The sequence below is a fragment of the Mesorhizobium tamadayense genome (assembly GCF_003863365.1).
In the GTDB taxonomy this organism is placed as follows: Bacteria; Pseudomonadota; Alphaproteobacteria; order Rhizobiales; family Rhizobiaceae; genus Mesorhizobium; species Mesorhizobium tamadayense.
Window position 1 is genome coordinate 114109 of sequence record NZ_RQXT01000003.1, and the last position, 55067, is coordinate 169175.

At 63.5% G+C, this 55067-nt stretch carries 55 protein-coding genes, 1 tRNA gene, 1 pseudogene and 1 riboswitch (2 of these 58 only partly in view); of the genes and pseudogenes, 39 read left to right on the forward strand and 18 right to left on the reverse strand.

Translation table 11 applies throughout. The annotated features are described in order from the left end of the window. The 5 genes from EH240_RS03745 to EH240_RS03765 form a co-directional block, all read left to right on the forward strand. On the forward strand, positions 1 to 539 hold the 3' portion of the coding sequence (locus EH240_RS03745; protein WP_124996075.1) for an acetyl-CoA C-acetyltransferase. 670 nt of this gene lie to the left of the window's left edge; only the last 539 of its 1209 coding nucleotides appear in the window; its start codon lies off the left edge, out of view; its stop codon occupies positions 537 to 539. 14 nt (positions 540 to 553) lie between these two features. Further along, a complete protein-coding gene (locus EH240_RS03750; protein ID WP_124996076.1) occupies positions 554 to 2773 on the forward strand; it encodes a 3-hydroxyacyl-CoA dehydrogenase NAD-binding domain-containing protein in 2220 nt (739 codons plus the stop codon). 9 nt (positions 2774 to 2782) lie between these two features. Then, positions 2783 to 3325, forward strand: a complete 543-nt coding sequence (locus tag EH240_RS03755) for a thioesterase family protein (protein ID WP_124996077.1) — start codon at positions 2783 to 2785, stop codon at positions 3323 to 3325. Positions 3326 to 3441: 116 nt separating this feature from the next. Next, positions 3442 to 4086, forward strand: coding sequence for a S24 family peptidase (locus EH240_RS03760; RefSeq protein ID WP_124996078.1), 645 nt, complete (start codon positions 3442 to 3444; stop codon positions 4084 to 4086). 11 nt (positions 4087 to 4097) lie between these two features. Then, positions 4098 to 4964 carry a thermonuclease family protein gene (locus tag EH240_RS03765; RefSeq protein WP_245435816.1) on the forward strand — a complete coding sequence of 289 codons (867 nt, stop codon included), beginning with the start codon at positions 4098 to 4100 and terminating at the stop codon, positions 4962 to 4964. Here EH240_RS03765 and EH240_RS03770 read toward each other — a convergent pair. Then, entirely contained in the window at positions 4927 to 6576 is a 1650-nt protein-coding gene (locus EH240_RS03770) for a lysine--tRNA ligase (RefSeq protein WP_124996079.1), read from the reverse strand. The two genes, EH240_RS03765 and EH240_RS03770, sit on opposite strands and share 38 nt — an antisense overlap. A gap of 157 nt (positions 6577 to 6733) precedes the next feature. On the opposite strand from EH240_RS03770, the gene EH240_RS03775 reads away from it, so the two are divergent. Further along, positions 6734 to 7147, forward strand: coding sequence for a tellurite resistance TerB family protein (locus EH240_RS03775; RefSeq protein ID WP_167483909.1), 414 nt, complete (start codon positions 6734 to 6736; stop codon positions 7145 to 7147). Positions 7148 to 7282: 135 nt separating this feature from the next. On the opposite strand, the gene EH240_RS03780 is transcribed toward EH240_RS03775, so the two are convergent. Then, a complete protein-coding gene (locus tag EH240_RS03780) occupies positions 7283 to 8134 on the reverse strand; it encodes an ABC transporter substrate-binding protein (RefSeq protein WP_245435817.1) in 852 nt (283 codons plus the stop codon). 248 nt (positions 8135 to 8382) lie between these two features. On the opposite strand from EH240_RS03780, the gene EH240_RS03785 reads away from it, so the two are divergent. The 3 genes from EH240_RS03785 (at position 8383) to EH240_RS03795 (ending at position 10790) form a co-directional block, all read left to right on the forward strand. After that, positions 8383 to 9114 (forward strand): helix-turn-helix transcriptional regulator, encoded by a 732-nt coding sequence (locus tag EH240_RS03785; RefSeq protein ID WP_124996081.1) that lies wholly within the window; start codon positions 8383 to 8385, stop codon positions 9112 to 9114. Between the two features lie 279 nt (positions 9115 to 9393). Further along, the gene (locus tag EH240_RS03790; RefSeq protein WP_124996082.1) at positions 9394 to 10032 is read left to right on the forward strand and encodes an acyl-homoserine-lactone synthase; all 639 of its coding nucleotides are present in this window, start codon (positions 9394 to 9396) and stop codon (positions 10030 to 10032) included. A gap of 11 nt (positions 10033 to 10043) precedes the next feature. After that, positions 10044 to 10790 (forward strand): enoyl-CoA hydratase-related protein, encoded by a 747-nt coding sequence (locus tag EH240_RS03795; RefSeq protein WP_124996083.1) that lies wholly within the window; start codon positions 10044 to 10046, stop codon positions 10788 to 10790. Between the two features lie 87 nt (positions 10791 to 10877). Here the strand turns inward: EH240_RS03795 and ppk2 are convergent, their stop codons facing one another. Further along, entirely contained in the window at positions 10878 to 11783 is a 906-nt protein-coding gene (gene ppk2, locus EH240_RS03800) for a polyphosphate kinase 2 (protein WP_124996084.1), read from the reverse strand. A gap of 190 nt (positions 11784 to 11973) precedes the next feature. On the opposite strand from ppk2, the gene EH240_RS03805 reads away from it, so the two are divergent. From EH240_RS03805 to EH240_RS03815, 3 genes are all read left to right on the forward strand, one after another. Beyond that, positions 11974 to 13239: an ATP-binding protein gene (locus tag EH240_RS03805; protein ID WP_124996085.1), complete on the forward strand. Its 1266-nt coding sequence runs from the start codon at positions 11974 to 11976 to the stop codon at positions 13237 to 13239. A gap of 110 nt (positions 13240 to 13349) precedes the next feature. Then, positions 13350 to 14075: a phosphate signaling complex protein PhoU gene (gene phoU, locus EH240_RS03810; protein ID WP_124996086.1), complete on the forward strand. Its 726-nt coding sequence runs from the start codon at positions 13350 to 13352 to the stop codon at positions 14073 to 14075. A gap of 142 nt (positions 14076 to 14217) precedes the next feature. Beyond that, on the forward strand, positions 14218 to 15228 hold the full coding sequence (locus tag EH240_RS03815; RefSeq protein WP_124996087.1) for a magnesium and cobalt transport protein CorA: 1011 nt from the start codon (positions 14218 to 14220) through the stop codon (positions 15226 to 15228). 63 nt (positions 15229 to 15291) lie between these two features. On the opposite strand, the gene EH240_RS03820 is transcribed toward EH240_RS03815, so the two are convergent. After that, positions 15292 to 15810: a GcrA family cell cycle regulator gene (locus EH240_RS03820; RefSeq protein WP_124996088.1), complete on the reverse strand. Its 519-nt coding sequence runs from the start codon at positions 15808 to 15810 to the stop codon at positions 15292 to 15294. A 367-nt stretch (positions 15811 to 16177) separates the two neighbouring features. Between EH240_RS03820 and EH240_RS03825 the strand changes: the two genes are divergently transcribed. The 3 genes from EH240_RS03825 to EH240_RS03835 all read left to right on the forward strand — a co-directional run bounded on the left by EH240_RS03825 (position 16178) and on the right by EH240_RS03835 (position 19477). Then, positions 16178 to 17377 carry an aspartate aminotransferase family protein gene (locus tag EH240_RS03825; protein WP_124996089.1) on the forward strand — a complete coding sequence of 400 codons (1200 nt, stop codon included), beginning with the start codon at positions 16178 to 16180 and terminating at the stop codon, positions 17375 to 17377. Between the two features lie 15 nt (positions 17378 to 17392). Then, positions 17393 to 18304: an ornithine carbamoyltransferase gene (gene argF, locus EH240_RS03830; RefSeq protein ID WP_124996090.1), complete on the forward strand. Its 912-nt coding sequence runs from the start codon at positions 17393 to 17395 to the stop codon at positions 18302 to 18304. 162 nt (positions 18305 to 18466) lie between these two features. After that, a complete protein-coding gene (locus EH240_RS03835; protein ID WP_124996091.1) occupies positions 18467 to 19477 on the forward strand; it encodes an Hsp33 family molecular chaperone in 1011 nt (336 codons plus the stop codon). 215 nt (positions 19478 to 19692) lie between these two features. Here EH240_RS03835 and apaG read toward each other — a convergent pair whose 3' ends face one another. Continuing rightward, positions 19693 to 20085, reverse strand: a complete 393-nt coding sequence (gene apaG / locus EH240_RS03840) for a Co2+/Mg2+ efflux protein ApaG (RefSeq protein WP_124996092.1) — start codon at positions 20083 to 20085, stop codon at positions 19693 to 19695. Positions 20086 to 20303: 218 nt separating this feature from the next. On the opposite strand from apaG, the gene EH240_RS03845 reads away from it, so the two are divergent. Further along, positions 20304 to 21449 (forward strand): ceramide glucosyltransferase, encoded by a 1146-nt coding sequence (locus tag EH240_RS03845; protein ID WP_124996093.1) that lies wholly within the window; start codon positions 20304 to 20306, stop codon positions 21447 to 21449. Between the two features lie 43 nt (positions 21450 to 21492). On the opposite strand, the gene EH240_RS03850 is transcribed toward EH240_RS03845, so the two are convergent. Beyond that, on the reverse strand, positions 21493 to 22680 hold the full coding sequence (locus tag EH240_RS03850; RefSeq protein WP_124996094.1) for an O-succinylhomoserine sulfhydrylase: 1188 nt from the start codon (positions 22678 to 22680) through the stop codon (positions 21493 to 21495). 74 nt (positions 22681 to 22754) lie between these two features. Beyond that, a riboswitch (SAM riboswitch) is annotated at positions 22755 to 22832 on the reverse strand. A 144-nt stretch (positions 22833 to 22976) separates the two neighbouring features. Here EH240_RS03850 and EH240_RS03855 point away from each other — a divergent pair. Continuing rightward, positions 22977 to 24071: a 2'-deoxycytidine 5'-triphosphate deaminase gene (locus EH240_RS03855; RefSeq protein ID WP_124996095.1), complete on the forward strand. Its 1095-nt coding sequence runs from the start codon at positions 22977 to 22979 to the stop codon at positions 24069 to 24071. Positions 24072 to 24120: 49 nt separating this feature from the next. On the opposite strand, the gene araD1 is transcribed toward EH240_RS03855, so the two are convergent. From araD1 to chvE, 4 genes are all read right to left on the reverse strand, one after another. Continuing rightward, positions 24121 to 25110: an AraD1 family protein gene (gene araD1 / locus EH240_RS03860; RefSeq protein WP_124996096.1), complete on the reverse strand. Its 990-nt coding sequence runs from the start codon at positions 25108 to 25110 to the stop codon at positions 24121 to 24123. Between the two features lie 208 nt (positions 25111 to 25318). Next, a complete protein-coding gene (mmsB, locus tag EH240_RS03865; protein WP_124996097.1) occupies positions 25319 to 26611 on the reverse strand; it encodes a multiple monosaccharide ABC transporter permease in 1293 nt (430 codons plus the stop codon). After that, complete coding sequence (gene mmsA / locus EH240_RS03870) at positions 26608 to 28143, reverse strand: multiple monosaccharide ABC transporter ATP-binding protein (protein WP_124996098.1); 1536 nt, start codon at positions 28141 to 28143, stop codon at positions 26608 to 26610. Before mmsA ends, mmsB begins: the two co-directional genes overlap by 4 nt. A gap of 187 nt (positions 28144 to 28330) precedes the next feature. After that, positions 28331 to 29398, reverse strand: a complete 1068-nt coding sequence (chvE, locus tag EH240_RS03875) for a multiple monosaccharide ABC transporter substrate-binding protein (protein ID WP_124996099.1) — start codon at positions 29396 to 29398, stop codon at positions 28331 to 28333. 291 nt (positions 29399 to 29689) lie between these two features. Between chvE and EH240_RS03880 the strand changes: the two genes are divergently transcribed. The 3 genes from EH240_RS03880 to EH240_RS03890 all read left to right on the forward strand — a co-directional run bounded on the left by EH240_RS03880 (position 29690) and on the right by EH240_RS03890 (position 31995). Continuing rightward, positions 29690 to 30679, forward strand: coding sequence for a LysR family transcriptional regulator (locus EH240_RS03880; protein ID WP_124996100.1), 990 nt, complete (start codon positions 29690 to 29692; stop codon positions 30677 to 30679). A 104-nt stretch (positions 30680 to 30783) separates the two neighbouring features. Further along, positions 30784 to 31128: a protamine-2 (modular protein) gene (locus tag EH240_RS03885; protein WP_124996101.1), complete on the forward strand. Its 345-nt coding sequence runs from the start codon at positions 30784 to 30786 to the stop codon at positions 31126 to 31128. 393 nt (positions 31129 to 31521) lie between these two features. Then, positions 31522 to 31995: a hypothetical protein gene (locus EH240_RS03890; protein ID WP_124996102.1), complete on the forward strand. Its 474-nt coding sequence runs from the start codon at positions 31522 to 31524 to the stop codon at positions 31993 to 31995. A gap of 1309 nt (positions 31996 to 33304) precedes the next feature. Here EH240_RS03890 and EH240_RS03895 read toward each other — a convergent pair. Continuing rightward, positions 33305 to 33574 carry a hypothetical protein gene (locus EH240_RS03895; protein WP_124996103.1) on the reverse strand — a complete coding sequence of 90 codons (270 nt, stop codon included), beginning with the start codon at positions 33572 to 33574 and terminating at the stop codon, positions 33305 to 33307. A gap of 96 nt (positions 33575 to 33670) precedes the next feature. Here EH240_RS03895 and EH240_RS40335 point away from each other — a divergent pair, with 96 nt between their 5' ends. From EH240_RS40335 to EH240_RS39815, 14 genes and pseudogenes are all read left to right on the forward strand, one after another. Further along, a complete protein-coding gene (locus EH240_RS40335) occupies positions 33671 to 33847 on the forward strand; it encodes a sunset domain-containing protein (protein WP_483466603.1) in 177 nt (58 codons plus the stop codon). 973 nt (positions 33848 to 34820) lie between these two features. Further along, the gene (locus EH240_RS03900) at positions 34821 to 35867 is read left to right on the forward strand and encodes a hypothetical protein (protein ID WP_124996104.1); all 1047 of its coding nucleotides are present in this window, start codon (positions 34821 to 34823) and stop codon (positions 35865 to 35867) included. Between the two features lie 47 nt (positions 35868 to 35914). Beyond that, complete coding sequence (locus EH240_RS03905; RefSeq protein ID WP_124996105.1) at positions 35915 to 37207, forward strand: hypothetical protein; 1293 nt, start codon at positions 35915 to 35917, stop codon at positions 37205 to 37207. Positions 37208 to 37218: 11 nt separating this feature from the next. Next, positions 37219 to 38991: a hypothetical protein gene (locus EH240_RS03910; protein WP_245435819.1), complete on the forward strand. Its 1773-nt coding sequence runs from the start codon at positions 37219 to 37221 to the stop codon at positions 38989 to 38991. A gap of 13 nt (positions 38992 to 39004) precedes the next feature. Next, complete coding sequence (locus EH240_RS03915; protein WP_124996106.1) at positions 39005 to 39550, forward strand: hypothetical protein; 546 nt, start codon at positions 39005 to 39007, stop codon at positions 39548 to 39550. A gap of 33 nt (positions 39551 to 39583) precedes the next feature. After that, the gene (locus EH240_RS03920) at positions 39584 to 40687 is read left to right on the forward strand and encodes a hypothetical protein (RefSeq protein ID WP_124996107.1); all 1104 of its coding nucleotides are present in this window, start codon (positions 39584 to 39586) and stop codon (positions 40685 to 40687) included. A gap of 30 nt (positions 40688 to 40717) precedes the next feature. Continuing rightward, positions 40718 to 41557, forward strand: coding sequence for a hypothetical protein (locus tag EH240_RS03925; RefSeq protein ID WP_124996108.1), 840 nt, complete (start codon positions 40718 to 40720; stop codon positions 41555 to 41557). Beyond that, on the forward strand, positions 41554 to 42588 hold the full coding sequence (locus EH240_RS03930) for a DUF4438 domain-containing protein (protein ID WP_124996109.1): 1035 nt from the start codon (positions 41554 to 41556) through the stop codon (positions 42586 to 42588). The genes EH240_RS03925 and EH240_RS03930 overlap by 4 nt, the downstream gene beginning before the upstream one ends. A gap of 56 nt (positions 42589 to 42644) precedes the next feature. Continuing rightward, complete coding sequence (locus EH240_RS03935; protein WP_124996110.1) at positions 42645 to 43331, forward strand: hypothetical protein; 687 nt, start codon at positions 42645 to 42647, stop codon at positions 43329 to 43331. A gap of 16 nt (positions 43332 to 43347) precedes the next feature. Next, positions 43348 to 43710: a hypothetical protein gene (locus EH240_RS03940; protein WP_124996111.1), complete on the forward strand. Its 363-nt coding sequence runs from the start codon at positions 43348 to 43350 to the stop codon at positions 43708 to 43710. Further along, on the forward strand, positions 43707 to 44528 hold the full coding sequence (locus tag EH240_RS03945; protein ID WP_124996112.1) for a trypsin-like serine peptidase: 822 nt from the start codon (positions 43707 to 43709) through the stop codon (positions 44526 to 44528). Before EH240_RS03940 ends, EH240_RS03945 begins: the two co-directional genes overlap by 4 nt. Positions 44529 to 44708: 180 nt before the next feature. Further along, complete coding sequence (locus tag EH240_RS03950) at positions 44709 to 45200, forward strand: helix-turn-helix transcriptional regulator (protein WP_124996113.1); 492 nt, start codon at positions 44709 to 44711, stop codon at positions 45198 to 45200. Positions 45201 to 45475: 275 nt separating this feature from the next. Next, positions 45476 to 45784, forward strand: a complete 309-nt coding sequence (locus EH240_RS03955; RefSeq protein ID WP_206075218.1) for a helix-turn-helix transcriptional regulator — start codon at positions 45476 to 45478, stop codon at positions 45782 to 45784. Beyond that, positions 45771 to 46790 (forward strand): annotated as a pseudogene (locus tag EH240_RS39815) (tyrosine-type recombinase/integrase). Before EH240_RS03955 ends, EH240_RS39815 begins: the two are co-directional and overlap by 14 nt. A 79-nt stretch (positions 46791 to 46869) precedes the next feature. On the opposite strand, the gene EH240_RS03965 reads toward EH240_RS39815, so the two are convergent. Then, positions 46870 to 46943: transfer RNA gene (locus tag EH240_RS03965), tRNA-Gly, on the reverse strand. A 163-nt stretch (positions 46944 to 47106) separates the two neighbouring features. Between EH240_RS03965 and EH240_RS03970 the strand changes: the two genes are divergently transcribed. Next, the gene (locus tag EH240_RS03970; RefSeq protein ID WP_124996114.1) at positions 47107 to 47370 is read left to right on the forward strand and encodes a DUF6460 domain-containing protein; all 264 of its coding nucleotides are present in this window, start codon (positions 47107 to 47109) and stop codon (positions 47368 to 47370) included. 12 nt (positions 47371 to 47382) lie between these two features. Here the strand turns inward: EH240_RS03970 and EH240_RS03975 are convergent, their stop codons facing one another. After that, a complete protein-coding gene (locus EH240_RS03975; protein WP_124996115.1) occupies positions 47383 to 48285 on the reverse strand; it encodes a histone deacetylase family protein in 903 nt (300 codons plus the stop codon). A 214-nt stretch (positions 48286 to 48499) separates the two neighbouring features. On the opposite strand from EH240_RS03975, the gene EH240_RS03980 reads away from it, so the two are divergent. Further along, entirely contained in the window at positions 48500 to 49759 is a 1260-nt protein-coding gene (locus EH240_RS03980) for an MATE family efflux transporter (protein ID WP_425374764.1), read from the forward strand. 44 nt (positions 49760 to 49803) lie between these two features. Here the strand turns inward: EH240_RS03980 and EH240_RS03985 are convergent, their stop codons facing one another. The 3 genes from EH240_RS03985 to EH240_RS03995 are packed head-to-tail and all read right to left on the reverse strand — an operon-like array spanning position 49804 to position 52216. Further along, positions 49804 to 50796, reverse strand: a complete 993-nt coding sequence (locus EH240_RS03985; RefSeq protein WP_342634068.1) for a PLP-dependent cysteine synthase family protein — start codon at positions 50794 to 50796, stop codon at positions 49804 to 49806. Beyond that, positions 50796 to 51869, reverse strand: a complete 1074-nt coding sequence (locus EH240_RS03990; RefSeq protein WP_124996118.1) for a quinone-dependent dihydroorotate dehydrogenase — start codon at positions 51867 to 51869, stop codon at positions 50796 to 50798. The genes EH240_RS03985 and EH240_RS03990 overlap by 1 nt, the downstream gene beginning before the upstream one ends. Further along, positions 51866 to 52216 (reverse strand): DUF952 domain-containing protein, encoded by a 351-nt coding sequence (locus tag EH240_RS03995; RefSeq protein WP_124996119.1) that lies wholly within the window; start codon positions 52214 to 52216, stop codon positions 51866 to 51868. Before EH240_RS03995 ends, EH240_RS03990 begins: the two co-directional genes overlap by 4 nt. A 114-nt stretch (positions 52217 to 52330) precedes the next feature. Here EH240_RS03995 and EH240_RS04000 point away from each other — a divergent pair, with 114 nt between their 5' ends. Both EH240_RS04000 and EH240_RS04005 read left to right on the forward strand, forming a co-directional pair. After that, on the forward strand, positions 52331 to 52768 hold the full coding sequence (locus tag EH240_RS04000; RefSeq protein WP_124996120.1) for a hypothetical protein: 438 nt from the start codon (positions 52331 to 52333) through the stop codon (positions 52766 to 52768). A gap of 119 nt (positions 52769 to 52887) precedes the next feature. Next, a complete protein-coding gene (locus tag EH240_RS04005; protein ID WP_124996121.1) occupies positions 52888 to 53547 on the forward strand; it encodes a response regulator transcription factor in 660 nt (219 codons plus the stop codon). 21 nt (positions 53548 to 53568) lie between these two features. On the opposite strand, the gene EH240_RS04010 is transcribed toward EH240_RS04005, so the two are convergent. Further along, a complete protein-coding gene (locus EH240_RS04010) occupies positions 53569 to 54225 on the reverse strand; it encodes an O-methyltransferase (protein ID WP_124996122.1) in 657 nt (218 codons plus the stop codon). Positions 54226 to 54313: 88 nt separating this feature from the next. On the opposite strand from EH240_RS04010, the gene EH240_RS04015 reads away from it, so the two are divergent. Then, on the forward strand, positions 54314 to 54964 hold the full coding sequence (locus EH240_RS04015; protein ID WP_124996123.1) for a TetR/AcrR family transcriptional regulator: 651 nt from the start codon (positions 54314 to 54316) through the stop codon (positions 54962 to 54964). Positions 54965 to 54982: 18 nt separating this feature from the next. Here EH240_RS04015 and EH240_RS04020 read toward each other — a convergent pair whose 3' ends face one another. Beyond that, positions 54983 to 55067: the 3' portion of a PAS domain-containing hybrid sensor histidine kinase/response regulator gene (locus tag EH240_RS04020; protein ID WP_124996124.1), read on the reverse strand. 3401 nt of this gene lie beyond the right edge of the window; only the last 85 of its 3486 coding nucleotides appear in the window; the start codon falls outside the window, past its right edge; the stop codon is at positions 54983 to 54985.

Sequence of the window (55067 nt, forward strand, 5' to 3'; positions counted from 1 at the left end):
TCGTCATGCCGGGCGAGATGGGCGGCTTCGATGCGGTGGCCGTGCAGAAGCATCCGGAAGTCGAGGAAGTGAACCACGTCCACCATGCCGGCAACTCGTCCGGCATCGTCGACGGCGCCGCCGCCGTGCTGCTGGGCTCCAAGAAGGCCGGAAAGGCGATGGGGCTGAAGCCGCGCGCCCGCATCCGCGCCTTCGCCAATATCGGCTCCGAGCCGGTGCTGATGCTGACCGGCCCGGTCGACGTCACCGAGAAGCTTCTGAAGCGCGCCAAGATGAAACTGTCGGATATCGATTTGTTCGAGCTCAACGAGGCCTTCGCTTCCGTCGTGCTGCGCTACATGCAGGCCTTCGACATCCCGCACGACCAGATCAACGTCAATGGCGGCGCCATCGCCATGGGCCATCCGCTCGGCGCCACCGGCGCGATGATCCTTGGCACGGTGCTGGACGAGTTGGAGCGCAGCGACTTGAACACCGCGCTGGTCACGCTCTGCATCGGCGCCGGCATGGGCACCGCCACCATCATCGAACGCGTCTGACGAGGAGAGAAAAGATGAGCTACACCAATTTCACCCTCGACGTGGACGCTGACGGCATCGTGCTCATCACCTGGGACATGCCGGGCCGCTCGATGAACGTCTTCACCGAAGAGGCGATGCGCGAGCTCAACGCGATCGTCGATCATGTGACCGGCGACGCCGGCATCAAGGGCGCGGTGATCACGTCCGGCAAGGACAGCTTCTCCGGCGGCGCCGACATCACCATGCTACAGAAGATGCTCGCCACCTTCGCCGTCGACAAGGAGAAGGACCTCGAGAAGGCGACCAAGGCGCTGTTCGACAACGCCGGCTATATGACCGGCCTGTTCCGCAAGATCGAGACGTCCGGTAAGCCGTGGGTGTCGGCAATCAACGGCACCTGCATGGGCGGTGCCTTCGAGATGTCGCTCGCCTGCCATGGCCGCGTCGCGGCCGATTCCGACAAGGTCAAGATGGCGCTTCCCGAAGTGAAGATCGGCATCTTTCCCGGCGCCGGCGGCACCCAGCGCGTGCCGCGGCTGACCGACCAGCAGCAGGCGCTGCAGATGCTGACTTCCGGCCAGAATCTCACGCCGCAGAAGGCGAAGTCGATGGGCCTGATACACGAGATCGCCGAGCCGAAGAAGCTCGTCGAGACCGCCAAGGCGATGATCAGGAACGGCCTGAAGCCGGTGGCGCCGTGGGACGAGAAGGGCTTTAAGCTGCCCGGCGGTCCGATCTATTCGGCGGCCGGCGCCAACCTTTGGCCGCCGGCCATCGCCATCCTGCGCCGCGAGACCTACGGCAACTACCCAGCCGCGGCCGCGATCCTGAAATGCGTCTATGAAGGCCTGCTGGTGCCCTTCGACACGGCGCTCAGGATCGAGCAGCGCTACTTCACCGAGATCATGCAGACCAGGGAAGCGGCGGCGATGATCCGCTCGCTGTTCGTCTCGCTGCAGGAGCTGAACAAGGGCGCGCGCCGTCCGGCTGGCGTGCCGGACACCAAGTTCAAGAAGATCGGCATCCTCGGCGCCGGCTTCATGGGCGCCGGCATCGCCTATGTCACCGCCAAGGCCGGCATTCCGGTGGTGCTGCTCGATCGCGACATGGAATCGGCCGCGAAGGGCAAGGCGCATTCCGATAGCCTGATGACGGATCAGGTGAAGAAGGGCCGCGCCAAGCCCGAGGAGAAGGACAAGCTCTTGTCGCTGATCACGCCGACGGCCGACTATGCTGACCTTGCCGGCTGCGACCTTGTTGTCGAGGCGGTCTTCGAGGATTCAGGCGTCAAGAAGCTCGCCACCGAGAAGGCGGAATCCGTGCTGAAGTCCTCGGCGATCTTCGCCTCGAACACCTCGACCATCCCGATCACGTCGCTGGCGAAGAACTCGGCGCGGCCGAAGAATTTTGTCGGCATCCACTTCTTCTCGCCGGTCGACAAGATGATGCTGGTCGAGATCATCCTCGGCAAGAAGACCGGCGATAAGGCGCTCGCGGTCGCCATCGACTTCGTTCGTGCCATTAAGAAGACGCCGATCGTGGTCAACGACACGCGCGGCTTCTACGTCAACCGTTGCGTGCTGCGCTACATGTCAGAAGCCTACAAGATGCTGATCGAAGGCGTGCCGGCGGCGATGATCGAGAATGCCGCCAAGGCCGCCGGCATGCCGGTCGGACCGCTGGCGCTGACCGACGAGACCGCGATCGACCTTGCCCAGAAGATCATGAAGCAGACCATCAAGGATCTCGGCGAGAAGGCCGTCGATCCGAAGCAGATGGCGCTGATCAACACCATGGTCGACACGCATGGCCGCTTCGGCCGCAAGAACGGCAAGGGCTTTTACGACTATCCCGCCAAGCCTGCGAAGAAGAAGCTGTGGCCAGGCCTGAAGGATCTCTATCCGCAGCTCAAGCCGGAGAAAGTCGACTATGAGGAGCTGAAACAGCGCCTGCTGGTCAGCATCGCCCTGGAGGCCGTTCGCGTCATGGAAGAGGGCATCGTCACCGATCCGCGCGAGGCGGATGTCGGCTCGATCCTCGCTTTCGGCTTCGCCCCCTTCACGGGCGGCGCGCTCTCCTACATCGACGGCATCGGCGCCAAGCGTTTCGTCAAGATCGCCAAGGGCCTGCAGAAGAAATACGGGGCCGAGTTCAAGGCGCCCAAGCTTTTGCTCGACATGGCCGAGAAGGGCGAGACCTTCTATCAGCGCTTCGACCCTTACCGGAAGGGCGAGGTGAGGAAGGCCGCCTGACGCGCAGTCATGTATGTCTGGGGGCGCCTCGTGCGCATGATGGCCACGGCGTCTAACCGTGGCCCTTACGTGGTCGGCGATCAGAGTCGGCTGGCCTTTCGCTGCCTGCCGACCGACATCGACTTCAACAGCCATCTCAACAACGCCCGCTACATGATGCTGGCCGATCTCGGCCGCATCGACATCTTCCTGCGCGTCGGCCTTGTCGCGCTGGCGCGTAAGAATGGCTGGGCGCCGATGATCGGCGGGCTGCAGGTGTCCTATGTGCGCGAGATCCGGCTATGGCGCCGCTTCGAGGTAGTGTCGTCGATCGAGACCTGGGATGGCACCTCTGTCATCGGCCGGCACCGCTTCGTCCTCGACAATGGCGAGACGGCGGCGCTGATCTTGACCACGGGCGGCGTCTATGACCGTCGCGGCCGCCGCTTTCTCGAGATCGGCGAGGTCGTCGCAGCGCTCGGCCATTCCGCGCAACCGCGCCCGCCGACCGAAGCCGAGCGGGCGTTCATGATCTCGCACCGGAACCTGCGCGAGCAGGCCAAGCAGGCCTGAGTTTTGTGCGAATGACGCAGCTTTGACGGTAATCCAGCTTCCGCCAGTGGACATTCACACGCACGCGCGCTAGACAACGCTGAGGCATTTTTTCCTGTTTTCGAAGGAGAGCGGACTTGCTCTCGCACGATCGCGTATGGGCCGCAATCGACGCTCTTGCCGAGCGCTATTCGCTGTCGGCTTCCGGTCTCGCCAGGCGCGCGGGCCTCGATTCGACCGCCTTCAACAAGTCGAAGCGCCTGTCCTCCGACGGCCGCCCGCGCTGGCCCTCGACCGAATCGCTGGCCAAGATTATCGAGGCCACCGGCGCCTCGCTGGAAGAATTCACGGTGCTGGTCGAAGGACGCGGCACCACCGCAGCGCCACAGCCGCCGCGCGCAGCCGTGCCGTTGCTCGGCTTCGCCCAGGCTGGCGCCGGCGGCTTCTTCGACGATGCCGGCTATCCCTCGGGGCAGGGCTGGGATCTGGTCGAGCTTCCGACGCGGGCGGCCGAAAGCGCCTATGCGCTGAAGGTCCAGGGCGATTCCATGCTGCCGCTCTACCGCAACGGCGACGTGCTGATCGTCGAGCCGGGCGCGCCGACGCGCAAGGGCGACCGCGTCGTCGTCAAGACCACAGCAGGCGAGGTGATGGCCAAGGTGCTCGATCGGCAGACCGCGAAGTCGATCGTACTGGTCTCGCTCAATCCCGCACACCCGGAGCGCGACATTCCGATGCGCGATGTCGAATGGGTGGCGCGGATCGTCTGGGCAAGCCAATAGGTTCCGGGCTGGTGCGGGTCCTCCATCTTGCTCTCGCGCTTCTCGCGGTTTCGGCAATGGCGGCGCTGGTCATTGCCGGAGGCCGCTCGCTGAAGGGCAGCGAAAGCATCGTCGCGGTCGATCAGATCGATCCGACCGCCGATGCGATGTTGGGGCAAGGCACCGACGCGGCTCCCGAGGAACCGGCGACCTCAGCCATTCTGGCACCGGCCGCACCGCTGCCGCCGAAGCTGGCGGTGCATTCGCGGGCGATCGATCCCGATGTGGTGGCGCCGCCTGAAATGCCCGCCGCCGAGGACCTTGAGCGCGTCGAGCCGCGCGCACCGCTGAGCGAGCTGGCGCTGGCCATGCCGCCCAAGCCGAAAATGCCGGCCGCCTGGAGCGGCACGAAGCTGTTCCAGCCGGTTGCGGCCGCCGCCGGATTGATCGAGGCGAAGGGCTATTCGGTCACCGTTTCGGGCATCGATACCGTCAGAGAGGACGAGACCTGCCCCGGCGATGGCAAATCCTGGGCTTGCGGCATCCGCGCGCGAACGGCATTCCGTGCCTTCCTGCGCGGCCGGGCCGTGGTCTGCAAGGTGCCGCCGGAGGGCGGCCGCGACCTGATTTCGGCCGAGTGCCGGATCGGCAAGCAGGATGTCGGCCAATGGCTGGTCGAAAACGGCTGGGCACGCGCCGCCGAGGGCGGTCCTTATGCCGAGGCCGGCGAAAAGGCGCGCGCGGCGAGGAAAGGCATCTTCGGGCCGGCGCCGGACGTTTCCGGCCTGCCGCCGGTTCCGGCATTCTCTCGCCCGGCGCCTGCCGCGCCGAGCTCGATCCTCGAAGAGGTCGATGGCGTGCTCAGGCAGCCAACTGACCAGCCAGCGCCCGCTCAATGAGCGCGCGCGTCTCGGCGATGCCGTAGAGCGCCGCGAACGAGCCGAAGCGTGGCCCGCGTTCCTGCCCGATCAGCACCTGGTAGATCATCTGGAAGAAGGCGACCGACACGCCGGGGCCGCCTTCAGGGCTCTGCTTGGAATGGTCCTGGTAGCGCTCGATCCGCCGCGCGACGTTGAGCGCCGCGTTCTGGATCGCTTCGCCGTCGGCGCCCTGCGGGAGCGCGCCAAGCGCATCCGAGAGCTTCGCCAACGCCTCTCGCTCGACAGCGTCGGGGGCGCGATAGACCTTGGTCGGCTTCACGAAGTCGTCGAAATAGCGGATGGCATAACCGGTCAGCCGGTCGAGCTCGGGATGCGTCTTCGGCGTCACTCCCGGCGCATGCCGGGAGATGAAGCCCCACAACACCGCCTTGTCATGCGCGTTGGAGGCGCTGACCAGATTGAGCAGCAGCGCGAACGGCACCGGCAGGTCGATGGCCGGCGGATTGCCGTCATGCATGTGCCAGACTGGGTTGCCGAGCCGCTCCTTCCAGGCCTGCCGGGAGTAGGCGGAAAGGAAGGCATAATATTCGTCGACCGCCTTGGGGATAACGTCGAAATAGAGCTTCTTGGCCTGCCGCGGCCGCTGGTACATGTAGAGGCCGAGGCTTTCGGTCGGCGCGTAGGTCAGCCACTCGTCGATGGTGAGACCGTTACCCCTCGACTTCGAGATCTTCTGCCCGTTCTCGTCGAGGAACAGCTCGTAGACGAAATGCTCCGGCGCGCGGCCGCCGAGGATCTCGCAGATGCGGTCGTAGACCACCGCATTGGTCTGGTGGTCCTTGCCGAACATCTCGAAATCGACACCGAGCGCTGCCCAGCGCATGCCGAAATCCGGCTTCCACTGCAGCTTCACCTTGCCGCCGGTGACCGGCAGCGTGGTCTCGGTGCCGTCGTCATCGAAGGTGATGGTGCCGGCCTTGGCGTCGACATGCTTCATCGGCACGTAGAGCACGCGGCCGCTCTTCGGCGAGATCGGTAGGAATGGGCTGTAGGTCGCCTGGCGCTCTGGCCCAAGCGTCGGCAGCATCACCGCCATAATCTCGTCATAGCGCTCGGCGGCGCGCAGCAGCACTTCGTCGAAGCGGCCTTCCTTGTAATACCTCGTCGCGCTGGCGAACTCGTAGTCGAAGCCGAATGTGTCGAGGAAGCGGCAGAGCATCGCGTTGTTGTGATCGGCGAAGCTCGCATAGTCGCCGCCCAAGGGATTGGGCACCGCCGTGAGCGGCATGTGCAGATAAGGCTCAAGTGCCGCGCGATCCGGCACATTGTCCGGAATCTTGCGCATCCCGTCCATGTCGTCGGAGAAACACAACAACTTGGTCTTGACCTTGTCCCCGGTCAGCACCCGGAAGGCGTGCCGCACCATGGTGGTGCGCGCCACCTCGCCGAAGGTGCCGATGTGCGGCAGGCCGGACGGGCCGTAGCCGGTCTCGAACAGGACGGTCTCGGGGAAATCCTTGTTCTTGTAGCGAGCGATGATCTTCTTGGCTTCCTCGAACGGCCAAGCCTTGCTCTCGGCGGCGGCCGCAAGCACCTCGGGATTGAGATCGATGATGTTTGATCCCGTCATGTAAAAGTTCCAGTCATGTGCCGGCTTTCGCCGCAGGGTAAGTTTTTCAACCGGTCTCTAGGCGCGACTGGCCGGAGCGTCAACGATTTGCGGCGGTTTTCCTTGCCGTGCCACAATGGCGCTCCTACGTTAGGACGGCATCATTGAGGAGTTTTGAATGGCTTTGCTGACGCCGCACGAAGCCCTGATCTACCTGATGGTCATCACTTCGGCATCTGACCGCGACATGACCGATGTCGAGCTGGCACGGATCGGCGACGTCGTCCGCTCCTGGCCGGTGTTCATCGATTTCAACCAGGACAGGCTGGTTGAGGTGGCTCAAGCGTGCCAGAAGGCGCTGCATGACAAGGACGGGCTGGAAGGCGTCCTCGCGCGTGCCGCGGAGGCGCTGTCGGAGCGGCTGCGCGACACCGCCTATGCCGCCGCCTTCGAGGTTGCCGCCGTCGATCTCGAAATGCGCATGGAGGAGGTCAGGGTGCTGCAGCTCATCCGCCTCAAGCTCGACCTCGACACGCTGACCGTCGCCGCGATCGCTCGGGCGGCCAAGGCCCGTCTGCGCACGCTGACTTAGGGTTTGTCGATATTCAGGTGAGGCCGGCTTGCGAATGGCGGCATCCTGCGCTTGCGCACGCTGACCTGACATTGGCCCCGACCGAGGGTTGCTGACATTCAGGTCAGGCCGGCATCACCTGAATATCAGCAGCACTCAGAAGAAGCTCACCGGGAAGTAGCGCAGATAGAACTCGGCGAAGGTTCCCTTGATCGAAGTCTCCTGCAGCGCGTAGTCGAAGGCGGCCGCCAGCGCCGGATCGCCCGCCCTGGTGGCGATCGCCATGCCCGAGCCCAGATATTCGGGCGCCAGATATGGGCCGCCGGCAAAGCGGCAGCAGCCGGCCGCATCCGAGCCGCCGAGCCAGAAGGCAAAGCGCATGCCGTCGCCGAAGGCGGTATCGATCTTACCGGCCTTGAGGTCCGCGTAGAGGTCCTCGGGCTTGTCGAAGGGCACGACTTGCACCGTGCTGAAATAGTCGCGCAACATCTTCTCGTGTGCCGAGCCTGCTATGACGCCGACCCGCTTGCTGCGCAGCTTGTCGAGGATCGGCTCGGTGAAGGCCTTCGCCTTCGGCATGATGAAGCGCGCCGGGAACTGCAGGTAGGAACGCGAGAAGGCGTATTTCTCGCGGCTTTCTGGCGTCGCCGCGATGCCGGCGATGATCGCCTCGCCTTCGCCCTTCCGCAGCGCGTCGTCGAGCTCGTTCCAGGGCAGCGCCTGGATCTGGCATTTCTCCACGATGCCGAGTTCAGCGCAGATCGCCCGCGCTAGGTCGATGTGGAAACCCGACAGCCGACCTGAGCCGTCGAGGAAGTTGAAGGGCGGAAAATCGGTGGTGGTGAGGAATCTCAACCTCGGCAGCGCGGAAAGATCGGGCTTGGGCAGCCGCTCCTTGGCGTCCCACAGCACCGGCACCTGCGGCTCCGCGGCCTGAGTCGCGCCGGCGAGCGGCACCACTCCGATCAGCGCCGGGATCAGGGCCAGGGATATCCACCGGAATGTCACGATAAGGCTCCGCCGAGGCATGCCCCCGGCTTTTCGTACGAAATTGACGCAGGCACAACGGTTTTTGATTTCAAACCCGCCAATTGGGCGTATGGTTTAGCATGTTTGCAAGTGGCTGCGCGCGCGGCGGCAAGGAGGAGATCACCGGCGCCGCAGAAGAGCTTGCGATCGGGGGTTGATGGCGAAGGGTGGTTCAGGCATCAACTGATGACTATGAAAATCTGAAGCAACATGGGGTAGATGTTGCGATGAGCATGTTCGATAGAACTCTGGAATACATGGACCAGCTGCAGCACGCCAAAACGGCGGCCGCGGTCTGCGAGCGGCTGCTCGGCGTCACCTCGAATTTCGGGCTGACGGCGTTGATGGCCGGAACCGTGCCGCAGCCCGGCACGCCGCGCGGCCAGCAGAAGGACCATGTGCTGCTGTGCGACTGGCCGGGCGAGTGGCTGGAGCGCTACGTGGCGCGCAACTATGTCGACCATGACCCGGTCGTCAGCCACATGAAGCAATTGCAGGCCCCGTTCCAGTGGCGGGAGGCCTCGCAGGCCATCGTCATCGACAAGAGCAGCGACGAGGTTATGGGCGACGCCCGCGAGTTCAAGCTGCGCGACGGCCTTGCCTTTCCGCTGGTTACGCTCGACGGTCAGATCGTCATGGTCTCGCTGGGCGGCGAGTCCGTCGAGCTGTCGGACGTCGAATTCGGAATGGTGTCGCTGGTGTCCACCTACGCCATCGGCCGCGCCATGCAGCTTCATACAATGGCCAACAAGGTCATCGATCACATTGAATTGACGCCGCGCGAGCGCGAATGCCTGCAATGGGCGGCTGTCGGCAAGTCCGAGTGGGAGATTTCGCAGATTCTCGGCATCTCGGAGCACACCTCCGAGAAGCACCTTCTTAACGCCAAGAGCAAACTGGGCGCCGCCAATCGGGTGCAGGCAGTCGCCGAGGCGATTAGACGCGGCTATATCAGCTAGGTCGGCCGTGCCGGCCTAGAAATTCTTGCCCGCGCGATCGCGCAAAATTTTCGGAAAATCCGCCGTATCTTCCTCTTAAGCTTAAGAGACGGATAATGCTTTCTTAACGCCAAAAGCAAACTGGGCCTTGCCAACCGTGTGCGGCAGTCGCGGAGCCGATTAGGCGTGGCTATATTGTCCGGGTCGGCCGTGCCGGCCTAGAAATTCTTGCCTACGCGATCGCGTAATATTTTCGGGAAAGCCCGGCCGTATCTTCCTCTTAAGCCCAGGAGACGGCTAATGCTTTTTTCTCTCACCACTCAGGAATTGATGGAACGTCCCGACCTGTGGGAAGCGGTTCATCGCCTGCGTCACAAGATCTTCGTCGAGGAGATGGGGTGGACCGATCTTGATCGCCCGGACGGCCTCGAGATCGACCAGTTCGACCATGAGGAGGCCGAACATCATCTCGTCATCCGCAACGGCGAGCTCGCCGGCTACCAGCGCATGCTGCCGACGACGCGGGCTCACCTTCTGACCGACGTGCTGTCGGACCTCTATGAAGGGACGCCGCCCTCGGGGCCGCATGTCTGGGAGCTGACCCGCTATGCGGTGGCGCCGGGCTTCCGTGACGGCAAGCGCGGCGTCTCGACCGTCGGCACCGAGCTGATCGCCGGCTTCGTCGAATGGGGTCTCAAGCGCAATGTCAACCAGGTCATCATCGAGTTCGAACCGATGTGGGTGCTGCGGGCGCTTCAGCTGCACTTCCTGGCCACGCCGCTCGGCTACCAGCGCACCTATGGCAACCAGCAGGTCGTGGCGACGCTGCTCTCCTTCACCGAGCATACGTTGGCGGTGGTGCGCCAGCGCCGCAACCATTTCCTGCCAGTGCTGATGAGAGGCTATCCCGGCCAGCTCGGCCTGAGGCAGGCTTCGTGATGGAGGCGGTCATGAGCTTCCATCCCGAACCGGAACTGCGCGGCCACACGCTGGTCGTCACTGTCTCCTCGCATGATGGCCGGCCGGTGCTCGACAGGCACGCCTATGCGAGCCTCGCCAGGACCTTCCACGAGGCCGCCATCGATGACGACGTCCGCGTGGTCGTGCTGCGCGGCCTCGCCGGCTGCTTCTGCCTCGGCGGCGACTTCTCGGAGTTCCTCGACGCCACCAAGCACCAGCAGCTGATTGCCGCCGTCACCGACATGTTCCGCATGCTTGCGACCTTCCCCAAGCCGGTCCTGGCCTGCGTGGACGGGGATGCCGTCGGCGTCGGCTGCACGATCCTGTTCCACTGCGACATGGTGATCGCTTCCAAGGGAAGCACCTTCAGGGTGCCGTTCGTCGATTTCGGCCTGGTGCCGGACGCCGCGACCAGCATCCTGGCGCCGCAGAAGCTCGGCTATGCCGGCGCGTTCCGCTTCTTCTGCCTGGGCGACACGCTGGGCGTCGACGACGCCAAGGCGCTCGGCCTGGTCGGCGAGATCGTGGAAGGCAGCGCCGAGGAGACAACGTTGGCAAGAGCAAGACAGCTCGCCAAGAAGCCCGTTGCGGCATTGCTGCAGACGCGCGGCCTGCTCAAGGGCGATACGGACGTTCTGTGCGACCGCATCGATCACGAGATATCGCTGTTCCAGCAGGCGCTTCAGGACGATGCCACGCTGAAGCGGCTGCAACGGATCGCCCGCCTGGCGGCGTGAAACTTTCCTAGAAAGACTCAGCGCCGCGTACCCGAGAAGGTGCGCGGCGCTGTAATGTTGAGAACGCCGGCCGAGGCACCGTGAAAGCTACTTCTCCAGGAACGACGGCCCTTCGCCGATGATCTTCTTGTCCTCCTTGCCGACGGCGTCGAGATCGCGCCCGTCATAAGGCAGCGACAACAGGATCCGCTGCATGACGGCGAGCCGCGCGCGCCGCTTGTCGTTGGCGCGCACGACGATCCAGGGCGCGAACTCCTTGTGCGTGCGCTCGACCATCAGGTCGCGCGCCTTGGTGTAGTCGTCCCATTTGTTGATGCCGGCGATGTCGATCGGCGAGAACTTCCAGTTCTTCAACGGCGACCAGCGGCGGTCATGGAACCTTTCAAGCTGCGTCTCGCGGCCGATGTTCAGCCAGAATTTGAAAAAGTGGATCCCTTCGTTGCAGATCATGCGCTCGAAATGCGGCGTCTCATCGAGGAATTTCTCGTGCTGCTCCGGCGTGCAGAACCCCATGACCGGCTCAACGCCGCCGCGGTTGTACCAGGAGCGGTCGAAGGTGACGAACTCGCCCGAGGTCGGGAAGTGGTCGACATAGCGCTGGTAGTACCATTGCCCAAGCTCCGTCGGCGTCGGCTTGGTCAGCGCCACGTTGCGCGCCGTGCGCGGGTTCATGTACTGCCGCAGCACGAAGATCGTGCCGCCCTTGCCGGCCGCGTCGCGCCCCTCGAAAAGCGCCATCACCCGCTTGCCGGTCGCCTGCAGCCAGGCCTGCGCCTTGACCAGCTCGATCTGCAGCCGCTCGAGTTCCTTGTCATACTCCTCGCCTTTCATTTTCTTGTCGTAAGGATAGCCGCCGGCGGTCAGCTTGTTGTCCTCAATCCAGTCCGGAAGCACCGGGTTGTCGATATCAAACTCGCGTTCCTTGCCGCCGATCTTGATCTTGATCGGTCCTGTGGCAGGCGCCGCTTCGGCTTTTTCCTTGGCTTTTTCCATCGAGAAGAACCTTTCCAGCTTGCGGACTCATGCTATGGGAGCCTCTAAGGCGTTGCGTCCGTCTGGACGCAGGGTTGCCGTAGCACTTTGATTTTGCGCATGAACATTCCGGAAAATCGATTCCGATTTTATGGGGTCATGCGCCGGTCCGGTCGGGTGGACTTTCACCGGCGAAGATACGGGGCAGCGCATGGTCGATAGGGGCGCAGACCGAAAAGGCGCAACGCAGGCAGCCGCGTCCCGGCTGCGGCGCAGCCGTTGGTTGCTGGCCGCCGCTGTCGTCGCGGTCCTCGCCGTCTACGCTTTCGGCGGCCTTTCGATCTATGTGCCGCTGTTGGCCCTGGCGCTGCTGGTCGCAGCCGCAATGCTGCCCGCCGACGTCGAACGGCAGTCCGCCGACGAGGCGGCGGCGATCGAGGCCGGCGGCCTACAGTTGCTCTCCGGCGAATATCTGGCCGCCGCCGTTGCCGATCCGCTGATCATCTTCGACCGAACAGCCACCCTCGTCCACGCCAACGCGGCCGCCTTTGCCGCCTTTGGTGGACTGGCGCCCGGCATGTCACTGTCGCTCAAATTCCGCGCGCCGGAAATGCAAGCCTTGCTTGACGGCATCGTCTCGGGAACCGTTGCGTCCGATGTCGTCGACTACAAGGAAAAGCTTCCCGTGGAGCGGACATACCGGGTGAGCGCCTCCTCGGTCGGCCATGCGACCGATCTCTATGTGCTGGTGTTCAAGGATCAGAGCGAGACGCGCCGCATCGAGCGTATGCGCGCCGATTTCATCGCCAATGCCAGCCATGAGCTGCGCACCCCGCTCGCCTCGATCGCCGGCTTCATCGAGACGTTGCGCGGCCCGGCGCGCAAGGATCCGGCGGCCCGCGACCAGTTCCTGCAGATCATGCAGAACCAGACCGGCCGCATGGCGCGGCTGATCGACGACCTTTTGTCGCTGTCGCGGTTGGAGATGAAGCCCTATCTGAAGCCGGGAACCGAGGTCGATCTTCGCCAGACCATCGACAGCGTCATCGATTCGCTCGCGCCGCTGGCCGGCGAGAACGGCCTCGTCATCGAGCGGGATTTCATCGACGGGCCGCATTCCGTGCCCGGCGACCGCGACGAGCTTTTCCAGGTTTTCGAAAACCTTCTGGAGAATGCCTGCAAATACGGCCAGTCGGGCGGACGGGTCACGGTGTCGATTGTCCGCGACGAGGCCGGCCCCGAACCCGGCATCGACGTCACCGTCAGAGATTACGGCCCAGGCATTCCTGAAGAGCATATCCCGCGCATCACCGAACGCTTCTACCGTGTCGATGTCGAAAACAGCCGGACCCAAAAAGGCACCGGTCTTGGCCTGTCCATCGTCAAGCACATACTGACGCGTCACAACGCCAGGCTCTCGATCAAGTCGGAAATCGGCAAAGGCGCAGCCTTCACGGTTCATTTGCCGGCTCACTGAGGCCGCCCTATGTGCTAACAGGAGATTTCTTTTTTCTGTCATGCCGATAGCGTATGAGCGGAGATCGAGGGAACGACACAGGCGGCAGATTCCGGGAAGGCATTTCGCCCATGCAGTCCGTGCACATCGTCAGTGCCTATGACGAAGAACTGAAATTCCTGACGAAGCGCATCGCCGCTATGGGCGGGCATGCCGAGCGCATGGTCGAGCAGGCGGTCGCGGCCCTCGTGAACGCTGATCCGGGTCTGGCACAAAAGGTCATCCAGGACGACATCGTCCTCGACGAAGCGCAGCGCGAGATCGACGACAAGGCGATCATCATCATCGCCAGGCGCCAGCCGATGGCGACGGACCTGCGCGAGATCGTCGGCGCCATCCGTATCTCGGCCGACATCGAGCGCGTCGGCGATCTCGGCAAGAACATCGCCAAGCGCGTCGCGGCGGTCATCGACGGCCGCCAGCCGAGCAGCCTCTTCCGCGGCCTCGAGGCGCTGGCCAATCTGGCGCTGACGCAGCTCAAGGAAGTGCTCGACGTCTATGCCTCGCGCTCGGTCGAGAAGATCGGCTTCGTGCGCGACCGCGACGACCAGATCGACGCCATGTACACTTCGCTGTTTCGCGAGCTCCTAACCTACATGATGGAAGACCCGCGCAACATCACGCCCTGCACGCATCTGCTCTTTTGCGCCAAGAACATCGAGCGGATCGGCGACCACGCCACCAACATCGCCGAAACCATCTATTACATCGTCACCGGCGACCAAATGCCGGCCGACCGGCCGAAGGGCGACAAGACCGACCAGGTGGTGCTTCCCGGACCGGTATCGGCCAAGTGACCCTATATCGGCCCCAGTTTCGGCCCCAATATCGGCCCCCAATATCGGCTAAGTGAACGGGTGGCTCTCGAACAGCCTTTCGATTTAGGCTAAGCTCCTCCAGGCGCGGAGATTTTGTCGGTCGCTGCCTCGGGAGGTTGCGATGGAAAACGTTCGAAACCTGGCCCCGGCCCCGCAGCCGACGTCCGGCATCATTGCGTCTAGCGTCTATTCCGCCGGCAAGCGCGTCGCCGACATCTCGGTCGAGGAGGCCGGCGAATGGTCGGCAAGGCCCGGCCATGTCGTCTGGATCGGCCTGCTCGAGCCCGATCGCAATCTGTTGCTCAGGGTGCAGGCGCAGTTTCATCTGCATGATCTGGCCATCGAGGATGCCGAGCATCCGCATCAGCGGCCGAAGATCGAGCAATATGGCGATGCCTTGTTCATCGTCGCCCGCACAGCACAGCTGATCGATGGCCGCGTCACCTTCGGGGAGACGCATCTGTTCGTCGGCACCGGCTATATCGTCAGCGTCAGGCACGGTCCGTCGACCTCCTACGCCGCGGTGCGTCAGCATTGGGAAAGCTGCCCGGGTTCGCTCGCCAAGGGTGAGGACTTCGTCCTGTATGCCATTCTCGATTTCATCGTCGACAACTACATGCCGGTGCTCGAGCAGATCGAGGACGAGGTCGAGCAGATCGAGGACAAGGTGCTGCTGAAGCCGATGACCGGCACCGACATCGAACGGCTCTACATGCTGCGCCGCGACCTGCTCAGGCTGCGCAACGCGGCGCTGCCGCTGGTCGAGGTCTGCCGGCGGCTCACCAGTGCCGATCTGCCGCAGGTCCATGGCGCCATGCATCCGCTGTTCCGCGACGTGACGGACCATATCCGCACCGTACAGGAAAAGATCGACAGCCTGCGCGAGGTTCTCGCCTTCGCTTTCGAGGCCAGCCTGCTCGTCGGGCAGAGCCAGGAAACGGCGATCTCCAAGAAGCTCGCCTCATGGGCCGCGATCCTGGCTGTGCCGACGGCCTTCGCTGGCATCTACGGCATGAACTTCAGCGACATGCCTGAGCTCAAGATGGAATATGGCTACCCCACCGTGCTGATGGCGATCGCGCTGATCTGCGCGGTGCTGTACTGGCGGTTCAGGAAGAATGGATGGCTGTGAATGGTGAATAGTGAATAGTGAAGGATACTTACTTCACGCGGCCATTATTTGCCGTATCGCCATTCACCGAGCCCGCCGCCGTTCCGCTGCCGGCTGGAACGCCACACGGGCGTGATATTTGCAGTATGGCCCGGTCTCGGCGGCATCGTTGCCGCAGAAGCTGAAATCTTCCGACAGCGGGTCGCCGTTCGGCCATTTGCAGGTGCGCTCGGTTAGCTCGACGAGCTGCAGGTTGCGCGAGATCGGCACGACGACGTTCTCGACCGGGCGGATGTAGTGGCGCGCCACCGGCTCGGCGTCGAACTGCACCTGCAGCGCGGTCGCGCCGATGGAAACCGTCGCATGACGTGCCGTGCTTGCGGCGCGGGCCACCGATTTCTGCATCGAAGCTCCCTGTGCCGTCTTCTTCTGGCGCGCTGGCGCTGCCGTCGCGCGGCCACGGCCCGAAAGTTTCAGGCGATGCACCTTGCCGATGACCGCGTTGCGGCTCACTCCGCCGAGCTGCGCGGCGATCTGGCTGGCGCTGAGGCCCTCCGACCACAATTTCCTGAGAAGTTCGACCCGCTCGTCAGTCCAGTTCATGAGACCGCGCTCCTGCTGAGGCGTGCGACAGTCAGAATCCTTTCCCGACCCGGCTCCTGCCGGGCAAACAACACCACATGTACCGGGTGATTAGGTCCGCCGCACGAAATCTAGTTATTTCTCGACTACAATTACCTTATGGGGTGACTCGGTGACAAGAGTCCCGGAGGCAACACGATTCGGTTTTTTCGGTTTTCCCCAACTTGCCAGACCACTTATGGGCCGGTTATGAGCCGGCGTGGCGCCGGTGCGTTGCCGCGCGCTTCTGCACGACGTTTTCGTTGACTTCATGGCCGAAAAACATGATAAGCCGCAAAGGCCGCCGCATTGGCGGCTTTTTTGATTTCCGGTTCCGGAGACGCATATAATGAGCGGTTCGGCGCTTTACGAGACCTTTGCTCGCGCACCCCTGGCTTTCGATCACGGGGAGGGGACCTGGCTGGTCACCGACAAAGGCGAGCGATATCTGGATTTCGCCGGCGGCATCGCCGTGAACTCGCTGGGCCACAGCCATCCGCATCTGGTGGCGGCGCTCACCGGGCAGGCCGGCAAGCTTTGGCACGTCTCCAACCTCTACGAGATCCCCGAGCAGCGCCGGCTGGGCGAACGGCTGGTCGATGCAACCTTCGCCGACAAGGTGTTCTTCACCAATTCCGGAGCCGAAGCGCTGGAATGCGCCATCAAGACGGCGCGGCGCTACCAGTTCGTCAAGGGCCATCCGGAGCGTTTCCGCACCATCACCTTCGAGGGCGCCTTCCACGGCCGCACGCTGGCGACGATCGCGGCCGGCGGCCAGTACAAATATCTCGAAGGCTTCGGTCCGAAGGTCGAGGGCTTCGACCAGGTCGCGTTCGACGACATCGACGCCGCCGAAAAGGCGATCACGCCGGAGACAGCTGCCATCCTGATCGAGCCGGTGCAGGGCGAGGGCGGCATCCGCCCGGTGCCGACGCAATCCTTGAAACGGTTGCGGCAGCTCTGCGACCGGCACGGCCTGCTTCTGATCTTCGACGAGGTCCAGTGCGGCATCGGTCGCACCGGCAAGCTGTTCGCGCATGAATGGGCCGGCGTGACGCCTGACCTGATGGCGATCGCCAAGGGCATCGGGGGCGGCTTCCCGATGGGTGCCTGCCTCGCGACCGACGAGGCCGCGACCGGCATGACGGCCGGCGTGCACGGCACCACCTTCGGCGGCAATCCGCTGGCGATGGCGGTGGGCAACGCCGTGCTCGACGTCGTGCTGGCCGACGGCTTCCTCGAGGACGTCCAGCACAAGGCGCTGCTCCTGAAGCAGGGGCTCGCGGCGGTCGCCGACGAGTTTCCCGAGATCATCGAAGGTATTCGGGGAACCGGCCTGATGCTTGGGCTGAAATGCGCCATGCCCAACACCAAGGTCAACATGGCGCTGCGCGACCAGCACTTGCTTACGGTGCCGGCGGGCGACAACGTCATCCGTCTTTTGCCGCCGCTCACCGTCACCGACGAGGAGATCGGCGAGGCACTGAAGCGCATCCGCTCGGGTGCCAAGAGCCTGACCGACGCGATTGCGGCCGAAGCCGCCAAGTAATTCTGGAATTTGCCGATGAGCGTTCGTCACTTCACCGACCTGTCCGCCGTTTCCGCAGGCGATCTGCGCGTCATGCTGGACGATGCCGTGGCGCGAAAGACCAGGCTCAAGGCCGGCGAGCGCTCGAAGCCGCTCGAAGGCAAGGTGCTGGCGATGATATTCGACAAGCCCTCGACGCGCACGCGCGTTTCCTTCGACGTCGGCATGCGCCAGCTCGGCGGCGAGACCATCATGCTGACCGGCACCGAGATGCAGCTCGGCCGTTCCGAAACCATCGCCGACACCGCCAAGGTGCTGTCGCGCTATGTCGACGCCATCATGATCCGCACCACCTCGCATGACCGGCTGCTGGAGCTGACCCAGAACGCCACCGTGCCGGTGATCAACGGGCTGACCGATGATACCCATCCCTGCCAGCTGATGGCCGACATCATGACCTTCGAGGAGCATCGCGGTCCGGTGGCCGGCAAGACCTTCGCCTGGACAGGCGACGGCAACAACGTGCTGCACTCGCTTTTGGAAGCATCGGCGCGGTTCCGCTTCAACCTCAATGTCGCGGTGCCGGAAGGCAGCGAGCCGTTCGCGAAATATGTCGACTGGTCGAAGGCCAATGGCGGCAAGGTCAGATTTGCCCGCTCGGCCGAAGAGGCCGTCGACCAGGTGGATTGCGTCGTCACCGACAGCTGGGTGTCGATGGGCCAGGAGCATCGCGCCCGCGGCCACAACGTCTTCCTGCCTTACCAGGTCAACGCCGCGCTGATGGCCAGGGCGAAATCCGACGCGCTCTTCATGCACTGCCTGCCGGCGCATCGCGGCGAGGAGGTCACCGACGAGGTGATCGACGGACCCCATTCGGTGGTGTTCGACGAGGCCGAGAACCGGCTACACGCCCAGAAGGCGGTGCTGGCCTGGTGCCTGGGCGCTTGATCGGGCCCGCCTTGATCTGGCCTGACTTGACCCGAGCCAACTTGATCCAGGCCAGCTTGATCCAGGGCGACGTGATGCCTATTTGCGGGCCATCACGCAAATCGAACGCGCTTCGACGCCTGCGGCCCACCGGGCGGCACGGCCGCGCCCTGGAGCTTTTTCATGTTGGAAACCCGTCAATTGGCTGAACATCAACCCAAACTCGGCGAATTCGGCTTCGCCGGCGACGACCATGTCGTGCCTTACGAAGTGGCGCCCTTGGACGTGCGCGGCCGCACGGTGCAGCTCGGGTCGATGCTCGACGCCATCCTCAGCCGCCACGACTATCCCGAGCCGGTCGCGCGCCTGCTGGCGGAAGCCTGCGTGCTCACCGTGCTGCTCGGCACGTCGCTGAAATTCGAGGGCAAGTTCATCCTGCAGACCCGCACCGACGGGCCGGTCGACATGCTGGTGGCGGACTTCACGACGCCGCATGCGCTACGCGCCTATGCGCGCTTCGACGCCGAGCGTCTGCAGGCGCTGGCTGCCTCGGGCGAAACCTCGCAGCAGAAGCTGCTCGGCACCGGCGTTCTGGCGCTGACCATCGATCAGGGTGCGCACACACAGCGTTATCAGGGCATCGTCCAGCTCGACGGCACGTCGCTGGAAGACGCCGCGCGCACCTATTTCCGCCAGTCGGAGCAGATCCCGACCGATCTCAGGATGTCGGTCGCCAAGCTGGTCACGCCGGGTCCCGGCGGGGCTCGCGAGCAGTGGCGCGCCGGCGGCATCCTGGCGCAGTTCCTCCCGCAGGCGTCGGAGCGCATGCGCGTGCCCGACATTTCGGGCGGCGACGGAGATCCCCGAGACGTGGCGCACGAGCCGTCCGACAATTCCTGGAAGGAATTGATGGCGCTGCTCGGCACCATCGAGCCGACCGAACTGATCGATCCGACGGTTGGCGCCGAGCGGCTGCTCTACCGGCTGTTCCACGAACACGGCGTGCGCGTCTTCCGCAGCGTGCCCGTCGCCGACCAGTGCTCCTGCTCCCGCGAGAAGATCCGCGGTATCCTCGAAGGCTTTTCGGCCGAGGAGATCCAGCAAAGCACCGAGGACGGCGGCATCCACGTCGCCTGCGAGTTCTGCTCGGCGCAGTACGACTTCGATCCGGCCGAGTTCGCGGCGGCCGAGTGAGATGCTTTCCTTCTCCCCGTTTCACGGACGTTTCACGGGGAGAAGGTGCCGGTAGGCGGATGAGGGGCGGCGCCAACGTCTGGCGCATTTCACTTAGATGCCGTTATATGCCTGAAAGACAACCTCACGAGTCCGGCGCCGCCCCTCATTGCCCTGCCGGGCATTTCTCCCCGTATAGTGACGGGGAGAAAAGGCGCTTGCGCCGACGGTTTCGCCTAGTTCACGGTCCGCCTCGTTCCCGGCATGTCGAGGGAGAAGGCGGGGATGGCGACGTCGAACGTCTCGCCGCGACCGTTGCGCATCGTATAGTGGCCGACCATGATGCCGGAAGGCGTCGAGAGCGGGCATCCAGAGGTGTACTGATAGCTGTCGCCGGGATTGAGTTCCGGCTGGTCGCCGACGACGCCCGCGCCGCGCACCTCCTCCACGCGGCCGCGCCCGTCGGTGATGTGCCAGTAGCGCGACAGAAGCTGCACGAACTCGTCCGACCGGTTGTCGATCGTCACCTGGTAGCCCCATACATAGCGGTTCTCGGACGGATCGGAACGATCCTCCAGATAGAACGGCCTGACCTGCACTTCGATGTTGCGCGTGACGGCGCGATACATGGGTCACTCCGGTTGTCGCGGCGAAACATTTGTCGCGCGTCGCGGTTGTTACACGAAATATGGTCCGTTCTGCCGTCCTCAACGCGCACCTGCCGAAAAACAATGTCATTTAAGTGACACGTGACAATGGTTGGTGTGCACAACCGTGCGGGCGACTCGGACGCTCTATCGACTGATGAAACGGCTGTAGGGCGGCTTTTCCGGAGTGACCAGAATCGATGGAACTCACTATCGCAGCCGCCTTCGCTTCGTCAGCCCTTCTTCTTTCCAATCTCGCCGGCATTCTGCTCGCATCGTCGCGCCTGAAACCGCGGCGCGTCATCCCTCCACCGGGAAGCAAGCGGCCGCCGGTCTCGATCGTCGTGCCGTCGCGCGGCGTCGAGCCATTCACCGAGGAAACGCTCAACCGCGCCTTCTCGCTCGACTGGCCGCGCTATGAGCTGATCTTCTGCGTCGCCCATGCCGAAGACCCTGTGGTCAAGCTCATCGATGCCGCGATCGCGCGCTTTCCCAAGGTTCCGGCGCGGCTGCTGGTCGGCGACGACAGGATCAGCGCCAATCCCAAGCTCAACAACTGCGTCAAGGGCTGGCAGGCGGCCCGGCACGAATGGGTGGTCCTCGCCGATTCCAACGTGCTGATGCCCAAGGACTATGTCCAGCATCTGATTGCGGTCTGGCGGCCGGATACCGGCCTCGTCTGCTCGACACCGATCGGCTCGCGGCCGGATGGTTTCTGGGCCGAAGTCGAATGCGCCTTCCTCAACACGCTGCAGGCGCGCTGGCAATATGCCGGCGAAGCGCTCGGCCTTGGCTTCGCGCAGGGCAAGAGCATGCTCTGGAACAAGCCGATGCTCGATGCAAATGGCGGCATCCAGGCTTTAGCCGCCGAGATCGCCGAGGATGCGGCGGCCACCAAGTTGGTCAACAGCCTGGGACTGCGCGTCAATCTTGTCGCCTCGCCCTTCGAGCAGCCGCTCGGCCAGCGCACGCTCGCCGAAGTCTGGTCGCGCCAGGCGCGCTGGGCGCGGCTGCGCCGCGTCACCTTCCCGCTGTTCTTCGCCCCCGAGATCCTGACCGGTGTGGTCATGTCGCTGCTTCTGGCGCTGATCGCGGCGGCAAGCGCCGACGTCAGCCAGCCTACGACTGCGCTTTGCGTGCTGGCGATCGCCTATGTGCCGGAATGCCTGCTCGCCTGGTCCAAGGGCTGGTACCTGTCGCCGCGCAGCGTCACGGCGATGATCGTGCGTGACTTCATGCTTCCCGCTATCTGGGCGCGCGGCTGGTTGGGTGGCGCCGTCGAATGGCGCGGCAACGCTATGACCATCCGCACCAAAGCAATGACCGAGCTCGAAGAGATCGCCTGAGCCGGAGCGGCTCAAGCACGCTCTTTGCTGCCGTCGCAGGCCGTTACTTCGCCGCCGTCAGCGCCTGCTCGACGTCGGCCAGCAGGTCGTCCGCGTCCTCAAGCCCCACCGATAGCCGCAGCGTGCCTGGCCCGATGCCGAGCTCGGCACGCGCCTCGTCGCTCAGGTTCTTGTGCGTCGTCGTCGCCGGATGCGTGATCAGGCTCTTGGCGTCGCCGAGATTGTTGGAGATCAGCACGATGTCGAGCGCGTTCTGCAAGGCGAAGGCCGCTTGCTTGCCGCCCTTGACGTCGAGGCAGATCAGCGTCGAGCCGCCCGACATCTGCTTTTTGACGATATCGGCCTGGGGATGGTCGGCCCGCCCCGGATAGATGACGCGGGCGATCTCCGGCCTGCCGGCGAGGAAATCTGCGATCTTGCCGGCGCTTTCCGTCTGCTGGCGCACGCGCAGCGGCAGCGTCTCCAGGCCTTTCAGCAGCGTCCAGGCATTGAAGGGCGACAGGCTAGGGCCTGTATGGCGGAAGTAGTCGTGCAGGTTCTCGTCGATCCACTTCTTGTCCGACAGGATGACGCCGCCAAGACAGCGCCCCTGTCCGTCGATATGCTTGGTCGCCGAGTAGACCACGATGTGGGCGCCGAGCTGTAACGGCTTCTGCTGCAGGGGCGTGGCGAAGACATTGTCGACGATCAGCCTGGCGCCGATCGAATTGGCGAGCGCGGCGACCGCGGCGATGTCGACCACTTCGAGTGTCGGATTGGTCGGGCTTTCCAGGAAGAACAGCTTGGTGTTGGGCTTGACCGCCTTTTCCCAATTGGCGATGTCGGTGCCGTCGACCAGCGTCGCCTCGATGCCGTAGCGCGGCGCCAGTGTCTCGACCACCCAGCGGCAGGAACCGAACAGAGCGCGCGCAGCAATAATATGGTCGCCGGCCTTGACGCTGCAGAGCAGTGCGGCGCTGACGGCCGCCATGCCGGAAGCGGTGGCGCGGGCATCTTCCGCGCCTTCCAGCGCGCACATGCGCTTCTCGAACATATCCACCGTCGGGTTGGCGTAGCGCGAATAGATGAAGCCCGGTTCCTCGCCCTTGAAGCGGGCTTCCGCGGCCTGGGCCGTCTCGTAGACATAGCCTTGGGTGAGATACATCGCCTCGGCGGTCTCGCCGAAGCCGGAACGCAGTGTCCCGCTATGCACGAGTGCCGTCTGAGCCTTCCAGTTGCGCGTCTTGGTCATCGCCCTAATTCCACTCGCAAAGAACAGTCCAAACACAAAAAAACCGGCCGCGATGTCGCAACCGGTCCCATACGGCCTTGCGGCCAGCGGTCCTTTAGCGACTTGTTTAACGTGGCTGCAAGCCGACCGGCCAAATCACCACGGGATAACGACCCTTTAGACCTCGCCCGCGCTTGCGTCAATTGCCGGCTTGATTAAGAGGTTTGTACCAGGCAGGTACCGCGAACCGTTTATTGTTTTGCGGCAGGAGCCTGCTAGAACCACGCGCTTGCCCGGCCTTCGAGCGGAGCCAGACCTTGCGGCAGACAGGCATTCTTCCGGATCAGGACATCGCGGCGCTGTTTGAGGCGGGCGCGCTGAAGTCGCCGCGCGCGCTCGACACCAACCAGATCCAGCCGGCCAGCCTTGATCTCAGGCTGGGCGACACGGCCTTCCGCGTGCGCGCCTCCTTCCTGCCCGGCCCCGATCATCAGGTGGCCGACAAGCTCGACCGGCTGAAGCTGCACGAGTTCAGCCTCGCCGAGGGCGCCGTGCTGGAGACGGGTTGCGTCTACATCGTGCCGCTGCTCGAAAGCCTGGCGCTGCCGGCGAAAGTGTCGGCTTCGGCCAATCCGAAGAGCTCGACCGGGCGGCTGGACATTTTCACGCGCGTCATGACCGACCGTGGCCACGAGTTCGACAAAATCGCCGCAGGCTATCATGGCCCGCTCTACCTCGAGGTCAGCCCGCGCACCTTCCCGATCGTCGTGCGCGCCGGCTCGCGCCTGTCGCAGATACGCTTCCGCACCGGCAACGCGCTTCTGTCGGAGAGCGAATTGCGCGACCTCCACCGCGCCGAGATGCTGGTCGCCACCGAGCCGCCCAACATTTCCGGCGGCGGCATAGCCCTCTCCATCGATCTCGACGGCGACAAGGACGGCCTGGTCGGCTATCGCGGCAAGCACCACACCGGTCTCGTCGACGTCGACAAGCGCGCCGCGCAGGACGTCGTCGACTTCTGGGAGCCGATCTACAAGAGCGGCGCCGGCGAGCTGGTGCTCGACCCGGACGAGTTCTACATCCTGGTCTCTCGCGAAGCCGTGCATGTGCCGCCGCTCTATGCCGCCGAGATGACGCCCTTCGACCCGCTGGTCGGCGAGTTCCGTGTCCACTATGCCGGCTTCTTCGACCCCGGCTTCGGCCATTCAGCCGCCGGCGGCAGCGGCAGCCGGGCCGTGCTCGAGGTGCGCAGCCACGAGGTGCCGTTCATCCTCGACCACGGCCAGATCGTCGGCCGCCTCGTCTACGAGCATATGCTGAAGCGGCCGCAGGCGCTCTACGGCATCGACCTCGGCTCGAACTACCAGGCGCAGGGGCTGAAGCTCTCCAAGCATTTCCGCGCCGCGCGTTGAGCTGCCAATCTTCCCCACAAGGGAGAAGATCACACATTCATTGCTCGTCTCACAGCGCCTTCACCGCCACCTTCACCGGCGTTTCGATCTCCAGCGGATTGCGCAGCGGCAGGCCGAAATCCTTGGCTTCTATCTCGAAGGTATCGCCCGCCTCGGTCCTGATGCCGTCGGCGAAGGAAAGTGTTGCTGTGCCGAACATGTGCACATGCACGTCGCCCGGCTGGCGGAAGGCCGAATATTTGAAGTGGTGGTGCTCGAGATTGGCGATGGTATGCGACATGTTCGCTTCGCCCGACAGGAACGGCTTTTCCCAAAGCACCTTGCCGTCGCGATAGATACGCGATGAGCCCCTGACGTCGGCAGGCAGGTCGCCGATCAGGATCTCCGGCCCGAAGGAGGCGTTGCGCAGCTTGGAATGGGCGAGGAACAAGTAGTTCACTCGCTCGGTCACATGATCGGAAAACTCGTTCGACAGCGTGAAGCCGACGCGGAACGGCGCGCCGTCGTCGCCGATGACATAGATGCCGGCGATCTCCGGCTCCTCGCCGGCGTCCTGCGCGAAGGCGGGCGACATCAGCGCAGCGCCGGGCGCCACGGCCATGGTGCCGTTGCCCTTGTAGAACCATTCGGGCTGCACGCCGACCTGGCCCCTTGCCGGCTTGCCGCCTTCCAGCCCCATGCGGAACATCTTCATGGAATCGGTGAGCTGCTCTTCGCCGTCGCTCAGCTTCTTGTGCATGGAATCGCGCGTCGCGGCGGAGCCGAGATGCGTAAGTCCCGTGCCGGTGAGGTGCAGATGCGCCGGGTCCGGATGGTTGATCGGCGACACCAGGCGACCCTTCTTGTAGGCGGCGTCGAGATCGACCGTCTCGCCATAGCCCTTGCGCTCGATCAGCGCTTCGAGGCCGGTGCCGGTGCGGGCTGCCTCCATCGCCAGCGAATAGACGCTGCGCGCGCCGTTGATGATCCGGGTCTTGCCGCCGCTGCGGGCAACGACGCGGATCGTCTCGGCGTCGTCGAGGATCTGGGAAATCAGCATGATGAAACCCTCTCTCTTTTTCCTTGGCCCGGCTGCCGATGGCGAACCTTGACCGGCGCGGCCCGGAACCGATCCGTGCCACGGTTGAAACTCTTCCTCCGGATTGCGCTCGCGAGCCTGGTCCTTCCGGGACTTCTTCGCGCCGACGGGTTGCCGGCAGCTCCGCGATCTAGAACCCGTATGCTTCCTTAGTCCTTGCCGTTGGCCCTTAAGCCTTGTTCTTGTTGTAGACGTCGAAGATGACCGCGCCGAGCAGCACCAGGCCCTTGACCACCTGCTGCCAGTCGACATTGACGCCCATGATCGACATGCCGTTGTTCATCACGCCCATGATGAAGCCGCCGACTACGGCGCCGATGACCTGTCCGACGCCGCCCATCGCCGAGGCGCCGCCGATGAAGACGGCGGCGATCACGTCGAGCTCGCTGCCGAGGCCGGCCGCCGGCACGGCCTGGCCGAGGCGCGCCGCGATGATCAGGCCGCCGAGCGCCGACAGCACGCCCATGTTGATGAACACCAGAAGCGTCAGCCTTTCGGTGTTGATGCCCGATAGCTGCGCCGCCTTGGCGTTGCCGCCCATCGCATAGATGCGGCGACCAATGGTCATGCGCTTGGTGACGAAGACGAACAGCGAGATCAGTACGCCCATCACCATGAGCACCACCGGCAGGCCCCTGTAGCTTGCGAACTGGAAGACCAGGAACAGCGCCAGCGCGCTGCCCACCAGCGTCTTGACGACGAACAGCGCAAAGGGCTCGGCCTCATAGCCGTGGCGCTCGCGCTTGCGCCGCGCCCTCAGCCCGAAATAGGCATAGGCGACCACCGCGAACACGCCCAGCACCACCGTCGTCATATGCAGCGTCAGGCCGCTGCCGACGATGGTCTTGCCGGCGGCATTCACCGTCGGCGGGATCAGCGTCAGCGGGCCGATGACGTCCGGGATGAAGCCGGAGCTCAACTGCTTGAAGCTGCTGGGAAGCGGGCCGACCGAGGAGCCGCCGCCAAGCAGCGCCTGGCAGATGCCGCGGAAGATCAGCATGCCCGCCAGTGTCACGATGAAGCTCGGTATCCGGTGATAGGCGATCCAATAGCCTTGCGCCGCGCCGATAAGGGCGCCCACGACAAGGCACACGATCGAGACCACGAGCGGATTGCTGAATATCCCGAGCGGCCAGATGACCATCATCATTGCGGCAAGAGCGCCTATGAAGCCGGCGACCGATCCGACGCTGAGATCGATGTAGCCGGAGACGATCACCAGCAGCATGCCAAGCGCCATCACGATGATGAACGAGTTCTGCTGCACCAGGTTGCTGAGGTTGACCGGCTTGAACAGCGTTCCCGACGTCGTGTACTGGAAGAACAGCATGATGACGATCAGCGCGATGATCAGGCCGTATTCGCGCAGGTTCGTCGTCAGCGCCGAGACGGCGATGCGCGGACCCTGCTTGACGTCCTCGGCGACGCCGCTCTGCGGCGCGGGAGCGCTATCTGTGCTCATGATGCTTTTTTTCCTTCTCCGCGAACGATGGCGCGCATGATTTTTTCCTGGCTGGCGTCGCTTGCCGCCATTTCGCCGACGATACGCCCTTCGTTCATGACATAGATACGGTCGGTGATGCCGAGCAGCTCCGGCATTTCCGACGAGATGACGATGATCGCCTTACCCTCGGCGGCGAGGCGGGCGATGATCGTATAGATTTCGTACTTGGCGCCGACGTCAATGCCGCGCGTCGGTTCGTCGAGGATCAGCAATTCCGGGTCGGCGAACAGCCATTTCGACAGCACCACCTTCTGCTGGTTGCCGCCCGAAAGATTGCCGGTCAGCTGATAGACGCTGGATGCGCGGATATTGGTCTTCTTGAGATAGTCGTTGGCGACGCGCATCTCGTGCATGTCGTCGATGACGCCGCGGCTGGAAACACCTCCCAGGTTGGCCAGTGTCACGTTGTGCTTGATGTGGTCGATGAGGTTGAGGCCGTAGGTCTTGCGGTCCTCGGTGACATAGGCGATGCGGTTCTCCACCGCCTTACTCACCGACGACAGGTCGATCGGCTTGCCTTCGAGCAAAACCTCACCGGTGATGTGCCGGCCGTAGGAGTGGCCGAACAGGCTCATCGCGAATTCGGTTCGGCCGGCACCCATCAGCCCGGCGATGCCGACCACTTCGCCCTTGCGCACATTGAGGCTGATGTTCTTGATCACTTGCCGTTCGGCATGGATCGGATGGTACACCGACCAGTTTTTCACTTCGAAAATAACGTCGCCGATCTGCGGCTCGCGCGGCGGATAGCGGTCGTCGAGCGGGCGGCCGACCATCGAGGTGATGATGCGGTCTTCGCTGATGTCTTTCCTGGGCAAGGTCTCGATGGTGCGCCCGTCGCGGATCACCGTCACCTTGTCGGCGACGCGGTTCACCTCGTTGAGCTTGTGCGAGATCAGGATCGAGGTCATGCCCTGCCGCTTGAACTCGAGCAGGAGATCGAGCAGCGCCTGGCTGTCCTTCTCGCTGAGCGAGGCGGTCGGCTCGTCGAGGATCAGGAGCTTCACTTCCTTGCTGAGCGCCTTGGCGATCTCGACCAGCTGCTGCTTGCCGACGCCGATATTGGTGATCAGCGTCTTGGGGTCTTCCTTGAGACCGACTTTGTCGAGCAGGGCCTTGGTGCGCTTCTCGTTGGCGTTCCAGTCGATGACGCCATAGGTGGCGTGCTCGTTGCCGAGGAAGATGTTTTCCGCGATCGACAGCATCGGCACCAGGGCAAGCTCCTGGTGGATGATGACGATGCCGATACGCTCGCTGTCATGGATGCCCTTGAAGTGGCATTCCTGACCGCGAAAGACGATCTCGCCTTCATAGGTGCCGGACGGATAGACACCCGACAGCACCTTCATCAGCGTCGATTTGCCAGCGCCGTTCTCGCCGACGACGGCATGGATTTCTCCCTCCTCGACGCTGAGGTTGACGTTCGACAGCGCCTTCACGCCGGGGAACGTCTTGGTGATGTCGCGCATCTCCAAAATCGTCGAGGTCATCAGGAATTCCGCTCCCTGGCGCATGCCTTCCATTTCGGGAAAGCGTCATGCGCGAAATCAACATACTGCAGTCTTGTCCACGCCGCGACGGCGCATGCGCTGCAGAAGCCGGCAAAAAACAATACCGGGCTCGCTTCTGAACGAAAAGGGGCCCTGCGTCACGCAGGACCCCTCCTTTGAGGCTGGATTACTTCAGCTCGTCGGCCTTGATGTAGCCGGAGTCGACGACCAGCGCCTGGTAGTTCGACTTGTCGACGTCATGCGGCGTCAACAGGATCGAGGGAACGACCTTGACGTCGTTGTTGTAGGTCTTGGTGTCGAGGCCGTCGGGCTTGCCGCCGGAGAGCACCTTATCGACCAGCTGCACGGTGGCCTTGGCCAGTTCACGGGTGTCCTTGAACACCGTCGAATACTGCTCGCCCGAGATGATCAGCTTGACCGAGGCGGTCTCGGCGTCCTGGCCGGTCACGATCGGCCAAGGCTGAGCGTCGGTGCCGTAACCGACGGCGCGCAGCGAGGCGGTGATGCCGCGCGACAGGCCGTCATAGGGTGACAGAACGCCATCGACGCGGCTGCCGTCCGAGTAGTTGGCCGAGAGCAGGTTGTCCATGCGGGCCTGGGCGGTGGCGGCGAGCCAGCGCAGCGTGCCGACCTTGTCCATGCCCATCTGGCCGGACTTGATCTTGATCGAGCCGTCGTCGATCAACGGCTGCAGAACCGACATCGCGCCGTTGTAGAAGAAGAAGGCGTTGTTGTCGTCGGGCGAGCCGCCGAACAGTTCGACGTTCCACGGCTTGGTGTTCGGGAAGCGCTCCTTGAGGCCTTTGACCAGGGAATTCGCCTGGATGACGCCGACGCCGAAATTGTCGAAGGTGGTGTAGTAGTCGACATTCGGGGTCTTCTTGATCAGGCGATCATAGGCGATGGTGACGACGCCTGCATCGTTGGCCTTCTGCAGCGCATCGCCCATGGTGGTGCCGTCGATCGACGCGATGATCAGCGCCTTCGGGCCCTTGGTGATTTCGTTTTCCAGCTGGCTGAGCTGGTTCGGGATGTCGTCCTGCGCATATTGCAGGTCGACCGTGTAGCCCAGCGCTTCGAGCTGGGACTTGACGGCGTCGCCGTCGTTGATCCAGCGCTGCGAGGTCTTGGTCGGCATGAGCACGCCGACCAGGCCTTCGCCTGCATGCGCAGGCAGCGCCATGGCTGCGATGCCAAGGGCCGCCACGGCGGCCAGTGTCTTGATGATCTTCACATTACTCTCCCTGGTTGATGGACGCGACACCTCGGGGCTTCGCGGGCCGCGCAGTCGAACAGAAGCGCTGGCGCGCCGCTGTCGGCTTATCGATCTCCGGTATCCTCCCAATCGGTCCCGCGGCGCCATTTTTATCGGTACGATTTTGCTCGTCACCGATCCTTGCGCCTCGGAACGCGCGAAGGGTGGGTTCCTTTGACATAACTGTCAAATGCGATCTTTGGTCATTGCTATACCGAAACCGGTATGGTTTAGCGATCGACAGAAAAGTAGCGGAGCGACCGGAAAACCATGGCGGCATTGCGCGATCCTGACGCGATTTCAGCAAGTTACGAGAAGCCGCCGGGAGAAGGGGAGACGCTTCTGCGCAGCGGCCTGAGCTTGCGTCATATGCGCATGATCGCCGCCCTTGACGATCACGGACGGGTGAGCGCCGCGGCCCAGGTCATGAACATCTCCCAGCCCGCCGCCTCGCGCATGATTGCCGAGATGGAGGCGGTGCTCGCCGTGAAGTTGTGCGAGCGGCTCCCGCGCGGCATAACGCTGACCCCTTACGGCGAGGCGCTCGCCAGGCGCGCCCGCTCCATCCTGCTCGAAATGCGCGAGGCCGACCGCGAGATTTCGGAGCTCAAGGCGGGCAAGGGCGGCTCGGTGTTTTTGGGCGCCGTGACGGCGCCGGCGATCGAACTCGCGGTGCCTGCGATCCGCGAGATCCGCCGCGTCTACCCGCGCATCGAGATCACCATGCAGGTCGAGACGTCGAACGTCCTCGCCCGCGAGCTGATCGCTTCCCGCCACGACTTCATCATCGCGCGCATTCCGGACGACCTCAATCCGCGGCTGTTCGAATCGCGCGTCATCGGCATCGAGAAGGCCTGCCTGATCGTGCGCCGCGGCCATCCGCTTGCCAGCGGCAAGATGGTCGCGCTGGAGGAGACGGCGGCCTATGACTGGGTCTTCCAGTCCGGCGGCTCGCCGCTGCGCCAGGCGATGGAAAGCAACTTCCTGAACCGCAACATCCCGCTTCCCGACCGCATCCTCAACACCTCTTCGCTGCTGCTGACGCTGGTGATGGTGGCGCAATCCGACGCCATCGCCCCTGTTTCGGTCCAGGTCGCCAAGTTCATACAGAGCGCCGACGGGCTGTCCGGAGCGATCGATGTCGTGCAGACCGAGTTCGACATCGAGGTCCGGCCTTACAGCCTGATCACGGTCAAGAACCGCGCGCTCTCGCCCGCCGCCAAGATGCTGCACGACTTCATTCTGCGCGAAGTGGGGTGATGGAACGAGACTGCTACTTGCACGTTCAAACCGATCGGCTGCTCACTGGAACCTGTTGCGGGCGAGAGAAGAGCCGCTGATGCTGAACAGTTCGGGAGGTCTCGATGGAACGTCGGTTGTTTCTGACTGGAATGCTTGGCGTTGCGGGGGCGGCAGCGTTTACAAGCCTGGCGGGGCCGAGCAAGGCGGTTGCCGGCATCCCAAATGGCAACGGGATTCTGGATGAGCTCGACAAGCCGGATCCGACCATCTACGAGGAAGATGACCAGGCCGATCTGGTGCAGCCGGCGCAATACTACTACCGCCGCCGCCGCTACTACCGCGATCGGCACTACCGCCGTCGCCGCCGCCGGCGCGTTTGGAGAAGGGTCTGCCGCCGCTATTGGCGCTATGGTCGGCGTCATGTCCGCTGCTGGCGGCGTCGCGTCTGGATCAGCTTCTGGCTTTAGAGGTCATGGCGGTTCAGCTTCCGGTAAGAAACGCTGACCTGCTCTCAATAGTTTGTTTTTACGCAATTCCGGACGGAAAATCGCTGCGCGCCTTTCCTGGAATTGCTCAACCAGCCCGGAAGCCGGCCGCCGCAAGGTGGCCGGCTTCCGTTTCGCCATAAATCGCGCGGCTATCCTCTTCGACGGCCCGAGCCCGTCATGCTTCCAGTGACACGCGCTTCTTTTCGCGCTTTCGGTGAACGCCGTGGCCCGTTCGGGGTGCGGTCAAAAGGCAGCTTGATTTTCCAGTCGCCCTCATATTGAGAGGGGTCGGGCAGTGGGCGAACCTGGATATTCGATGTTTTCAAAGCTGCCTGTTGTTAACCATCTTGATGTTAGCCTTGGTCCTCGCGGATGAGCGAGGTCAACAATATGCACGCCGATCTGCCGCGCGCGCGGTTTGAGCGGAGGCTGATAGCCAGGGCGGTAGCGTTCTTCGCCGCCGTCCTGATGACGCTGCCCGCGAATGCGGAAACGGTGCGCAGCAACCCCGGCGGCCAGATCGTGATCTTCGCCTTGCATGTCGCCGAATTGCGCGCCGCCGAGGAACTGGTGGAATTCGATGGGGAGTGCGATAGCGCTTGCACGCTCTATTTGTCTCTGCCCGCCGAGCAGCTTTGCATCACGCCGCGCGCATCCTTCGGCTTCCATCTGCCCTACGGCGTCGGTAGCCAGCAGAATACGGTCGCCGCGCAATACCTGATCTCGCAATATCCCGACTGGGTGCGACAGTGGATCGAGGAGCACGGCGGCCTGTCGCACACCATCGTGCGGATGGAGGCCGACGAGGTTGCAAAGCACCTTCCCCTATGCGGGGTGCTGGCCTGACCGTAAGCGGCAACGATCGCGTTGGCCTTCGGTCGCCTAAGGCTGCGCTGCCTGGTCGTAGCGACTGCGCCATTGTGGTGAGGCTTGGAGCGGGTAGCGGGAATCGAACCCGCGCGTTCAGCTTGGGAAGCTGGGCTCATTTCAGCAATTTCAATTGTTTAGCTGTAAAACGGGCATCCGCTTAACCAGAAAAGTCTCAATGAAATCAATGACCCTGTAAAACTAGGTCGGCCCCTTTTGGGGACCGTCGCTGTTCACCGGCTGAGTATCCATAGTCGCCCGGTGGGTGTTAATCGGGGCCGCCAGCCATCTCGTTGCCGCCAGGTGCTTGTCGTCGCGCCATCGCAGTTAGCGGCATTAGGAATTCAGCGAGTTCGGGCAATCGTTTCGGCAAGCGACGGTGCCTTTGGGCGACCTCTAAGCCGGCGAAAAAGGCGACTGCGAAAGGGAAGGCTAAGACTTAAAGTTAATGAGGGAGAGCGAGATTCCTGCCTTCGTCGATAAGGTGATCGAGGGCTGTTTGCAGGCACCGGTCTGCGCGGCAGAGCCCTATCGGTTCGGCCGGTCCTCGCGCATAACGTTGTAGAGAAGCAGGCCCGCGATTAATGATACGACGGCGCCCACCATGTCATGGCCGGTCAGCCCTGAATAATATGCGAAAGCGAATGCCAACTCGGCCACAGATTCCACCCGGGTGTTCAGGATTTCCCAGAGAGAACCTTTAGAGAGCGCTAAAGTTCCTGGTGGCCGCGTGGCCGGCTATGTCCTCTTGCGGTGAAAATCCACCGTCATTAGCGCGTCGATAAGTTCCTGGACTGTCCAGCCGCACCTTGCCAGGCCGCAGCGGAAGGCACCGCTGGTGGACAGCATAAAGGGGCAGGCGCCTGCCGAAAACAGTCTATTAGCTTTAACTAATTGTAGACCCGCGCTGTCCTATTCTGGAACAGCGCGGGTCAGTGCCCACTGCCGCGCAGGCGGCTCCGGCAGACCCAGCACCCCCGCCCTCTGTCGGGGCCGCCACCTGCCTTCGCTATATACCAGCAATGGTTGAATCAACCGTTACCACACGTGCCTACTGACGCGCTTGGCTGACCGTTAAATTTTGATGGACCGAGACCGTAGCGGCGCTTCGGGCTACTCCCAGCTCACCCTTATGGGTGTGTGCCGATCATTTAGGCAGGGGCGTATATTTGTCTTCAGCCGGTGCCGTGTTTCGATTCCGAGCCCCGCCGGTTAGGCCCGGCGCGTGCTGGCCTACCCCGCCAGCCTGCCGGGCCGCTCTCGCTATTCATTTACTCATCGCGCCAGATCACCCGCTTCTCCCAACGGATCTGCACCAGGCGCCGGAAGCGGATCGTATGGGCCTGCTCCCCGGTCGGTGGAATAGCTGCGCGCTCATCCACTCCCGGCTCTTGCACTGCTGGCAGCGAACCTTGTCCCGCACATCGTCGATTGTGACGTTGCCGATCACCTCGCGCAACTCGAGCGGCTTGTAGTAGCGCGTGACATTGCAGCGGGCGCAGCGGATGCCCGCAGCCACGGCGCCTATGCAGATCAGCAGGCTATAGCCAAGGCTCATCGCAGCGGGATCTGGTCAGGATCCTTCCAGGTGCCATGGGAGTGGCGAACAGAACATCGTGACGACGGACAGTCGACGAGTGCGCCGCTCTTCGCCATGGACAGCAGTGGGTGCAAGATCAAAGGAAACATTTCGGCCGAAGGCGAGCGTATCTATCACCTGTCGGGACAGAAATTCTACGGCATTACCCGGATTTCGGAATCAAAAGGCGAAAGGTGGTTTCGCTCCGAAGACGAAGCCCTAGCTGCGGGCTGGCGACGATCGAAACGATGACGACAGGACGTGCCGGCGCTGCAATGCGCAGTGCCACGGTCGTGCGGGCGAAATTCTCGCTAATGATGATTTAGCTGATGGTGCTCGGGCGGAGCTGGTTGCCAGCCCGCGGCTAGCGTCTGTTACCCGGTTGAAAACAAAATCTACGCTTCCTTTATGCCACGACAGCTTGGGCGATATCGAATGCGCGGAGAGGAAGGACGAGTGTCTGGCAAGTGGGGCAGCTTCCGGGTCGTCTTCTTGCCCCTCAGTATCTCGCCGGACTATGCCAACAGGAGCGGCAATTCGTGGATATCGAAGTGCTCTATGAGACTGTCCTCGACTGGCTTGAGAGAGCTGGACGGCCTCATGATCTTTCAAACGTCACCTGCTAGCGAAAGCCATTGCTTTCGGACGGAGAGGCTTTCGTCAAGCAAGTAGACCGCGCCATCACCGAGTTCCGGCCCAGTTACTGGCTTACCTAAAATCAGCTGGTTCCACCGTTGATATGGCCGAACAACCTGAGAAAGGACTAATCTTCCTGGATCGATTTCTTTGTCCCGCGAAGGGCACCGAAGTGCAAACTCTACCACAAATCCAGGGGGGAACGGTCGAGTTGGTAATCGCATGTAATGCTGAGCGCGCAGAGGCAGAGGACTTCCGCCACTTGCTGTCGGTAAGTCAGTTTTCGCATAGCTGATCGATCGGATCTGGGATACGGAAAACTAGAAGAGGCATTACATTGCTCGTGATCCTCGAAATTCGATGCCAGAAATGCTAGAGCGTATCATCGCAAATTAATTAAATATAGACGCATTCGGCTAGTAGATCAGAAGTTTTCTCGTTTGAACAGTCGTTTAGATTGGCGACCATCTTTAAGCTACCTGCTTCTGCCGACTTGTGACCCGTCATCTCGAAGACGACTATCCTTATTGGCGTTTATCGCTTTGGTCCTTTTCCCCTGAGGGCCGATCGCTCAAGAGGAGATCTCGAGATGGACGGGTATGACGAATCGATGTTCGACGACCTCGCCTTTGATGAAGCGGAAGGTCCCGCCGACAGCTTCGACGAATTCGACGAAATGGACGAAGGCGATGGCTTCGAAGCTGCCGACGAAGCCGACGAGTTCGACGAAGGCGATGAATTCGAGGCTTCGGGCTTCGACGAGATGGACGCCGGCGACGAATTCGATGCCGCCGACGAGTTCGACGAAGGTGACAGCTTTGACGAAGGTGATGAATCTGACGATGACGCTTGGGACCAAGCCATGAGCTATGCGCTTGCGGCAGAGGACAGCGACGAATTCTTCCGGCGTATTGCCCGCGGCATTCGGGGCGTCGTTCGCACCGTCCGGCGTGCCGCTCCAACCATCGGCCGCATCGCACGCGCCGTCGCGCCCGTCGCAAGTCTCATTCCCGGTGTCGGCACCGCTATCGGCGGTGTCGCCAATGTCGTTGGCCAGTTAATGGCAGACGAGGCTTCCGAAGACGAGGCGCTCGACGCTTTCGCGGAACTCGCGGTTCGCAATCGCGCCGCCATTCCCTTGGTCGCAGGACTTGCGACGAGACGGGTGCTTGGCCCCGCAGCCGCACGTATGCCGGCTGCCGCGCGCGTCCAGGCGATTCGCACCGTGCGGCGCGCCGCCACCCAGCTTGTGAACCGTGGCGGGCCGACCGCGATCCGCGCGCTCCCTCGCATCGCCAACAGCGTTCGCCGCACCGCCGTCACTCGCCGCACACCGGCCTCCGTCCGGCCGCTGGTGCTGGCGCGCACCGCGCGTCGTGTCGCGGCGCGCGGACATGGCCTGCGCCGGCAACTCACTCTGCCCTTACAAAGAGGGCGCCAGATCGTGCGCCGCACTGCGGCGGCTGTTCGGGCCGGCATGGCCCCGGCAGGCAACCTGGCGCGCGCGGCCGGGCGCACCTTGGGCGCGGGGCGTGTCCTGGGCGGCTGGGCGGGCGGAGGATACGGCCAAGGCCATGGGCACAGGCGACGGATCGTGATCCGCGGCCCGGTCAGCATCACCATCCGGCCCAACTAACAGCCGTTTTTGCAAGCAGAGTCGTTGCAAGAAGAAGGATCGCGGCGATGCGCACGGGTTCTTCGACCAGGCGGTTCCTGGACACCAAGCTGCGAGCCCTCAAGGCCCGCGCCCAGCGCCTGAACCGTTTGACGCCCCGGCGCATCGGCCTTCGTCCCGAAGACCTGCCCTACGCGCCGTCCCGGGCTCACTTCCACGCCGCCAACAAGCGGCTGGCCGCCATCGGCAACGCCATCAACAGGCGGATCGTCGAGATCGAGCGCAGCTGGCCGCCGGCGACGGCGCAACATGCCCTTACCCAAATGGCGATGCTCGACCGTAGCGTCGATCGGCTGCGTAGGACTTTCGGGATGTTCTTCGAAGTCATGTCGCAGCGCGGATCGGCATTCGCGCCGGCGCTCGCCGCGCATGACGAGATCGCGCTCGATTGCTATGCAGTCGTCCGCCAGGCCCTGCCTGATGTGTTCAGCGGCCCGCTTCTGAAGCCGCTGACCTATTTGGAACATGGCTATTCTCCAGCCACGCAGCGCCGCGGCGTGGCACTTGCCCGCCTGCTCGGCGACAGCAATCCGTTCCCGGTGATCCGGGTGCCGTGGGATCGCGACAATCCCTGGCAGTCAGTCTTCCTTCATGAAGTTGCTCACAACCTGCAGGCGGATATGGGCCTCTGGCAGGAGAACGCGCAAGCGGTCGCCAACCGGCTCGCCAGCATGCGCTTCGATCCCCTAGTGGTGACGATCTTGCGCCGCTGGCACAAGGAGATCTTTGCCGATCTCGCGGCGCTCCTGCTTGGCGGAACGGCGTCGGTATGGGGCATGATGGAGTTTCTCGCTCATCCGGGCGCCCGCGCGCTAACCTACCGTCCCGGCGGGGCGCATCCGACCGGTTGGATCCGTGTTCTCATCCTGACTCAGATGCTGCGCCGCATGGGTTTCGCCGACGAGGCGAGACGGGCCGAACGCGTCTGGCGGGGTCTCTACAATCCGGCCCGCGGCCACAGGCTGCCGCCAGTCCTACTCGCATCGGTGCCTCGCGTTATCCCGGCCGTGGTCGATGAAATCGCCTACCAGCCGCGACGCGGCCTGGGCCAGCATGCGCTGGCCGACGCCATCCCTTTCACCCGGGCCGACGAAGCGCGCATCCGCCAAGGCGGAATCCTGATTGCGGCGGGACGGATGCCCGACCTGCCGCCCCGCTTTCTCGTGTCGGCCAGCCGTTTCGCGCTGGAGGCCGGCGCAGAGCCGGACGCCATTGCCGCGCTCGTCTTTAGAAACCTGGCCCAGCGTCAGGCAAACCGACGGCCCACTGCGCAACCGTCCCCAGCCGCACTCGTTGCATGAGGAACTAAATCATGGTCGACGCAATCCCAACCGCCGCCAACCCGGTCTCGAAATTTCGCTCGCCTGCCACAGTTGCCGTTGACAACCTGCTGCGCAAAACGCTGCGCGTCAGCGATCCGCGTGATCCCGACCAGATCGCCAACGCTCTCCTGAGCTTCTACCCAGATGAGGCGGATCGGGACCGCCGCGAGCGCGCCGGCCTGCCCTATTCGAGCGTGCCCGACTATGTGCCGCTGGCGAAGAATTCCGGCCCGTCCTCGGTCGAACTGGCACAGGCGCAGGACGATCTCGAACGCGACCTGCAGACGCTTTCGACCTCCTCGCCGCTGAAGGACATTCGCATCGAGATGATCGGCTGGGGCCGCTCCATCCGGCAAATTGCCACTGAGGGACTGGCCGCCGCCCGACTCGCCCTTGATTCGGTCAATCACGACCGTGCCATGTCGGCCCGCCGTCAGCTTGGCGAGTATTCTCGCCTTGCGCGCTATGTCGGGACGCTCACCGACGGCAGCGCTATTCTATTCAGGCGTTTTGCCCAGAGCTGCGATGTCTTGGCTGGCCTCATTCTCGTCGCCATCGGCGAAGGATTGGCTTCCAGCGGCATCACTCGCAGCACATCGATCGTGCGCTCGGCAGCCGGTGAATTACAGGCGCGCCGCAACGCCGTTATAATGGCACTGCGCAGCCTGACCGGCTCGGTCGAAAGCTCTCTAGGCCAGGAGGATTGGCCGCGCGGCATTGAAGCCTACCGCAATCTGGTGCGGCAACTCGAGGAAGGCGGCCAAGCCGATCTGCGCGCCCTTTTGGAGGAAAGCGCCCTGTCACAGGCAATGGACGATCTGGTCGACCTCTCGACCGGGGCAAGCGTCGAGGGCTTGCGTGAACTATCCACCGCATCCGCAATGCTCGTTCACCGCTTCCAGCGCCTCATTCAGTTCGGCCAGAGCATTCATGTTCCGATCAAAATCCCGATCACGTTCGGGTCGCCGGAATCGCCGCCGCTGGTGGCATTCGTGTCGAGCCTGCAGCTCTTTGTCGATGCCTTCGTCTCGCAAGGCAGCTCGCGGCTTCTCTACGTCGCGCGCCCGCCGATCATCGTCTACGGCCTCTATGGCGCCGGCGGTGCTGACACAGGCGCTGACCGCCTGATGAAGCTCACCATTGCGCGGGGCCTGTTGCTCGAACAGGTCGACTGCTTCGCCGGCTGCGGCTGCGACGACGACGAGATCAACTGTCAGGTCCTTCTGGATTACATGCTTTTCCTGGTGGACAGGGCGATCGATCTTTACGCGGTGGGGACGGACCCGGACGGAGTTGGCGAACAGGAAAAGCGGGCTGCGGCCGTCGGCCTTGCCGTCGGTGCGGTGCTGGCCCTGACGGACCAGGCCAACAATCCCCCCCTGCTCGAGTGCGAACTCAGCGTCAAGCTGAGAGAGACACTCGGCGATATCTCCCGCGAATTGCTCGGTCCGTTCGCCGGCTTGGTCCCTCCGCCCGGGGATGCAAGCCAAGCGCTCATGGTCCGCGAGCTGCGCATCTTCTACCAGGCGGAAAGCCAGACGGAGCGCCTGGTGCGTTCGCTGACACCGCAATGTGGTTTCGATGTCTTCAACTACAGCAACAGCAATCATTCGCTGATCCGTTGGATGATTCGTTGGATCCTCAACAACACGCTGCAGGAGCCCAACGTCGACCTGCCGAACCCAGTCCAGATGCCGTCGCCGATCGCGAGCTCGATGGCGAGCATGGGGCAGAACCGTCCCGACTTCTGGTCTGCCGGCTGAGAGGAGCAGAACAATGGCTGCGAGAATCGCTTTTCCCTATAAACCCGCCAACAAATTCCACGCCGGGATCGAGGCGCGCTTCAAGGCGGCAGCCGAGACGCCGCAGTCGATCGATCGGCTGACAGACGAGGTCAAAACCGGCAGCAAGGGAACCAAGGGGGCTATCGACAAAGTCGCCGACGCCATCGACGAGCTGCATAAAACGGTCCAATCCATCGGCCTGCGCGACAAGGACAATGTCACCGCGCTCTATGCCGCCGCGGTCGACACTACCGGAGACATTGTCGGCCGCACAATTGCGGGGCAATGGCTCAACCAGGCGGGATTCAAGTCGCTGCACGACATCGAGACGTTCAACAATCGCAAGCCGCAGGGAACCCGGCGCGACGACTTCATCAAGCGTATTCGCAACGCTGGTAGCTTCAGCAGTGGCCTTCCCTCGGTCGTCACCGACGACGAGCTGGCGCGCTTTTTCGAGCTGGCGCCCGCTGTCCAGAAAGCGATCGACGACAGCCAACCGCCGACCGGCGGCCAACCGCCGCCAACCAAAAAACCTTGAGAGCCGCCAATTCGAGCAAGATGAGGTCTGATTATGGCTAGTGAATCCAACCAGGTCATCCAGCGGCTGTTCCAGCGCTTCTTCCGGGACGAGCTGTCGGCATTGTCGCCGGCGGACCGCGCCGCGTTCGAGAGCGAGTTCGAGGGTCGCTACGGGGAATTGCTCGAACGCTCGTCCAGCACCACGACCACCAGCTTCTCGGATCTGGTCGGCTTCGGTGACGGGCCAATCAAGCCGTTCGACTCGCTGCAGATGCCGCTGCTGCGCAACGACTTCGACGAGTCGATCATCCCTCCGCAGCTGCAGGCGTCGGCAGAGCTCTATTACATCTACCAAATGGACCGCATGAAGCTGTTCCAGGTGGTCGATGTATTGCGGCGACTGTTCCAAAACGGCCAGATCCGCATTCAGCGCGGCCCCGGCGCGCGCGGGCTATACATCCTCGAGAAGTGGCGGCCGATCCGCTACAAGCGCCGAGACCGGCTGATCGCCTATCGCCGCGTCTTCAATTACGGCCGCGCCCCCGTTCCGGCCGGCGCCATCGTCAACCGCAGCTTCCACTTCATGCTGGTCGCCTTCATGAACGCAATGTCGCAATATTTCCAAGACTTGACCATCGGCCAGGTCATTCGCGGCTCGGCATCGATCAACGACAGGCCGTTCGCCGCGCTCGCCACGGTGCAGCGCGTCGGCACCGATCTACGCTACCATCTCGATCGTTCGAGCTACGGCAACATCCTGGCCCTGACCCGGGAAACCGGACAGTATGTGCAGCAGATCTTCGAGCTGTTCGACGCGCCCGATATCAAGAAGTCCTTCGACGCCAACACCAAATGGGATGTCATCGAGGCCGTTGCCAACCGGCACCTCGGCGGCGCCGCCGAAATGTCGCAGCGCGCCAAGATGGCGGATGCGGGGCGCCGGGTCCTGCAGTATATCGCCGAGAATGAGTTCCGCACGACGATCACGCCGGCCGAATTCGACGCCGACGCCAAGAAGATGGGCTCTCAGGCCGATGCCTGGCTGGCTGCCTATCGGCTGACGCGCGAAGGACGTCGCTTCCCGGGTCTCGATGGCGACCGGGTGCACTGGTCGTATGGGCTCAACCGAAACACCGCCTCACGCATCGCCGCCTGAACCGTTCGCCGGGGATGAAGAGTGTCAGCGATGGACCACCATCTTTATCTTCCCGGGCGCTTCGCGCCCAAGCCGCCGAACATCGTCATCGATGCGCCGCTGGCGTTGTCGCCGATGGGGCTGCTGATGACGGTGGTGCTTTCCCAGTCCGCGCGGGTATGGCTGCCACGCGGCTTCTATACCTTGCTCGACAATGATGAATACTATCGCCACCGGCCTGACCAGATGGGCGGTTCCTGGCTTAGCCCGGATACGAGGGGTGCCTGCCTCAAGGAGCTGGCGCTAGAGCTCGAACCGTGGCGGCGCGCATGGCAGAACGGCAGGCTGTCGTCGCGGGTGCACTGGATCGGCGACGCGCAATATGAAAGCGCGCTGCCCGAACGCGAGGAAACAGCGCTGTTACCGCGCTTCGAAGGCTGCTGCGCGGCACTCGAATCCAGGCTTGGCGACCAGCCCGGCACCGCCGCTCCGCTGGATGAGTGCGCCCGCGACGTGATTGCGCTCTCGGCCGCCTTGCAACCAGACAGCGCCTACATTCTGACCATGGCCGGCACGGCAGGCAGTGGCAGGCCGCCGTTCTGCGACTATCTCGAGCGGCTGGAATTTCCCGCTAGGCACCATCCAGGCGCCTTTCCAGGCTGGTCCAGCCCGGCATTCTGGCCGGCGCTGGCTCCGCTTACTGCCAGTGGCCGCAGCGCCGCGATCGTGCAGATCGTGGCGCCGGTCATCCTGGCGCTGCCCGACGGCTGGACCGAAACCGACTGGGCACTGGAAGACCCGGCCGGTCAAGACGACGAGACACCTGATGATCCGTGGCGCAATGCATGCGCGCTCTGGCATGAGCTGGCGCCGGCGGAGGTCGCGGCATGAGCCCGCCCCGCCTGGACCCGAGCCACGGCTTGCGCACCAATGCGCGCGACCTGGTCATGATCAGCGTCGCCGGCCAGGTCGCTTCGCCGACAGAGAGGGGAACACCCTGGCGCATCGGATATGATGGCAGGCCGCGCTCGCTGCCGGGCACCGGCGGCATCGTGCTCAACCACCGCGTCGGTGATCCTTGCGTTGGCCTCGCCGGAGATCATGTCGAGCCGGCGGTGTCGATCCGCAATGAGGCGCGCGCCGCCGGTGGCAGCCCGGACGCCGCCAACCAAGCGCTGCAAAGCTATTCCTGTGTCGGCAATCACGCCATCGTCACTACCGGCCGCGCCGCCGGGGCGCGTGGCGTGGTGACCGGCAAGCATGGCGGTGTCGACACGGTGCTGATCGATTTTCCCGTTCCGGCGATGCGGCAAATGGCGATTGGTGACGGTGTCCAAGTCTGGGCCTACGGGCTTGGCTTGCGCCTGACCGACTATCCCGATGTGGCTATCTGGAACTGCTCGCCGCGGCTCTTGGCGCGCTGGCGGCCGGTTGAGCGCAACGGCCGCATCCGCGTCAAGGTGACGCACCGTATTCCGGCCCGCGTCATGGGCTCCGGCCTTGGCCGCAACAATGTGCTGCGTGGCGACTACGATATCCAGATGTCGGATCCGGGCATGGTGCGGCGCTACAGGCTAGGCTCGCTGCGTTTCGGCGACATTGTCGGGATCATGGACGCCGACAACCGCTACGGCCGGTCGCGGCTGGAGGGGCATATCTCGGTGGGGGTCATCGTCCACAGCGACAGCACGGTCGCCGGCCATGGTCCGGGCGTTGTCTCGCTGCTTTCGGCGCCGGCCTCGCGGCTGCAACTCGAAGTGTCGCCGGACGCCAATATCGCCCGCTTTCTCGACATCCGCCCGCCGCAGCCGGCACGGCCGTCGTTTCCGCTGCCGACAGTGGAGCAGAGGGAACGGACGGTGGCGCGGCTGCGCGAACGAGCGATGGCATCGAGCGCCAGGGCTGAAACCGGCTTTGGCTGATCGCGGCCGGAACAGGACGAAGAAGCATAGGAAGAAGCACAGGGAAGGGAGCCGGCATGTCCTATCTTGACGAACAACTCGACGCGCTGGTTGAGGAGGCCGCCCAGGCGGTCGGTCATCCCAGGCCTTGCGGCTGTGCGCGCTGCCGGCAGCGGCAGCCGTTCCGCGCGGTGGAAGTCAGGAGCCGGCATTTCCCCGGCTGCGGCTGTGGGACCTGCAGCAGCGGTGCATCTTTCGACGAGGCAGCGATGCGGCAGGCCCGGCCGGCAGGCCGCCAGACATCGGCGCGGGCGGCGGGACGGCAACTGCCCGGCTGGCGCGGATGGACGCGGCCGGTCTCACTGGCAGCCATCGACGCGGCGCGCGCTGCCGCACGCCGCGGTGAACCCGTCGATTCGCTAGTGCGGCCCTTCTTGGCGACGGGGCCACAGGTCTACCGCATCACCCGCGCCGGAATCGACCGCGACCGCCCGCTGAGCATTGGCATGACCAAAGCCAACAGCTCGATCGCGCAGCGGATCATCGAGCATTATCGGCAGCCGAGCCGCGCCGATCCCAAGGTCAACGTCGCGATCCGCAACCTGCAGCCGGGTCAGGTTCTGGTCCAGGCCGCCCGCCTGACCCGCCAGGGCATTCATCCGCGGCGGGCGAGAAACTATGAAGGTTGGCTGCAGGACCGGGAGCGGCCGCTGCTCTACGACCCCAACAGCACCACATTCGATGAAACCGGCCTGATCCGCTGAACCAAGGGAGGTCCCGATGCACGGGCAGATCGCATCTCGTTCAAGGTCCGCATGGGCCAATCTCGACGCAATCGTCCTCGAGGAGGTCAGAGCCCTCCGCCCGCCGGCACCGCGCGCTGCCGAGGCAGCGGCGGCCGAGGCAGAGGCACCGTTCAGCTCTGACGAGGAGTTCATGCACCGGGCGACGGCCTACCTTGGCGGCCGCGGCGAGGAGGCGTTTTGGCTGATGGAGCGTCTGCGCAACATGCTCGGCATCGATGAAGCCTCGGAAGCACCTGCAAACCCAACCGATGAAGGCCAAGCCAGCGCGGCCGGGCTCGACGAGGACAAGCCCTCGGGAATCGACCCCCCGGAGGTCGAAAAAGGGCCAGAAAAATGACGCTGTTCGGTGAGGTCCCTTTCGCGCTCGACCGTCTGGCCGATGAAGCGGACTATGCGGTGGTCGGCCCGACCGACGGCCGCACCAGGATCGCGCATACGAACCGGTTCCCGCACAGCGCCGTCTGCCACATCGAACGTGATTTCGGCGACGGCAGGCTGACCGGCTGCACTGCCTTCCTGATTTCGCCAACGCGTCTGCTCACCGCGGCGCATTGTATTACCAGTCCCATCCGGCAGCGCCTTGGTCTTCCCAATCTTGCGGTGCGCATCCGTGTCACGCCGGGCCGCGCGTCCCGCGACGCCCGGCCCTTCGGCTGGCAATGGGCGAAGCAATGGCGCGTCAACCCGCCCTACCGCCGCCGCCCGTCGGCGCTGCACGATGTCGGGCTGATCGATTTGGAGCGGCCGTTTTCGCCGTCGCCCGCCTTCTTCCGGCTGTGGTCGCCTTCTCGCCAGGATATTGAAAGACTTCGCGCTTCACGCTTGCTCCACATTTCCGGCTATCCGGCCGACAAGCCGGACGGCACGCAATGGGAACATTCCGAGCGCCTCGACCGGATCACCGAACGGCAGCTCTTCTACAGCGTCGACACCTGCCCGGGCCATAGCGGCGCGCCTGTCTGGATTCATCGCCAGCTGGGCGGCGCGCCCTTCGTCATCGCGGTTCACACGGCCGGTCCGCGACCCCATTCTGGAGGCGCCTGGGGTTGCCGACCTGGTGTCCCGCTTGCTCCCGCGGGGTTGTTCAACCGTGGCGTCAGGATCACGCCGGACCTTCAGCGCTCCATCCTTTCCGGTTTCGGGCCTGGAAAGTGACGAGCTCGATCTAACTTTTTGGAGTGCTAATATTCGGGGAGGTGATATAGTTCATGGTTAGGGCATCAGTGCAGCATTAAGTAGTGGTCGCGCCGAGGGGTCTCGGCGGTGCGATGATTTTATTGGGGCACCGCGGGGGGTGCGTTGTAGTGACTTTCCCGCCAACCAAGGCGTTCGGCCATGTCCATGCGTGCCGAGAACTTGCGGAAGCTCGCCGATGTTGCTGACGACAATCCTTCGTCTCGGTCTAATGAGGCGAGGGACAGGTCCAGCTTCATCGTCAACGGCCATCCATTGATCGCAATCCGCGATTTGGACAATGACGGCCGCGGCGGCGCGAGTGCAAATGCACATTTCCGGGTGCCTGTAGGCCACATGATGTGTGCCGGGACGCGCTATCTGATCTACGATGCGGACGGTGGGCCCGCCGCTTCTACCGGCCTGCCGGCTTCGCCAGCTGAGACCTTGACGCGGCGCGAACTCCAGATTGCCTTCTTGATCTCGGAAGGCAAGTTGGACAAGGAGATAGCCAGACAACTCGGCATCAGCGGCTACACCGTGCGTGAGCACATAAGGCGGATCTTCGCGAAACTGAATATCGGGCGGCGCTCGGCAATTGCCTCTTGCGTTCTAGCTGGTCGGCCCGAATACCGCCAAGACTATAGGCTATAAGATTCCAACGGTTTCCACTGACGGACGCTAGATTTGGTCCATTTCGATGATCGTCACAATGTTACAAAATTGTAGCATAAGCCATTGAAATCATTTAATTCAATCAGAGTTCAATCCTCTCTCGAAGCACCATCCGGGCCCCTTTCAAATTATTGGATAGTGGCGACTGGTCCTTGCATAGCACCTCGCGAGAGCGCTCACCGAGCTTTTTTCTCAAACTTCGGCTTCTCGGCGGGAGATAGCGCTATAACGTCATGCAGAAGGAGCATTCTGCCATGACGATGATCACCTGCGGGCTTATCCACGCCTTGCCGTTTGAAGCCCGCCGCGGCTGTAACCGAAGGGAAGCCGCATCCTATGTAGGTGTTAGTCCAACCCATTTTGACAAGCTCGTCCGCAAGGGCATCTTTCCAGATCCGTTCGAACTTCTTGGTCGGAAGATTTGGGATGTCCAGACGCTTGATCATGCCATTGATGCCCTGTCGGGCATCGATACGCCGGCGGCACGTTCTCCAGTGAGCGACGAGGATCATCTCGACGGTGAACTGGCGGCGTTCGAGGCGAAGCATTATGGTCACGCTTGAATTGAAGGGCCTACACCGGGTCAACGGCCAAGGGTAAGGTCTATTGGTATGCTCGGCGCGGTGGTCCGCGCCTTGCTGGGATGCCAAGCACACCGGAATTCCTCGCGTCCTACAATGAGGCGATTGCCAGCCGCACGACACCTGACAACAACCGCTTTCGATCGTTGGTCACGCAATCAAGGCGAGCGCCGACTACAAGAAACTCGCCGAGTCGACGCGACGTAACTGGGGTCCTTGGCTCGACCGGATTGCCGGCCATTTCGGGGAGCTGCGCATCGCCCAGTTCGATCGACCGGAAAAGATCAGACCAATAATCCGCCGGTGGCGAGCGGCATATGCGGCGACGCCCAGGTCAGCTGATTACGGCATGCAGGTTCTCTCTCGCGTGCTCTCATACGCGGTCGATCCACTCGGCAAGATTGGCTCGAACCCTTGCGAAGGCGTCAGACAGATCTACAGCGGCTCTCGCTCGGAAATCATCTGGACAGGTAGCGACATCGAGCATCTGAAGAAGACGTGCTCGGCCGAAATTGCCCATGCCGTCGATCTGGCTGCATGCACGGGCCTTCGGGTCGGCGATCTCATCCGCCTATCATGGTCCCACGCCGACGAGGATGCCATAACCATCACCACCGGCAAAAGCAGACACCAGCGCGAAGCCATCATTCCGCTCTATCAGGAACTGCGCGACGCCCTTGGGCGGATACCGAAGCGCTCGCCGGTCGTCCTGACCAGCAGCAAGAAGCGCCCGTGGACTGTCAACGGTTTGGCTAGCTCGTTCTCCGATGCCAAGAAGATCGCATGGCCGAAAGGCGATGACCTGAACTTCCACGATCTTCGGGGCACGGCCGCGACGAAATTTTACACAGCCGGCCTGACCGAGCGCGAGATCGCCGAGATCATGGGCTGGGAAGAGGACCATGTTTCGCGCATCATAAGGCGTTATGTGAGCCGCGGAGCCGCAATCAAGGAGCGCATCCGAAAACTCGATCAGGCCAAAAAGTGAACGCTATGTGTAAAACTACCTGTAAAACTCTCGTTTTCGGGCGGTCTCCAAATCAGGCGCAAACCCATGTGATGAGGCATGGAGCGGGTAGCGGGAATCGAACCCGCGCGTTCAGCTTGGGAAGCTGACAGGCTACCATTACATCATACCCGCGCGAGCCCTCGTTACCATGGTGGCCCTGCATCTAGCAATCGGCGATGCATCGAAAGAGCATCGAAAGACGCGCCGCCTCCCTCGGCTTGATGCTGAGCAATCGAGCGCGTATTTCTGAGATCGCGCGCCCCGAATCGGGGCAGCCGAAACGTGGAGACGGCCCTTGTCCGCACTGACGCGCTTTCTCGGTGACTCACCGCTCCGGGTGCTGATCAAGCTGCTGGTGGTTTCCTTCCTCGTCGGCCTCGTCATGCACGCCTTCGGCTGGAGCCCGATGGACGTGTTCTATGGCATCCGCCAGTTCTTCATCGATCTGTGGAACCTCGGCTTCCATGCCATCGACCGCTTCCTGGGCTATATCCTGCTTGGCGCCGCGATCGTCGTGCCGGCCTTCATCCTGCTCAGGATCGCCAGCTACAGGAAGTAGCCCTGGCGAGAGTCAGGCGTAGCCAGCAGCCGCCTCGAACAGGATGGCGTGGCGCCCGGCAAGCGCCGGCACGTCGGCCGAATAGCCGCCGCCGATGACGCCGCACACCGGAATGCCGGCTGCGCGGAAATGGCTGATAACCGTCTTGTCGCGGACGCGCAGGCCATCATCGGAGAGTGCCAGCCGGCCAAGCCTGTCCTCGGCATGGACATCCACTCCGGCGTTGTAGAAGACGATGTCCCAGCGCCGTCTTGCGGAAAGCTCCGGAAGAATGACGCGGAGCCGGTCGAGATAGGCGGCGTCGCCGGTGCCGTCCGGCAGCGCTATATCGAGATCGGAGGCGATCTTGCGCGCCGGGTAGTTGCGATCGCCATGCATGGAAAAAGTGAAGGCGCGGGTTTCATCCTTGAGGATGTCGGCGGTGCCGTCGCCCTGGTGCACGTCGAGATCGACGACCAGGATGTTTTCGACGGCCTGCTCGGCAAGCAGCACCAGCGAAGCGACGGCAACGTCGTTGAAGGTGCAGAAGCCCGCGCCTTGCGCGCGCCGGGCGTGATGGCTTCCGCCGGCGGCGTTGCAGGCTATACCGTGTTTCAGTGCCAGTCGCGCCGCCAGCACCGTGCCTGCGGTGGCTAGCTGTGCCCTCAGCGACACGCGCCGGCCGACCGGGAAGCCGATCTCGCGTTCGATTTTTTCAGGCACCTCGCATGCGATCACCTGGTCGACATAGCCGGCAGCGTGCGCAAGCTTCAGCCATGCCGCCGGCGCCGGTTCGGGCATCGAGAGCGCTTCCGCGACGGCGAGTCCACGGCACCGCAAGGCCTCCATCAAAAGCGGATATTTACTCATCGGAAAGCGATGGTTGACAGCGAAGCCGGCGTCGTAGTCGGGGTGATGGACGATCTGCAAAGGCATGAAGTGGCCTGCGCCAGTCTTTCTGCACCAGTCTTTCTGCGCCAGTCTGGGAATTCGGTTGGCCGCCACGGGTTGGCGATTGCGCGGCAGCGGCAAACTGGGGCACATCGGCGGTTCGATCAAGCTGCAAGGCAGCAATCCATTGGATGCGACCCAGGCCAACGCCAGGTACTTCATCGTCAGCAATCGCTCGGTGCTCACGATCGCCGTGCCGATGATGCTTGCCTATTTGACGACGCCGCTGCTCGGCATCGTCGACACCGCGGTGGTCGGGCAGTTCGGCGACGCGGCCCTGCTCGGCGGCCTGGCCGCCGGAGCGCTGGTATTCGACGTCGTCTTCACCACCTTCAACTTCCTGCGCTCCGGCACCACCGGCCTCGTCGCCCAGGCTTTCGGGCGCGGCGATCCATTGGAAGAACAAGCTGTTTTCTGGCGGGCCATGCTGATCGCGGTCGTCGCCGGCGTCGTGCTTGCAGCCCTTGCGCCGCTCTTTGCCGTGGCCGGCCAGTGGTTCATGGGCGCCGAGCCGCGCGTCAGCGCGGCGATGTCGGTCTATATCCGCATCAGGCTTCTTGCCGCGCCCTTCTCGCTGGTCAACTACGCCATACTGGGCTACGCGCTGGGCCGCGGCGAGGGCGGGCTCGGGCTGATGCTGCAGGTCGTGCTCAACGGCATCAACATCGCGCTCTGCTTCCTGCTCGGCCTCGAGCTCGGCTGGGGTGTTGCCGGCGTTGCCTGGGCGACCGTCACCGGCGAGTTCCTGGCGATGCTGCTTGGCCTTGCCATCGTGCTCAGGCGGTTCCGCAGGCTGGAGTGGCCATCGCGCCGGCGTATCCTCGACCTGCCGGCCTACCGGCGCATGCTGTCGCTCAACCGCGACATCATGATCCGCTCCTTCTCGCTGCTTGCCGCCTTCGCGCTGTTCACCAGGCAGGGCGCGCAGTTCGGCACGGTGACGCTCGCCGCCAACGCCGTGCTGATGAACTTCTTCCTCATTGCCGGCTATTTCCTCGACGGCTTTGCCACCGCTGCCGAGCAACTGGCAGGCCGCGCCATCGGCGCGCATGCGGCAACACCGTTCCGGCAGGCCGTGCGGCTGACGCTGATCTGGGGTTTCGGCCTCGCCGGCGTGGCGACCCTGGTGCTGCTCACGGCCGGCTCCGATCTGGTGGCGCTGGTGACGACCTCGGCCGATGTCCGCGCGGCAGCCGACACCTATCTGCCCTGGGCGGCTTTCACGGCGCTGAGCGGCGTGCTCGCCTTCCAGATGGACGGCGTCTTCATCGGCGCCACCTGGTCGCGCGACATGCGCAACATGATGCTGGTGTCGTTCCTCGCGTTCAGCGCCGCGCTCATCACGCTGGCGCCGGCCTTCGGCAACAACGGCCTGTGGGCCGCGCTGCACGTCTTTTTGCTGGTGCGGGGGTTGAGCCTGCTCGCGGTGCTGCGCCTCAGGGTGAGGACGGCCTTTTAGCATCGACCGTGGTCGTGGCGCGCAGGGGGTGACGGCGTTGCTTCTCAGCTCCAGAGGTCGGTCGACAGGTACTTCAGCCCGGAGTCGCAAATGACCACGGCTATCGTCTTGCCCGATTGATCGCCGTTCAGAAGGCGCAACGCGGCGGCCACATTCGCTCCGGAGGAGAAACCGCCGAAGATGCCTTCGCTGCGCGCGAGCAAGCGCGTGACCTGACGTGCCTCATCGCCGGAAACCTGAAGATAGCCATCGATCGGCACATTGTTTAGGAACGCCAGGTCCGGCATTGTATAGCCACCGCCTTGAATGGGATGTTCGGATTGGGTGATCGGCTCTCCCGCGGCGGCGGCGGCGCCCTTGGGTTCGACGATGAAGCACTTGATCAGGGGATTGCGTTCCTTGAGCGCCCTCGCTACCCCCGCATATGTTCCGCCCGAGCCGATGAAGTCGACGAATGCGTCGACGGCGCCATGGCTGGCGTCCCAGATTTCCGGCCCGGTCCCGCGATAGTGCGCAAGCCAGTTCCCGTCGCGATGGAACTGATCGGCGCGATACGCGCCTCTTTCCGCCGCCACCGCCTTGGCGGTCTGCTCGACGAGCGCCAAATCGCCGCCCGATACCTGCCCAGGCACCGACCCTGGCAGTTGGTCCACGAGAATCACTTCCGCGCCGAGCGCCGTCATCATTCGCGCGCGCTCTTCGGAGTTGCCCTTCGACATCACTGCGACGAATGGGTAGCCCCTGACCGCACAGATGATAGCGAGGCCGGTGCCCATGTTTCCGGAGGTGAGCTCGACCACCGTTTGCCCCGGTTTTATGGCACCGGATCTTTCGGCTTCCTCGATTATTCCAAGCGCCGCACGATCCTTCTTCGAAAAACCCGGATTGAGATATTCCAGCTTGGCGAGGATCCTGCCCCTGACGCCCGCTTGCGCCGTCAGCCTGTCGAGCCGGACCAATGGAGTTCCACCGATCGAGTCGACGACGGAGTTCAGAACCTCGGCCATTGCCTGCCTTCCCGGTTTCGCAGGAGTCATCAGAGTCGTTTGGACCAGTTTGCGCAACCGGTATCGCGCAACTCTCCGATGGACTTTAGCCGTTCCCGATCCACGAAGCGCGCTATGCCGGTAACGATGCGGCCGGGCAACGCCGGACCGGCATAGATCATGCCGGTATAGAGCTGGACGAGATCGGCGCCGGCGCGGATCTTCTCCAGCGCCGTCTCGGTGGAATCGACGCCGCCGACACCGATGATCGCCATCTTCGCACCGAGGAGCTTGCGCATCTTCGCCAGCACCGCGGTCGAACGCTCAAAAAGCGGCTTGCCCGACAGCCCGCCGGTTTCGCCCGCGAGGCTTGCGCTGCGCAACCCAGCGCGCGCGAGCGTCGTGTTGGAGACGATGACGCCGTCGATCTTTTTCTCGATCACCTCGGCGGCGATGTCTTCCAGTTCAGCTTCGACGAGGTCCGGCGCGATCTTGAGGAAGACGGGCGGCCGCGCCAAAGCGTTCTCGCGCGCCGCCATCACACGCGACAAGAGCTCGCCGAGCTGCTCGCGCGCCTGCATGTTGCGCAGGCCGGGCGTGTTGGGCGAGGAGATGTTGACGGTGAGATAGCTGGCGTAAGGCGCGAAGCGGGCGACGCCGCGCTCGTAGTCGCCAACGCGGTCGGCGCTGTCCTTGTTGGCGCCGATGTTGACGCCGACGATTCCATCGCGTCCCTTGCGCGCGGCAAGCCGCTTTTCGGCGGCGTCATGGCCTTCATTGTTGAAGCCGAGCCGATTGATCACAGCCTCGTCCGCCGTCAGCCGAAAGATGCGCGGCTTGGGGTTGCCCGGCTGCGGCAGCGGTGTGATCGTGCCGACTTCGGCGAAGCCGAAGCCGAGCTTGAGCAATGCATCCGGCACCTCGGCATTCTTGTCGTAGCCAGCCGCCATGCCGAGCGGGTTGGGGAAATCGAGCCCGCAAAGGCTGACCCTGAGCCGCGCGTCGCGCGGGGGAGGCGAGGCGACCGGCAGGCCGCATCTCAGCGCCGCGATCGATAGACCGTGCGCTGCTTCCGGATCGAGGGAGAAAAGCAGCTTCCGGCCGATCCGGTCGAGCACGCTCATTCGCCCTCCAGCATGGGGAATTGATGCCGGCCATCGCCGCCGAGCGGCAGTGGCCTTGCCCAGAGGACGGCATCGAGGTCAAGCGGGGCGTAGAGATGCGGGAACAAGGCGCCGCCGCGCGACACCTCGTATTTCAGCGCCTCACCCAGCTGCGCTCCGTCGACAGCGATCAGAAGCAGGTCCGTCTGGCCGGTGAAATGCCTGGCCGCAGTCTCGCGCACCTGCGCGGCGGTGGAGAAATGGATGAAGCCGTCGGCAATGTCGATCGGCGCTCCCGTGAAGCGGCCGCTCCGTTCCGCTTCGCGCCACATGGCTTCAGGCGCGATCTTGTAGATAATCTGAGACATTGTCGCGCTATAGTCCGAACGAACCATGGGGGAAAGGGTGCTTCAGAACTCTTCCCCATTTCAGGCGCAAACCTGTGATATTCTTGGCTCAACGGCTCATGGAGGATAAACAACATGCGTCTGCAACACATCCTGATCCCGGCGGCGCTTTGCTCGCTGGTCGCCGCATCGGCCTATTCCGAGGAGACCGATCGCTACCGGCTGGAGAAGTCGGCCAACGGCTATGTCCGCATGGACACCCAGACAGGCGCCATGTCGATTTGCGAGGAACGCTCCGGCCAACTCGTCTGCAAGATGGCGGCCGACGAGCGCGCCGCCTTCCAGGAAGAGATCGACCGGCTGCAGAGCTCGGTGAGGGCGCTGGACGAGCGCGTCGCCAAGCTCGAGAGTTCGCCCTCCGCCCGGCTGGAGTCTCAACTGCCGAGCGAGGAGGATTTCAACAAGACGCTAAGCTATATGGAGCGCTTCTTCCGCAGCTTCATGGACATCGTCAAGGATATGGACAGGGAAAACGGCGACGGTGGCGCGAAGCCCGCTCCGCAAAAGACCTGAATCGCTCTGGAGAAACTCTTTTCCAGCTCTTTGCTGCTTGAAAACGGAGCGCGCCGCCGCATAATCGTTCCGATCCCGCAAGAAACACATAATCAGCGATGGGGTCTTGGGAGGAATATTTGCCGTCGGGCCACACCTTCGTCATTGCCGACGACCATCCGCTTTTTCGTGGTGCGCTGAAGGAGGCGCTTGCCGGCATAGGCGACGTCGCCGCCATCCACGAGGCCGGCGATTTCGAAAGCGCCAAGGCGCTGGTCGTGGCCAATGAAGACATCGACATGGTGCTGCTCGACCTCTCGATGCCGGGCGCCAGCGGCCTATCCGGGCTGATCTCGCTGCGCGGCATCCATTCCTCGGTGCCGCTGGTGGTTGTGTCGGCGCATGATGATCCCGTCACCATCCGCCGCGCGCTCGATCTCGGCGCGTCCGGCTTCATCTCCAAATCGGCAAGCATGGACGAGATCCGCGCCGCCGTGCAGGCCGTGCTTGCCGGCGATATCGCCGCGCCGGCCGGCATCGAGCTCGGCGTCGAGCGCGACCCTGAGATCTCAGACCTGATCAAGCGGCTGCAGGCGCTGACGCCGCAGCAGACGCGGGTGCTCGGCATGCTGGCCGAGGGGCTGCTCAACAAGCAGATCGCCTATGAGCTCGGCGTCTCCGAGGCCACCATCAAGGCGCATGTTTCCGCCATCCTGCAGAAGCTCGGCGTCGACAGCCGCACCCAGGCGGTCATCCAACTCTCCAAGATCGGCGGCGACCCGTTGCAGCCGGTGAGCTGATCGCTTGTATCCAAGTCTTGTTCAGCCGAGCCGCATCGACAGCTCGACGTCGTCGCCGAACGGGGTCGACATGTAGCCGCCAGCCGGCGAGCGCACCCGCTCCAGGTATTCGGGAGAGAAGTCGGCATTGTCGGCGATGACCAGCGCTCCGGGCCTGAGCCGGCTCTCGACCAGGCTGATGATTTCCGGGTAGAGCGCCTTGGCGCCGTCGAGCAGCAGAAGGTCTATTCGGTCCGGCAGGTCCCTGCTCAGCGTCTCCAGCGCGTCGCCCTCGCGGACCTCGACCAGATCGATGAGGCCACCTTCCGTTAGATTGGCCTTGGCTCGCATCACCTTCGACGGCTCGAACTCCGTGGTGATCAGACGGCCGCCGCCATTGTCGCGCAGAGCTGCGGCGAGATAGAGCGTCGAGATGCCGAACGAAGTGCCGAACTCGACGATGATGCGTGCGCCGGTGCTGCGCGCCAGCATGTAGAGCAGCGTGCCGGCTTGCGGCGAAACCGCGAGCCACAGATCCTTCAGGCTGCCGTAGAAATCGAGGTATTCGGTCTTGCTGCCGAGCAGGCGCGCCCGTTCCTCGCGCGAATACTGGGCCATCGCCGGGCTGGTCGCAGCATTGGCTTCCTCGAGCAAGCGGGCGAGCAGGGGCGCAAGCGGGGTTCCGGTCAGGGTCGTCATGCTGGGCTCCGATCGAGTGCGTTCTTGTGTTGCCTCGAAAAATACGAATAATCCTTCAGGTTTCCAATTCGCATTCCCGAGCGCTGCCATGGTCCAACGCCCAAGCCCTTCAATTTCCACCCGAAAACAGCCCAAACAGGCGCGCGCGACGGAGCTCGTGGCGGCGATTCTTCAGGCGGCTGCTCAGGTTTTGGCGAGCGAGGGCGCGCAGCGTTTCACCACCACGCGCGTGGCCGAGAAGGCTGGCGTCAGCGTCGGCTCGCTCTATCAATACTTCCCCAACAAGGCGGCGCTCCTGTTCCGGCTGCAGAGCGACGAATGGCGGCAGACGACCGAGCTTTTGTGCGGCATTCTCCAGGATGTCGAAAAGCCGGCGCTCGAACGGATACGCACGCTGGTGCATGCCTTCATCCGCTCCGAATGCGAGGAGGCCGCCGTGCGCGGCGCGCTGAACGACGCGGCACCCCTCTATCGGGACGCGCCCGAGGCGCGGGAGGCAAGGGCCATGGCAAATCGCACTGTCGAGGACTTCATGCTCGAGGCGTTGCCGGAGGCATCGGAAGCCGCTCGCGCCATGGCTGGCGAGCTCATCCTGACGACGCTCAGCGCCGTCGGGCAGGATTTCTCTGCGAGCCCGCGAACATCGGCCGAGATAGACGCCTATGCCGCCGCGCTCGCCGATATGTTCTGCGCCTACCTCACGTGCCTTGGGCACGCAGGACGAGGGGAGTTGCAATGACCAGCCCAGGGTTTGACGTCACTCCGCCGCCGGCGCCAGCGCCCTGACCCTTGTCATCATCGAGCGCAGCACGGCCGGTTTCAGCGGCTTGTTGACCACCGGA

Excerpts from the sequence above, each read along its gene's own strand:
- EH240_RS03750 (WP_124996076.1), top strand. The coding sequence starts at position 554 with ATGAGCTACACCAATTTCACCCTCGACGTGGACGCTGACGGCATCGTG.
- EH240_RS03755 (WP_124996077.1), top strand. The coding sequence starts at position 2,783 with ATGTATGTCTGGGGGCGCCTCGTGCGCATGATGGCCACGGCGTCTAAC.
- EH240_RS03770 (WP_124996079.1), bottom strand. The coding sequence starts at position 6,576 with ATGACGGGATCAAACATCATCGATCTCAATCCCGAGGTGCTTGCGGCC.
- EH240_RS03775 (WP_167483909.1), top strand. The coding sequence starts at position 6,734 with ATGGCTTTGCTGACGCCGCACGAAGCCCTGATCTACCTGATGGTCATC.
- EH240_RS03785 (WP_124996081.1), top strand. The coding sequence starts at position 8,383 with ATGAGCATGTTCGATAGAACTCTGGAATACATGGACCAGCTGCAGCAC.
- EH240_RS03790 (WP_124996082.1), top strand. The coding sequence starts at position 9,394 with ATGCTTTTTTCTCTCACCACTCAGGAATTGATGGAACGTCCCGACCTG.
- EH240_RS03795 (WP_124996083.1), top strand. The coding sequence starts at position 10,044 with ATGAGCTTCCATCCCGAACCGGAACTGCGCGGCCACACGCTGGTCGTC.
- ppk2 (WP_124996084.1), bottom strand. The coding sequence starts at position 11,783 with ATGGAAAAAGCCAAGGAAAAAGCCGAAGCGGCGCCTGCCACAGGACCG.
- EH240_RS03805 (WP_124996085.1), top strand. The coding sequence starts at position 11,974 with ATGGTCGATAGGGGCGCAGACCGAAAAGGCGCAACGCAGGCAGCCGCG.
- phoU (WP_124996086.1), top strand. The coding sequence starts at position 13,350 with ATGCAGTCCGTGCACATCGTCAGTGCCTATGACGAAGAACTGAAATTC.
- EH240_RS03815 (WP_124996087.1), top strand. The coding sequence starts at position 14,218 with ATGGAAAACGTTCGAAACCTGGCCCCGGCCCCGCAGCCGACGTCCGGC.
- EH240_RS03820 (WP_124996088.1), bottom strand. The coding sequence starts at position 15,810 with ATGAACTGGACTGACGAGCGGGTCGAACTTCTCAGGAAATTGTGGTCG.
- EH240_RS03825 (WP_124996089.1), top strand. The coding sequence starts at position 16,178 with ATGAGCGGTTCGGCGCTTTACGAGACCTTTGCTCGCGCACCCCTGGCT.
- argF (WP_124996090.1), top strand. The coding sequence starts at position 17,393 with ATGAGCGTTCGTCACTTCACCGACCTGTCCGCCGTTTCCGCAGGCGAT.
- EH240_RS03835 (WP_124996091.1), top strand. The coding sequence starts at position 18,467 with ATGTTGGAAACCCGTCAATTGGCTGAACATCAACCCAAACTCGGCGAA.
- apaG (WP_124996092.1), bottom strand. The coding sequence starts at position 20,085 with ATGTATCGCGCCGTCACGCGCAACATCGAAGTGCAGGTCAGGCCGTTC.
- EH240_RS03845 (WP_124996093.1), top strand. The coding sequence starts at position 20,304 with ATGGAACTCACTATCGCAGCCGCCTTCGCTTCGTCAGCCCTTCTTCTT.
- EH240_RS03850 (WP_124996094.1), bottom strand. The coding sequence starts at position 22,680 with ATGACCAAGACGCGCAACTGGAAGGCTCAGACGGCACTCGTGCATAGC.
- araD1 (WP_124996096.1), bottom strand. The coding sequence starts at position 25,110 with ATGCTGATTTCCCAGATCCTCGACGACGCCGAGACGATCCGCGTCGTT.
- mmsB (WP_124996097.1), bottom strand. The coding sequence starts at position 26,611 with ATGAGCACAGATAGCGCTCCCGCGCCGCAGAGCGGCGTCGCCGAGGAC.
- mmsA (WP_124996098.1), bottom strand. The coding sequence starts at position 28,143 with ATGACCTCGACGATTTTGGAGATGCGCGACATCACCAAGACGTTCCCC.
- EH240_RS03880 (WP_124996100.1), top strand. The coding sequence starts at position 29,690 with ATGGCGGCATTGCGCGATCCTGACGCGATTTCAGCAAGTTACGAGAAG.
- EH240_RS03885 (WP_124996101.1), top strand. The coding sequence starts at position 30,784 with ATGGAACGTCGGTTGTTTCTGACTGGAATGCTTGGCGTTGCGGGGGCG.
- EH240_RS03890 (WP_124996102.1), top strand. The coding sequence starts at position 31,522 with ATGAGCGAGGTCAACAATATGCACGCCGATCTGCCGCGCGCGCGGTTT.
- EH240_RS03895 (WP_124996103.1), bottom strand. The coding sequence starts at position 33,574 with ATGAGCCTTGGCTATAGCCTGCTGATCTGCATAGGCGCCGTGGCTGCG.
- EH240_RS40335 (WP_483466603.1), top strand. The coding sequence starts at position 33,671 with ATGGACAGCAGTGGGTGCAAGATCAAAGGAAACATTTCGGCCGAAGGC.
- EH240_RS03900 (WP_124996104.1), top strand. The coding sequence starts at position 34,821 with ATGGACGGGTATGACGAATCGATGTTCGACGACCTCGCCTTTGATGAA.
- EH240_RS03905 (WP_124996105.1), top strand. The coding sequence starts at position 35,915 with ATGCGCACGGGTTCTTCGACCAGGCGGTTCCTGGACACCAAGCTGCGA.
- EH240_RS03910 (WP_245435819.1), top strand. The coding sequence starts at position 37,219 with ATGGTCGACGCAATCCCAACCGCCGCCAACCCGGTCTCGAAATTTCGC.
- EH240_RS03915 (WP_124996106.1), top strand. The coding sequence starts at position 39,005 with ATGGCTGCGAGAATCGCTTTTCCCTATAAACCCGCCAACAAATTCCAC.
- EH240_RS03920 (WP_124996107.1), top strand. The coding sequence starts at position 39,584 with ATGGCTAGTGAATCCAACCAGGTCATCCAGCGGCTGTTCCAGCGCTTC.
- EH240_RS03925 (WP_124996108.1), top strand. The coding sequence starts at position 40,718 with ATGGACCACCATCTTTATCTTCCCGGGCGCTTCGCGCCCAAGCCGCCG.
- EH240_RS03930 (WP_124996109.1), top strand. The coding sequence starts at position 41,554 with ATGAGCCCGCCCCGCCTGGACCCGAGCCACGGCTTGCGCACCAATGCG.
- EH240_RS03935 (WP_124996110.1), top strand. The coding sequence starts at position 42,645 with ATGTCCTATCTTGACGAACAACTCGACGCGCTGGTTGAGGAGGCCGCC.
- EH240_RS03940 (WP_124996111.1), top strand. The coding sequence starts at position 43,348 with ATGCACGGGCAGATCGCATCTCGTTCAAGGTCCGCATGGGCCAATCTC.
- EH240_RS03945 (WP_124996112.1), top strand. The coding sequence starts at position 43,707 with ATGACGCTGTTCGGTGAGGTCCCTTTCGCGCTCGACCGTCTGGCCGAT.
- EH240_RS03950 (WP_124996113.1), top strand. The coding sequence starts at position 44,709 with ATGTCCATGCGTGCCGAGAACTTGCGGAAGCTCGCCGATGTTGCTGAC.
- EH240_RS03955 (WP_206075218.1), top strand. The coding sequence starts at position 45,476 with ATGACGATGATCACCTGCGGGCTTATCCACGCCTTGCCGTTTGAAGCC.
- EH240_RS03975 (WP_124996115.1), bottom strand. The coding sequence starts at position 48,285 with ATGCCTTTGCAGATCGTCCATCACCCCGACTACGACGCCGGCTTCGCT.
- EH240_RS03980 (WP_425374764.1), top strand. The coding sequence starts at position 48,500 with ATGATGCTTGCCTATTTGACGACGCCGCTGCTCGGCATCGTCGACACC.
- EH240_RS03985 (WP_342634068.1), bottom strand. The coding sequence starts at position 50,796 with ATGACTCCTGCGAAACCGGGAAGGCAGGCAATGGCCGAGGTTCTGAAC.
- EH240_RS03990 (WP_124996118.1), bottom strand. The coding sequence starts at position 51,869 with ATGAGCGTGCTCGACCGGATCGGCCGGAAGCTGCTTTTCTCCCTCGAT.
- EH240_RS03995 (WP_124996119.1), bottom strand. The coding sequence starts at position 52,216 with ATGTCTCAGATTATCTACAAGATCGCGCCTGAAGCCATGTGGCGCGAA.
- EH240_RS04000 (WP_124996120.1), top strand. The coding sequence starts at position 52,331 with ATGCGTCTGCAACACATCCTGATCCCGGCGGCGCTTTGCTCGCTGGTC.
- EH240_RS04010 (WP_124996122.1), bottom strand. The coding sequence starts at position 54,225 with ATGACGACCCTGACCGGAACCCCGCTTGCGCCCCTGCTCGCCCGCTTG.
- EH240_RS04015 (WP_124996123.1), top strand. The coding sequence starts at position 54,314 with ATGGTCCAACGCCCAAGCCCTTCAATTTCCACCCGAAAACAGCCCAAA.